Origin of the sequence: Roseateles flavus, assembly GCF_039872765.1 — a bacterium.
GTDB lineage: Bacteria > Pseudomonadota > Gammaproteobacteria > Burkholderiales > Burkholderiaceae_C > Roseateles_B > Roseateles_B flavus.
In genome coordinates, this window is the sequence record NZ_JBDPZC010000007.1 from 112099 (window position 1) to 165464 (window position 53366).

At 71.9% G+C, this 53366-nt stretch carries 55 protein-coding genes and 1 pseudogene (2 of these 56 only partly in view); 26 read left to right on the forward strand and 30 right to left on the reverse strand.

All coding sequences use genetic code 11. The annotated features are described in order from the left end of the window. Nucleotides 1–56, reverse strand: the beginning of a protein-coding gene (locus tag ABDJ40_RS15575; RefSeq protein ID WP_347611254.1) for a hypothetical protein. Its footprint begins 106 nt before the window's first position; 56 of the gene's 162 nt are visible here — the first part of the coding sequence; it begins with the start codon at nt 54–56; its stop codon lies beyond the left edge, outside the window. A 201-nt stretch (nt 57–257) separates the two neighbouring features. Here ABDJ40_RS15575 and ABDJ40_RS15580 point away from each other — a divergent pair, with 201 nt between their 5' ends. Continuing rightward, nucleotides 258–1907 (forward strand): sigma-54-dependent transcriptional regulator, encoded by a 1650-nt coding sequence (locus tag ABDJ40_RS15580; protein ID WP_347611255.1) that lies wholly within the window; start codon nt 258–260, stop codon nt 1905–1907. On the opposite strand, the gene ABDJ40_RS15585 is transcribed toward ABDJ40_RS15580, so the two are convergent. Further along, nucleotides 1847–3103 carry a glycosyltransferase gene (locus ABDJ40_RS15585; protein WP_347611256.1) on the reverse strand — a complete coding sequence of 419 codons (1257 nt, stop codon included), beginning with the start codon at nt 3101–3103 and terminating at the stop codon, nt 1847–1849. The two genes, ABDJ40_RS15580 and ABDJ40_RS15585, sit on opposite strands and share 61 nt — an antisense overlap. A gap of 52 nt (nt 3104–3155) precedes the next feature. Between ABDJ40_RS15585 and ABDJ40_RS15590 the strand changes: the two genes are divergently transcribed. Then, nucleotides 3156–3908: a hypothetical protein gene (locus tag ABDJ40_RS15590; protein WP_347611257.1), complete on the forward strand. Its 753-nt coding sequence runs from the start codon at nt 3156–3158 to the stop codon at nt 3906–3908. Next, complete coding sequence (locus ABDJ40_RS15595; protein WP_347611258.1) at nt 3800–4213, forward strand: hypothetical protein; 414 nt, start codon at nt 3800–3802, stop codon at nt 4211–4213. Before ABDJ40_RS15590 ends, ABDJ40_RS15595 begins: the two co-directional genes overlap by 109 nt. On the opposite strand, the gene ABDJ40_RS15600 is transcribed toward ABDJ40_RS15595, so the two are convergent. Both ABDJ40_RS15600 and ABDJ40_RS15605 read right to left on the reverse strand, forming a co-directional pair. Then, nucleotides 4125–4772, reverse strand: a complete 648-nt coding sequence (locus ABDJ40_RS15600) for a D-glycero-alpha-D-manno-heptose-1,7-bisphosphate 7-phosphatase (protein ID WP_347611259.1) — start codon at nt 4770–4772, stop codon at nt 4125–4127. The two genes, ABDJ40_RS15595 and ABDJ40_RS15600, sit on opposite strands and share 89 nt — an antisense overlap. Next, nucleotides 4763–5611, reverse strand: a complete 849-nt coding sequence (locus ABDJ40_RS15605; protein ID WP_347611260.1) for an SDR family oxidoreductase — start codon at nt 5609–5611, stop codon at nt 4763–4765. Before ABDJ40_RS15605 ends, ABDJ40_RS15600 begins: the two co-directional genes overlap by 10 nt. Nucleotides 5612–5876: 265 nt before the next feature. Between ABDJ40_RS15605 and ABDJ40_RS15610 the strand changes: the two genes are divergently transcribed. The 4 genes from ABDJ40_RS15610 to ABDJ40_RS15625 all read left to right on the forward strand — a co-directional run bounded on the left by ABDJ40_RS15610 (nt 5877) and on the right by ABDJ40_RS15625 (nt 7873). Then, nucleotides 5877–6179: an ElaB/YgaM/YqjD family protein gene (locus tag ABDJ40_RS15610; RefSeq protein ID WP_347611261.1), complete on the forward strand. Its 303-nt coding sequence runs from the start codon at nt 5877–5879 to the stop codon at nt 6177–6179. 11 nt (nt 6180–6190) lie between these two features. Further along, nucleotides 6191–6745 (forward strand): hypothetical protein, encoded by a 555-nt coding sequence (locus tag ABDJ40_RS15615; protein WP_347611262.1) that lies wholly within the window; start codon nt 6191–6193, stop codon nt 6743–6745. Further along, nucleotides 6738–7298 (forward strand): hypothetical protein, encoded by a 561-nt coding sequence (locus ABDJ40_RS15620; protein ID WP_347611263.1) that lies wholly within the window; start codon nt 6738–6740, stop codon nt 7296–7298. Before ABDJ40_RS15615 ends, ABDJ40_RS15620 begins: the two co-directional genes overlap by 8 nt. 65 nt (nt 7299–7363) lie before the next feature. Continuing rightward, nucleotides 7364–7873, forward strand: a complete 510-nt coding sequence (locus ABDJ40_RS15625; RefSeq protein WP_347611264.1) for a DUF421 domain-containing protein — start codon at nt 7364–7366, stop codon at nt 7871–7873. 38 nt (nt 7874–7911) lie between these two features. Here ABDJ40_RS15625 and ABDJ40_RS15630 read toward each other — a convergent pair whose 3' ends face one another. The 4 genes from ABDJ40_RS15630 to ABDJ40_RS15645 form a co-directional block, all read right to left on the reverse strand. Continuing rightward, nucleotides 7912–8373 (reverse strand): PA2169 family four-helix-bundle protein, encoded by a 462-nt coding sequence (locus ABDJ40_RS15630; RefSeq protein ID WP_269633369.1) that lies wholly within the window; start codon nt 8371–8373, stop codon nt 7912–7914. A 126-nt stretch (nt 8374–8499) separates the two neighbouring features. Further along, on the reverse strand, nt 8500–10836 hold the full coding sequence (locus ABDJ40_RS15635) for a hybrid sensor histidine kinase/response regulator (RefSeq protein WP_347611265.1): 2337 nt from the start codon (nt 10834–10836) through the stop codon (nt 8500–8502). 35 nt (nt 10837–10871) lie between these two features. Beyond that, entirely contained in the window at nt 10872–11975 is a 1104-nt protein-coding gene (locus tag ABDJ40_RS15640; RefSeq protein ID WP_347611266.1) for an AI-2E family transporter, read from the reverse strand. 69 nt (nt 11976–12044) lie between these two features. Further along, on the reverse strand, nt 12045–12362 hold the full coding sequence (locus tag ABDJ40_RS15645; protein WP_347611267.1) for a BON domain-containing protein: 318 nt from the start codon (nt 12360–12362) through the stop codon (nt 12045–12047). Between the two features lie 400 nt (nt 12363–12762). Between ABDJ40_RS15645 and rpoN the strand changes: the two genes are divergently transcribed. Further along, nucleotides 12763–14211: an RNA polymerase factor sigma-54 gene (gene rpoN / locus ABDJ40_RS15650; protein ID WP_347611268.1), complete on the forward strand. Its 1449-nt coding sequence runs from the start codon at nt 12763–12765 to the stop codon at nt 14209–14211. Between the two features lie 20 nt (nt 14212–14231). Here rpoN and ABDJ40_RS15655 read toward each other — a convergent pair whose 3' ends face one another. Continuing rightward, the gene (locus ABDJ40_RS15655) at nt 14232–14600 is read right to left on the reverse strand and encodes a hypothetical protein (protein ID WP_347611269.1); all 369 of its coding nucleotides are present in this window, start codon (nt 14598–14600) and stop codon (nt 14232–14234) included. 155 nt (nt 14601–14755) lie between these two features. Here ABDJ40_RS15655 and ABDJ40_RS15660 point away from each other — a divergent pair, with 155 nt between their 5' ends. Further along, complete coding sequence (locus ABDJ40_RS15660) at nt 14756–14950, forward strand: hypothetical protein (RefSeq protein WP_347611270.1); 195 nt, start codon at nt 14756–14758, stop codon at nt 14948–14950. 112 nt (nt 14951–15062) lie between these two features. Here the strand turns inward: ABDJ40_RS15660 and ABDJ40_RS15665 are convergent, their stop codons facing one another. The 6 genes from ABDJ40_RS15665 to ABDJ40_RS15690 all read right to left on the reverse strand — a co-directional run bounded on the left by ABDJ40_RS15665 (nt 15063) and on the right by ABDJ40_RS15690 (nt 18862). Beyond that, nucleotides 15063–15920, reverse strand: a complete 858-nt coding sequence (locus ABDJ40_RS15665) for a PRC-barrel domain-containing protein (RefSeq protein ID WP_347611272.1) — start codon at nt 15918–15920, stop codon at nt 15063–15065. A 99-nt stretch (nt 15921–16019) separates the two neighbouring features. Continuing rightward, nucleotides 16020–16532, reverse strand: a complete 513-nt coding sequence (locus ABDJ40_RS15670; RefSeq protein ID WP_347611274.1) for a CBS domain-containing protein — start codon at nt 16530–16532, stop codon at nt 16020–16022. Nucleotides 16533–16553: 21 nt separating this feature from the next. After that, complete coding sequence (locus tag ABDJ40_RS15675) at nt 16554–17387, reverse strand: DUF4142 domain-containing protein (RefSeq protein WP_347611276.1); 834 nt, start codon at nt 17385–17387, stop codon at nt 16554–16556. A 130-nt stretch (nt 17388–17517) separates the two neighbouring features. Continuing rightward, complete coding sequence (locus tag ABDJ40_RS15680; RefSeq protein WP_347611278.1) at nt 17518–18018, reverse strand: DUF2243 domain-containing protein; 501 nt, start codon at nt 18016–18018, stop codon at nt 17518–17520. After that, nucleotides 18015–18557, reverse strand: coding sequence for a hypothetical protein (locus tag ABDJ40_RS15685; protein WP_347611280.1), 543 nt, complete (start codon nt 18555–18557; stop codon nt 18015–18017). The genes ABDJ40_RS15680 and ABDJ40_RS15685 overlap by 4 nt, the downstream gene beginning before the upstream one ends. Before the next feature lie 5 nt (nt 18558–18562). Further along, nucleotides 18563–18862, reverse strand: coding sequence for a hypothetical protein (locus ABDJ40_RS15690; protein WP_347611282.1), 300 nt, complete (start codon nt 18860–18862; stop codon nt 18563–18565). A gap of 182 nt (nt 18863–19044) precedes the next feature. Between ABDJ40_RS15690 and ABDJ40_RS15695 the strand changes: the two genes are divergently transcribed. The 3 genes from ABDJ40_RS15695 (at nt 19045) to ABDJ40_RS15705 (ending at nt 21796) form a co-directional block, all read left to right on the forward strand. Further along, nucleotides 19045–19944: an SDR family oxidoreductase gene (locus ABDJ40_RS15695; protein WP_347611284.1), complete on the forward strand. Its 900-nt coding sequence runs from the start codon at nt 19045–19047 to the stop codon at nt 19942–19944. Between the two features lie 83 nt (nt 19945–20027). Next, nucleotides 20028–21185 carry a glycosyltransferase family 4 protein gene (locus ABDJ40_RS15700; protein WP_347611286.1) on the forward strand — a complete coding sequence of 386 codons (1158 nt, stop codon included), beginning with the start codon at nt 20028–20030 and terminating at the stop codon, nt 21183–21185. A 2-nt stretch (nt 21186–21187) separates the two neighbouring features. After that, nucleotides 21188–21796, forward strand: a complete 609-nt coding sequence (locus ABDJ40_RS15705) for a phosphatase PAP2 family protein (RefSeq protein ID WP_347611288.1) — start codon at nt 21188–21190, stop codon at nt 21794–21796. Nucleotides 21797–21798: 2 nt separating this feature from the next. Here the strand turns inward: ABDJ40_RS15705 and ABDJ40_RS15710 are convergent, their stop codons facing one another. After that, nucleotides 21799–22638, reverse strand: a complete 840-nt coding sequence (locus tag ABDJ40_RS15710) for a DUF2334 domain-containing protein (RefSeq protein ID WP_347611290.1) — start codon at nt 22636–22638, stop codon at nt 21799–21801. Continuing rightward, nucleotides 22631–25174, reverse strand: a complete 2544-nt coding sequence (locus ABDJ40_RS15715) for a catalase (RefSeq protein ID WP_347611292.1) — start codon at nt 25172–25174, stop codon at nt 22631–22633. Before ABDJ40_RS15715 ends, ABDJ40_RS15710 begins: the two co-directional genes overlap by 8 nt. Before the next feature lie 139 nt (nt 25175–25313). On the opposite strand from ABDJ40_RS15715, the gene ABDJ40_RS15720 reads away from it, so the two are divergent. Further along, the gene (locus ABDJ40_RS15720; RefSeq protein ID WP_347611294.1) at nt 25314–25499 is read left to right on the forward strand and encodes a DUF6496 domain-containing protein; all 186 of its coding nucleotides are present in this window, start codon (nt 25314–25316) and stop codon (nt 25497–25499) included. 7 nt (nt 25500–25506) lie between these two features. Here the strand turns inward: ABDJ40_RS15720 and ABDJ40_RS15725 are convergent, their stop codons facing one another. The 3 genes from ABDJ40_RS15725 to ABDJ40_RS15735 form a co-directional block, all read right to left on the reverse strand. After that, nucleotides 25507–26172 carry a YiaD family glycine zipper/OmpA-like lipoprotein gene (locus ABDJ40_RS15725; protein ID WP_347611297.1) on the reverse strand — a complete coding sequence of 222 codons (666 nt, stop codon included), beginning with the start codon at nt 26170–26172 and terminating at the stop codon, nt 25507–25509. Nucleotides 26173–26591: 419 nt separating this feature from the next. Then, nucleotides 26592–28439, reverse strand: coding sequence for a carbamoyltransferase family protein (locus tag ABDJ40_RS15730; RefSeq protein WP_347611299.1), 1848 nt, complete (start codon nt 28437–28439; stop codon nt 26592–26594). Between the two features lie 59 nt (nt 28440–28498). After that, nucleotides 28499–28963 carry a cysteine hydrolase family protein gene (locus ABDJ40_RS15735; RefSeq protein WP_347611301.1) on the reverse strand — a complete coding sequence of 155 codons (465 nt, stop codon included), beginning with the start codon at nt 28961–28963 and terminating at the stop codon, nt 28499–28501. A gap of 121 nt (nt 28964–29084) precedes the next feature. Here ABDJ40_RS15735 and ABDJ40_RS15740 point away from each other — a divergent pair, with 121 nt between their 5' ends. Both ABDJ40_RS15740 and ABDJ40_RS15745 read left to right on the forward strand, forming a co-directional pair. Then, nucleotides 29085–30602 (forward strand): UDP-glucose dehydrogenase family protein, encoded by a 1518-nt coding sequence (locus ABDJ40_RS15740; RefSeq protein WP_347611303.1) that lies wholly within the window; start codon nt 29085–29087, stop codon nt 30600–30602. A 57-nt stretch (nt 30603–30659) separates the two neighbouring features. Next, nucleotides 30660–31859, forward strand: a pseudogene (locus ABDJ40_RS15745) (cation:proton antiporter domain-containing protein); the annotation flags it as partial. A 69-nt stretch (nt 31860–31928) separates the two neighbouring features. Here the strand turns inward: ABDJ40_RS15745 and ABDJ40_RS15750 are convergent. Continuing rightward, entirely contained in the window at nt 31929–32201 is a 273-nt protein-coding gene (locus tag ABDJ40_RS15750) for a GlsB/YeaQ/YmgE family stress response membrane protein (protein ID WP_347611506.1), read from the reverse strand. A 92-nt stretch (nt 32202–32293) separates the two neighbouring features. Between ABDJ40_RS15750 and ABDJ40_RS15755 the strand changes: the two genes are divergently transcribed. Then, on the forward strand, nt 32294–33196 hold the full coding sequence (locus tag ABDJ40_RS15755; RefSeq protein ID WP_347611305.1) for a YihY/virulence factor BrkB family protein: 903 nt from the start codon (nt 32294–32296) through the stop codon (nt 33194–33196). A gap of 135 nt (nt 33197–33331) precedes the next feature. Here ABDJ40_RS15755 and glf read toward each other — a convergent pair whose 3' ends face one another. Further along, nucleotides 33332–34492: a UDP-galactopyranose mutase gene (gene glf / locus ABDJ40_RS15760; protein ID WP_347611307.1), complete on the reverse strand. Its 1161-nt coding sequence runs from the start codon at nt 34490–34492 to the stop codon at nt 33332–33334. Nucleotides 34493–34686: 194 nt separating this feature from the next. Between glf and ABDJ40_RS15765 the strand changes: the two genes are divergently transcribed. Further along, nucleotides 34687–35136: a hypothetical protein gene (locus ABDJ40_RS15765; RefSeq protein WP_347611309.1), complete on the forward strand. Its 450-nt coding sequence runs from the start codon at nt 34687–34689 to the stop codon at nt 35134–35136. Between the two features lie 131 nt (nt 35137–35267). Here ABDJ40_RS15765 and ABDJ40_RS15770 read toward each other — a convergent pair whose 3' ends face one another. Beyond that, nucleotides 35268–35885, reverse strand: a complete 618-nt coding sequence (locus tag ABDJ40_RS15770) for a hemerythrin domain-containing protein (RefSeq protein WP_347611311.1) — start codon at nt 35883–35885, stop codon at nt 35268–35270. Between the two features lie 201 nt (nt 35886–36086). On the opposite strand from ABDJ40_RS15770, the gene ABDJ40_RS15775 reads away from it, so the two are divergent. Further along, entirely contained in the window at nt 36087–36614 is a 528-nt protein-coding gene (locus ABDJ40_RS15775; protein WP_347611313.1) for a hypothetical protein, read from the forward strand. Nucleotides 36615–36653: 39 nt separating this feature from the next. Here ABDJ40_RS15775 and ABDJ40_RS15780 read toward each other — a convergent pair whose 3' ends face one another. Next, complete coding sequence (locus ABDJ40_RS15780; RefSeq protein WP_347611315.1) at nt 36654–37148, reverse strand: CBS domain-containing protein; 495 nt, start codon at nt 37146–37148, stop codon at nt 36654–36656. 122 nt (nt 37149–37270) lie between these two features. Between ABDJ40_RS15780 and ABDJ40_RS15785 the strand changes: the two genes are divergently transcribed. Both ABDJ40_RS15785 and ABDJ40_RS15790 read left to right on the forward strand, forming a co-directional pair. Continuing rightward, a complete protein-coding gene (locus tag ABDJ40_RS15785) occupies nt 37271–39949 on the forward strand; it encodes an ATP-binding cassette domain-containing protein (RefSeq protein ID WP_347611317.1) in 2679 nt (892 codons plus the stop codon). A gap of 135 nt (nt 39950–40084) precedes the next feature. Continuing rightward, complete coding sequence (locus ABDJ40_RS15790; protein WP_347611319.1) at nt 40085–40342, forward strand: DUF2789 family protein; 258 nt, start codon at nt 40085–40087, stop codon at nt 40340–40342. Nucleotides 40343–40365: 23 nt separating this feature from the next. Here the strand turns inward: ABDJ40_RS15790 and ABDJ40_RS15795 are convergent, their stop codons facing one another. Next, the gene (locus tag ABDJ40_RS15795; RefSeq protein ID WP_347611321.1) at nt 40366–40920 is read right to left on the reverse strand and encodes a LuxR C-terminal-related transcriptional regulator; all 555 of its coding nucleotides are present in this window, start codon (nt 40918–40920) and stop codon (nt 40366–40368) included. 10 nt (nt 40921–40930) lie between these two features. Further along, on the reverse strand, nt 40931–41332 hold the full coding sequence (locus tag ABDJ40_RS15800) for a PaaI family thioesterase (protein ID WP_347611323.1): 402 nt from the start codon (nt 41330–41332) through the stop codon (nt 40931–40933). Nucleotides 41333–41448: 116 nt separating this feature from the next. On the opposite strand from ABDJ40_RS15800, the gene ABDJ40_RS15805 reads away from it, so the two are divergent. The 5 genes from ABDJ40_RS15805 (at nt 41449) to ABDJ40_RS15825 (ending at nt 48149) form a co-directional block, all read left to right on the forward strand. After that, on the forward strand, nt 41449–42147 hold the full coding sequence (locus ABDJ40_RS15805; RefSeq protein ID WP_347611325.1) for a CoA transferase subunit A: 699 nt from the start codon (nt 41449–41451) through the stop codon (nt 42145–42147). 10 nt (nt 42148–42157) lie between these two features. Continuing rightward, nucleotides 42158–42796 (forward strand): CoA transferase subunit B, encoded by a 639-nt coding sequence (locus tag ABDJ40_RS15810; protein ID WP_347611327.1) that lies wholly within the window; start codon nt 42158–42160, stop codon nt 42794–42796. A 259-nt stretch (nt 42797–43055) separates the two neighbouring features. Then, the gene (locus ABDJ40_RS15815) at nt 43056–44828 is read left to right on the forward strand and encodes a DUF1800 domain-containing protein (protein WP_347611329.1); all 1773 of its coding nucleotides are present in this window, start codon (nt 43056–43058) and stop codon (nt 44826–44828) included. Between the two features lie 11 nt (nt 44829–44839). Further along, nucleotides 44840–46228 carry a DUF1501 domain-containing protein gene (locus ABDJ40_RS15820; protein WP_347611331.1) on the forward strand — a complete coding sequence of 463 codons (1389 nt, stop codon included), beginning with the start codon at nt 44840–44842 and terminating at the stop codon, nt 46226–46228. A gap of 61 nt (nt 46229–46289) precedes the next feature. Then, the gene (locus tag ABDJ40_RS15825; protein ID WP_347611333.1) at nt 46290–48149 is read left to right on the forward strand and encodes a gamma-glutamyltransferase family protein; all 1860 of its coding nucleotides are present in this window, start codon (nt 46290–46292) and stop codon (nt 48147–48149) included. Between the two features lie 57 nt (nt 48150–48206). Here the strand turns inward: ABDJ40_RS15825 and ubiM are convergent, their stop codons facing one another. The 3 genes from ubiM to ABDJ40_RS15840 form a co-directional block, all read right to left on the reverse strand. Continuing rightward, nucleotides 48207–49475 (reverse strand): 5-demethoxyubiquinol-8 5-hydroxylase UbiM, encoded by a 1269-nt coding sequence (ubiM, locus tag ABDJ40_RS15830; RefSeq protein ID WP_347611335.1) that lies wholly within the window; start codon nt 49473–49475, stop codon nt 48207–48209. 144 nt (nt 49476–49619) lie between these two features. Next, on the reverse strand, nt 49620–50135 hold the full coding sequence (locus ABDJ40_RS15835; protein WP_347611338.1) for a disulfide bond formation protein B: 516 nt from the start codon (nt 50133–50135) through the stop codon (nt 49620–49622). Then, nucleotides 50135–50602: a RidA family protein gene (locus ABDJ40_RS15840; RefSeq protein WP_347611340.1), complete on the reverse strand. Its 468-nt coding sequence runs from the start codon at nt 50600–50602 to the stop codon at nt 50135–50137. The genes ABDJ40_RS15835 and ABDJ40_RS15840 overlap by 1 nt, the downstream gene beginning before the upstream one ends. 73 nt (nt 50603–50675) lie before the next feature. On the opposite strand from ABDJ40_RS15840, the gene ABDJ40_RS15845 reads away from it, so the two are divergent. Further along, complete coding sequence (locus ABDJ40_RS15845; RefSeq protein WP_347611342.1) at nt 50676–53069, forward strand: DNA internalization-related competence protein ComEC/Rec2; 2394 nt, start codon at nt 50676–50678, stop codon at nt 53067–53069. 42 nt (nt 53070–53111) lie between these two features. On the opposite strand, the gene ABDJ40_RS15850 is transcribed toward ABDJ40_RS15845, so the two are convergent. Continuing rightward, a protein-coding gene (locus ABDJ40_RS15850; protein WP_347611344.1) for a GGDEF domain-containing protein crosses the window boundary here: on the reverse strand, nt 53112–53366 show its final stretch. 1230 nt of this gene lie beyond the right edge of the window; the window shows 255 of its 1485 coding nt (coding positions 1231–1485); its start codon lies beyond the right edge, outside the window; its stop codon occupies nt 53112–53114.

Here is a 53366-nt window from a genome sequence, read left to right on the forward strand (position 1 = left end):
CTGCATGACCCCGTTGACTGAAGGGACTCATGGCCCTTGAAACGCGATGAATACATGGAACTCTCCGATTGGCATGCCGTGCGGGCCTAGGGCAATGGACGTTCCTGCGGCAACAAAGGGGCAGTGTCACAAGCTGATGCAAAAAGAGCGCTCGCGTCTTGAACATTTCACGCGTCAAAGTTGCAAGATGCACGCAGCCGTTCTGTCTGCATCCTTGCGGGCAGCAAGGCACCCATGGGACCTGGAAGGGAGATGGCGTGGCACATGCGCTGATCGTTGATGACGATGGCGATTCGGTCGAATCGCTGCAAGCACTGATCACGGCCGAACACTTCACGGTGTCCGTCGCCCATAACCTGAGGGACGCCCGGCGGCATATCGCCCTGCAGCAGCCGGACCTGATCCTGCTGGACCTCGAGCTGCCCGATGGCAACGGCATGGACCTCTTCACCGACCCCCAGCTGGTGGCCAACTCGGAGGTCGTGCTGATCACCGGCCATGCCTCGCTGGAGACCTCCATCCAGGCCTTGCGCCTGGGCGCCGCGGACTACCTCGTCAAGCCCATCAACCTGCGCCATCTGCAGGGCGTGCTTTCGCGCGTCACGCGGCCCGCGGTGCTGAAGGCCGAGGTCGCCGACCTCCATGCCCATCTGGCCGAGGACGGCAACTTCGGCCATCTGTGGGGGCGCGCGCCGGCCATGCTGCCGGTGTATGAGCAGATCTCGCGCGTGGCGGGCACGGGCGTGTCGGTCTTCATTCTGGGCGAGAGCGGCACCGGCAAGGAGCTGGTGGCCCAGACGGTCCACGACCTCAGCCGGCGGCGCAAGAAGCCCTTCCTGGCGGTCAACTGCGGCGCGATCTCGCCCAACCTGATCGAGAGCGAGATCTTCGGCCATGAGAAGGGCGCCTTCACCGGCGCCGACCACCAGCACCAGGGCTTCTTCGAACGCGCCAGCGGCGGCACGCTCTTCCTCGACGAACTGACCGAGATGCCCCTGGAGCTGCAGGTCAAGCTGCTGCGCGTGCTGGAGACCGGCCGCTACATGCGCGTGGGGTCCACACAGACCATGGAGGCCGATGTGCGCGTGATCGCCGCCTCCAACAGGCCGCTGATCCAGGCGGTCGAGGCCGGCAAGCTGCGCGAGGACCTGCTGTACCGGCTCAACGTCTTTCCCATCGAGCTCCCGCCCCTGCGCGACCGACTGAGCGACGTCCCCCTGCTGGCGCGCCACTTCCTGAGCGCGATCGGCGCCAAGGAAGGGCAGCACAAGCAGTTCACCGGGGCGGCCATGGAACGCCTGTGCCGCTATCGCTGGCCGGGCAATGTGCGCGAGCTGCGCAATGCCGTGCAGCGGGCCTATGTGATGGCCTCGGGCGAGCTGATCACCGACCAGTGGCTGCCCGCGCCCGACCTGCCTGCCGCGCCCGGCGGCGTGGCGCCCCAGCCTGGCGTGCTGCTGGTTCAGGAGCCGCCGCCCCAGGGCATCCTGGGCGCCCTGGGCGCCGTGCCGCTGGAGGGCGAGGGGACCGCAGGAGCGGGCGCGCCGCTCAGCACCGGGCTTGCTTCACCGGGCTATGCCGCTGCGGCGGCCCCCGGCCCGCTGGTGGCAGCGTCGGGCATGGTGGCAGGGGATGGCATGACAGCGGGCATGGCCCCGGGCGTGACCCCAGGTATGGCGGCGGCCGGGGCCGGCGCCGGCAACGGCCGGGAACAGGGCGCGCTGCTGGTGCCCATTGGCTGTTCCATGGCCGAGATCGAGCGCCGCTTCATCCTCGCCACGCTGGCGCACTACAAGCAGCACAAGGAGCGCACCGCCGCCGTGCTGGGCATCAGCTTGAAGACGCTCTACAACCGCCTGAAGGAATACGCGGCTACCGAGTCCGACTGGCCTGAGGGCAGGCCCTGAGGCACCCAGCGCTGCAAGGCCTCGGCGGGATTCATCAGCGCGGCATAGCGGCGCATCATCAGCCCGCTCACGCGGGACCAGTCCAGGGTGCGGGCCCGGCACAGCGCGAGGTCCAGGCGCAGCGCCTCCGGATCGTCCAGGGCCTGGCGCATGGCAGCGGCCCAGTCGGCGGGGCTGGCGCTGTCGACGGCCAGCGCCACGTCCGCGCCCAGCTCGCCCAGGCCGGCCCGGCTGCTCAGCACCACCGGCGTGCGGCAGGCCATGGCCTCCAGTGCGGCCAGGCCGAAAGTCTCCTGATCGCCGGCATGGACGAAGGCATCGCAGCTGGCCATGATGCGGGCCAGGCCGGACGGGTCCGCCACCGGCGGCAGCAAGCGGACTTGCGGTCCCGAGGGGGCACAGGGGCCGGCGCCCACGCACAGCAGCACATGGCCGGTCCCGAGGGCTCGCACCGCACGGGCCAGCAGAGGCAGGCGCTTTTCCGGCGCGAATCGCCCGCAGTACAGCAGCAGGCGCGTGCCGGGCGGCAGGCCCAGCTCGCGCTTGAGCCAGCGCGCCCAGCCGCCCTTGCGCGCGGCTGGTCGGAAGGTGCTGCAGTCCACGCCCAGGGGCTGGTACTGCACCTGGTCCAGGCCGCAGAGCCGCAGCTGGTGCTCCAGCGAGCGGCTGGGCGCCAGCACCAGGTCGAAGCCGCCGTACAGGCGGACGAGGTAGCGCTGGGCCCGTTCACGTGCCCACGCGCCGGCCCTGCGGCCGCCCAGCTGCCCCGCCCATCGTTCCAGCAGGGCAGGAAGATGGCTGTGGCAGAAGGCCACGGCCGGCACGCCCAGCTGCTGCGAGGCCTCCAGGCTGGCCCAGCCCAGCACATAGGGGTCGGCCGCCTCGATGAGGTCCGGCTGGGCCTGCTTCATCAGGGCGACGGCACGGCGGCGGTCCACGACGAAGCGGTAGCCGCCCGAGCGCGGCAGGCTCAGTCCGCCACAGGCCAGCAGGCCGGCGCCCTGGCCCTCGGGCACCAGCAGGCTGTGGCGCCAGCCTGCGTCCAGCAGCTGCTGACGCTTGGCGCTGATCACGCGCCGCACACCGCCGGTGGGGTTGCTGCTCCAGAACATCGTGGTGTCCAGCACGTGAGGTCCGGGCGCTGCGCCCGGAGCCCGGGCGGTCTGCGGGGGAAGGGGGAGGGTCGGGTCTTGCATGGCAGCGGCTCAGCAAGCCCTGTGCCCGGCACGCCGGCTGCCGCAGCACAGCATGGCGCGCTCCTCCCCCGCACCGGCCCCCATGGACCCTACCACGCCCCTGCGCTGGACCCCTAGCGACCGCCCCGGCCTGCGACGCGAGGGCCCGCCAGGCCGGTTCCGCTACCGTCTGCCGGATGGCCGCCTGCTGCGCGCGGGGCCTGAGCTGGCCCGGATCCGCGCCCTGGCCATTGCGCCGGCCTGGCAGTCCGTCTGGATCTCAGCCGATCCCCGGTCCCATCTGCAGGCCACGGGCCGGGACCAGCGCGGCCGCAAACAGTACCTCGACCACCCGGCCTGGCGGCAGCAGCGCAGCGAGCACAAGTTTGCCCGGCTGCAGGACTTCGGCCGCGGCCTGCCGCGACTGCGCACGCGCCTGCGCCGCAGGCTGGAGAGCGGCAGCACGCCGACGCGCGCCCGCGTGCTCGCCGCCCTTGTGCAGCTGCTGGACTGCAGCTGGATGCGCATCGGCAACGACAGCGATGCCCGTGAGAACGGAAGCTTCGGCCTCAGCACCTTGCGCTGCCGGCACCTGCGGCTGCAGGGGGAGGCGCTGCACCTGCGTTTCATCGGCAAGAAGGGGGTGGCTCATCATGTGAGCCTCAGCGATGCCCGGCTGGCGGCGCTGGGGCGGCGCTGGTGCGGCGCTGCCGCGAGTTGCCGGGCGACGAACGCTTCCAGTACCTGGACGAAGCCGGGCAGGTCCACCGCGTCAGCTCGGCGGACGTCAACGCCTGGCTGCTCGAGCAGCTGGGCCCTGGCATGACGGCCAAGGTCTTCCGGACCTGGCATGGCAGCGTGCTGGCCCTGGACCTCGTGCTGGCCGCGGCGCTGCAGGACCAGGCCCCGGACCTGCCGGCCCTCGTGCGCCAGGTCGCCCAGCGCTTGGGCCACACGCCGGCCGTGTGCCGGGCCTCCTCCCTGCATCCCGCCGTCCTGTTGCTGGGCGCCGAGCTGGTCGATCCTGCGCGGCGCCGGGGCCTCAGTCAGACCGAGGCCCAGCTGCTGGCGATGCTTGCGGCGGCCCGCCCTGGGCCAGCAGCAGAGCCTCGAGCTCGGACCACTGCCTGACGCGGTGATCCGGCTCGCGCAGGGGGCTCATGCGCCACACGGTCTCCCCGCCGCAATCGAAGAGCAGGCTGCGGCAGCCGGCGCGATGGCCGGCCTCCACGTCGTCCAGGGTGTCGCCCACCATCCAGGAGCGGGTCAGGTCCAGCTTGAGCTGGGTGGCGGCCTGCAGCAGCAAGCCGGCCGCCGGCTTGCGGCAGTGGCAGGCCGGCGCGCCGGCGTCGTTGGGCAGATGGGGGCACAGCAGCACACCGTCGAGTTCCACGCCGTCGGACTCGCGCAGGCGCTGGCGCAGGGCCTGCTCCAGCCGGTCGAAGGCGTCTCGCGTGAACAGGCCGCGCCCGATGCCGCTCTGGTTGGTGATCATCACCAGCGCGAAGCCGGCCGAGGACAGGCGCGCCAGGGTGCGGCCCGCGCCCGGCATGAAGCGCAGCCGGGCAGGGTCGACGTTGTAGGGCACGTCCTCGACCAGGGTGCCGTCCTTGTCCAGGAACAGCGCGGGTGCCCAGGGTCTGCGGCTCTGCCTGGCCCTCAGGGCCGGCAGGCGCGCGCTCAGGGCCACGAGCTTTCCCGCTCGGGGAGCACCGTGAGCTCGGCGATGCTGGTGCCGCGCGGCTGTTCCAGCACATGGCGGATGGCACGCGCCACATGGGCCGGGTCCTGCAGGCGCTCGGGGTCGAGGTCGGGGAAGCGGTCCAGCAGGAAAGGGGTCCGCATGCCACCCGCCACAATGGCGCAGACGCGGATGCCCTGCTCGCGCAGCTCCGCATGCAAGGCGTGCGAGAGCCCCAGCAGCCCCCACTTGCTGGCATGGTAGGCGCTGGCATTGGGCCAGGCACGTTTGGAAGCCGTCGAGGCGATGTTGATGATGTGGCCGCCGCCACCGGCCTGGCGCGCCATGCAGTCCGCGGCGTACTTGCTCAGCACAAAGGGACCGGACAGATTGGTGTGCAGGATGCGCAGCCAGTCCTCCACCTCCAGCTCGGCCAGGGGCGCGGTGACGTCGGTCGCCGCATTGTTGACCAGCGCGTCCAGGCGGCCGAACTGCTGCTCGACACGGCCGATGGCCAGGCGGCACTGGGCCGGGTCGGCCACGTCCAGCGCAAGCGCCAGGACCTCGATGTCCAGCGGGGCCAGCGTCTTGGCCTGCGCTTGGGCGCGCTGCAGGTCCATGTCGGCGAGCACCAGTCGGGCGCCCTGCCGGCCCAGCTCAAGGCTCAGCGCGGCGCCCAGACCCTGGCCGCCCCCGGTGATCAGCACCACGCGCCCCTTGAGGGAGAGCGGCCTGAGGGCTTCGCTGACCTCGCTGTCGGGGCTGAGGAAGAGGTCCTGGGTCTTCGGCGTGGCAGCAGAAGCGGAGCGGGTGGAGGAAGCGGAGGTGGCGGAGGACGCTGGATTCATGCTGTGTTCCGGGCAGGAGGCCTCGCGGGCCGGGGTGGAAGGGAGGGGCTGCTGCGCGCCGCCCCGAGCCCCTGAGCACGCAGCGTGCCGGCCGTGCTGCCCGCCTGCCCGGGTAAGCCTTGCAGCAGGATTTCCTGCGGCCCGGCCGGGCAATGGCGCCATGCAATGGCATGCCGCTTGCCCCAGGACGCCGGCAGGTCTCTGCAGGGGTGAGCCGGACCGCCGGCCTCCCTCTCCTGATCATTGAAAGGAATGCACGATGGGCATGAATGAAACGCACGCTGGCGTGAGCAGCGCCAGAACTGAGGCCGCGGACCTGGTGGACCGCACCGCACAGGGCGCGCACCAGACCGTCGACCGCCTGGCCCAGCAGGCCGCGCCTGCGGTCCAGAAACTGCAGGACCAGATGGAGGACGCCGGCGAAATGCTCCAGGAGCGCGCCGAGCAGATGCGCGACATGGGTCGCCAGTGGCGCGAGGGCCTGCGCAGCAGCGTGCGTGAGCATCCCCTGACCACCGTGGTCGCGGCCCTGGCCGTCGGTGCCCTGATCGCACGGCTCTCTCGGTGACGGCGCCGCCCATGCCGCCGGGCATGGAGCCCGGCACGACTCGCGAGGGCCGCGACAGCCCGCCCGACGAAGGCCCGCCTTCCGGCTGGCTGGGCGGGGTGCAGACCCTGGTGCTGAGCTTCGTGGGTCTGCTGGGCGATGGCCTGGAGCTGCTGTCTCTGGAGTTGCAGCGCGGCCTGCGCCTGCTGGAGCGCCTGCTGTGGCTGATGCTGCTGGGGGCCGCCGCCCTGTTCACGGCCTGGCTGTTCTTCTGGATCGGCCTGGCCGTGGTGCTGACGGACGCCGGCATGATGTGGCCCCTCGCCTGCGCCATCGTGGTGCTGGGCAATGCCGGTGTGCTGGCCATGTGCCTGTCCCAGGCGCGGCTGCTGCGCCCCATGTTCGCGATGCCTGCGCTGCGGCGGCAGATGGGCCTGGGCAGCGAGGAGTCCCAGGCCGAGGCCGCCCGGGCCCAGGCGGCTCGCGACTACGCGGCCCGGCACGGCGCCTCAGGCGCTGCGCCGGACGCCTCTGACACATCGTCGGGCCCCTCCCGTGCGGGTCCGGATGAAGGCCGCCATGAATGAACGTCCCGAATCCTCGTCCCCCCGCAAGCCTTCGGCCGAGGTCGGCCTGGAACAGCAGATCCTGGCGGTCGAGTTGCGCATGCTGCAAAGGCGCCGCCGGTTGCTGGGCTCATGGAACGAGGTCGAGCATGCGATGGGGCAAGTGCTGGCGCCGCGTGCCTGGCTGTGGCCCCTGGCCCTGGGCGGCGTCGCTGGCTGCCTGCTGGGCCTGCTGTGGCGGCGGGGAGACCGGAGCGCCGCGCCTGCGTCACGATCAGCGCACCGTGGCCGGGCCCACGGCGCCAGCGCGGCCGGAGCCGGTGCCCTGGCCGGGGCCCTGGCTCTGCTGGGGCCCTGGCTTCGCAGCCTGCTGACGCCCCTGGTACACCAATGGCTGCGGCCCGCCGTGCTCGAGGCGGCCGAGGGCCTGATGCTGGCCCTGCTGGGCGGCGTGCTGAAGACGCCGGCCCAGCGCCACCGCGCCCGGCCGGTGGGCCCGGCCGCTGCCACGCCCACGCCGGCGGCTGCCTCGCCGGCCGGCTCCCCGCCGGCTGCCGCTCCGTCGCATGACTGATCCCCGGGGCGGGCGCCGCCCCGGCCCTCGGCTGCAAAGGGTCAGGTCTTGCCTTTGAACGCATGATGAACGCCTTGCCCCCCTGGCCGCCTTTGCCCGACTGGTCGTCCGTTTTCGCCTTCTCCCTGCATCCGCTGGAGCTGGCGCTGCGCGGGACGGTCATGTACTGGCTGCTCTTCCTGATGTTCCGCTTCGTGTTGCGGCGCGACGCCGGCAGCATCGGCCTGGCCGATGTGCTGCTGCTGGTGCTGATCGCCGACGCCTCGCAGAACGCCATGGCCGGCGAGTACCGCTCCATCGGCGACGGCGTGGCGCTGGTGGGCACCATCGCGGGCTGGAACTGGGTGATCGACTGGGCGGGCTACCGCAGCCGCTTGCTGCGGCGGTTCCTGCAGGCGCCTGCCACGCTGCTCGTGCGGGAGGGCCAGGTGCTGCAGGCGAATCTGCGGCGCGAAATGATCACGCGGGACGAGCTGATGGGGGCCCTGCACCGCGAAGGCCTGACCCGGCTGGACGAGGTGGCGCGCGCCTGGATGGAGAGCGACGGCTCCATCACCGTCGTGCCGCGCGACTGAGGCTTCCCGGCCTCCGCCGCGCGGCCCACGGGCTCCGGTCAGGCCCGGTGCTCGGTGGCGCGGGCTTCGTCGCGCAGGCGCCGGACCTGATCATGGTTGCGCTGCACGCCGTTCATCTGACGCTGCACCACCAGCAGCACGTCCGCCGGCAGGTCCTGCTGCAGGGCCTTGCGGTAGCGGGCCACGGCGGCGTCCTCGCCGCGTTCGCATTCCTCCAGCATGGCCACGTCGCTGTAGCCGGCCAGGGTGCCCTTGACGCTCACCCAGCCGCGGTGCATGGCGCCGCTGACGCTGCCTTCGTCTTCCGCCTTGCCGCCGTACTGGCGCACCAGCTGCTGCAGCTCCAGGGCGGCTTCTCGGCATTCCAGGGCCCGTGCCGCGAAGATCTGGCGGATGCTGGCGCTGCGCACATGCTCGGCGCTGGCGGTGAAGCCGTATTCACCGTCCTTGCAGGTCTCGATCAGGTTGTTGAGCGTGTCGACGACATCGTCCTTTTCCATGGCTGTGCCTCCGAAAGTGGTTACTCGGCGTCGGCGGGTGCCGGCGCTCGCAGCGAGGCAGCAAGCCTTGTTCCCGGTCCCCCGCGTGCACCCCGCGTGCACCCCGCGTGCACCCCGCAGATGCCCTCAGTCCCGCGTGGCCTGGGGGCCGCTGATGGCGCGACGCAGCGCGTCCAGCAGCTGGGCGGGGGAGCAGGGCTTGCGCAGCACGATCAGCGTGGGGTCGTCGGTGACGGGCGTCGCGCTGTAGCCGCTGATCAGCACGGCCGGCAGCTCCGGCCGCATGGCGCGCAGTGCCTTGACCAGGGTGAGGCCGTCCATGCGGCCGGGCATCATCACGTCGGACAGCACGACGTCGATGCCCGCGCCGGTGCCGAAGCGCCGCAGGGCCTCGTCGGCGTCGTAGACGCACAGCACCTGGCAGGAGAAGGAGCGCAGCAGCGTGGCCGTGACCCGGCTCAGCTCCTCGTTGTCCTCCACCAGCATCACCCGTGCGCCCGCCAGGCTGCTGGTGGCACCGGCCTCGGCGCCGGCCTCTGCCGGCGCACGCGTCTGGCTGGCCGGCAGCAGCAGGCTGACGACGGTGCCACCTTCCGGCGGGCAGTGGATGCGCGCCGTGCCGCCGGCCTGTACGCAGAAGCCCAGCACCTGGCTCAGGCCCAGCCCCGTCGCGCGGCCGACGGGCTTGCTGGTGAAGAAGGGCTCGAAGACGCGGGGCAGGATGTCCGCCGGGATGCCCGGGCCGTCGTCCGCCACCTTGATCAGCACATAGGCGCCCGGCGCGAGTCCGGCCAGCTCGTCCTCGCGGGCATTGCGCAGGCTGAAGCTCACCTTGCCCGCGCCGTTGAGGGCGTCCCGCGCGTTCAGGGCGATGTTAATCAGGGCCAGCTCCAGCTCTGCCGGGTCCGCCGTCACCAGGCGCACGCCGGGCTGGAGGTCCATGGTCAGGCTGACGCGCTTGCCCAGCACGGTGCTCAGCAGCGCCTCGAGGTCCTTCAACGTGCTGGCCAGGTCCAGGGACTGCGGATGGACGGCCTGCTGCCCAGCAAAGCGCAGCAGGTGCTGTGTCAGGCGGCTGCCGACCTCCACCGAGCGCCGGATGGCGCTCAGCGGCACCTGCAGCGCCTCGTTGTGCACATGGCGCTGGATGAGGTGGGCGCTGTTGCTGATCACGCCCAGCAGGTTGTTGAAGTCATGGGCGACGCCGCCGGTCAGCCGCCCCAGGGCGGCGATGCGCTGGCTGCGCGAGCTGATCTGCTCGGTCTCCCGCGTGCGTTCCACGGCCTCGTTGACCCGCTGCTCCAGCTCGCTGCGGGAGCGCCGCATGGCCTCGCTGGCGTTGACCAGGGCGCGCGAGACGTAGTCCCATTCCTCGATCCCCGTGGGATGCTGGCGCAGCGGCCCGCCCGTCTGCAGGGACTGCGCCATGGAGGTCAGGTCGTCCAGGGGCCGGGCGATGCGCCGGCTGAGCCACAGCGCGCCGGCCAGGCCCATGGCAAGCAGGACCATGGCGCCCAGCAGCACGGGCAGCAGGGACTGCAGCTGACCGCCGGCCAGGCGGTCGCGTGGGGCGGTGATGATGAAGCTCCAGCCCTGCGAGGAGGTGCTGAAGTAGGTCAGCACCGCCTGGCCGTTGGGGTTGCGGCCCTGCAGCAGCGCCTCGTCATGGGCCTGCATCAGGGCGCTCAGGGCAGGCCAGGCCGCCGGCTCGGTGAGGGCGGGGCCGCCCGAGGAACTGGCCACGATGTGGCCGCGCCCGTCCAGCACGGCGGCGGTCCAGTCCGGCGGGAGGTCCTGATGGTTGATCAGGCGCTGCAGTTCCAGGGGCACGATCGTGACCTCCAGGTTCGCCAGCACATGCCCGCGCCGCTCCACCGGCTGCACCAGCGAGGCGTGAGACGGGATGCCATGGCGGCCCGGTTCCAGCGAGCCGACCATGGGCCGGTTCGCCAGCGGCGGCGCGCCGGGCTCGCGCGGGCGGCGCGAGGAGAGGGGCTCCTCGCCGGTCGAGGGCGGAAGGCGAGTGCTGAAGAGGACCTCGTCCGGCGTGCTCAGCACCACCCAGCCGTCCAGGCCCTGCACGGCGCGTCGGGCCTGGGTTTCCAGCAGCTGAAGCTGGGCGGGCTCGATGTCGGGCAGCGTGTCCAGGGTCCGCGCCAGGGCCAGGACGCGGGCGATGGCCGCGCGCTGGGCCAGCTCGCGGTCCACCACCATGGACAGGGCGCGGGCATCGTCCCGCAGATGGCGCACCAGCCGCTCCTCGCCGGCCCGCCAGGCCGCCCACAGGGCCGCCAGGGTGCCGGGCAGCACCACCGCCAGCACCAGCAGGACCAGGCGCGTGCGCACCGACAGGGTCAGCCGTGGCGCGTGCTCGCGCAGCTGGGCGCCCCAATGCCGCAAGCGCTGCCAGCCCGAGGAGGCGTGGGCGGCAGGTGGGGGCTCCACTTCATCGCGTTCCAGCATGGGTCGACATCCAACACGGCAGACACCGCCCCCCGTCAGCCCGGAACTTTGGGCAAGGAGCGACCAGGTCCCAGCAGGCTGCGCAGGCTCGCGCATGGCCGGCTGCTGGCAGAGAGGTAGAGGGCAATGACACGCAGTTTACGGTTGCGCCGGCAAACGCAGCGAAGGCAGATCAGCAGGGGCACGGCAATCAGGGCGCCTGCCAGGCCCCACAGCCAGGCCCACAGCAGCACCGACAGGAAGACCGAGAGCGGATTGATGGCCAAGCGGCTGCCGATCAGCCAGGGGCTGACCAGATTGCTCTCGAGGGCATGGATGGACAGGAAAGCGGCCGCCGGCAGCAGCAGCTGCAGGCCCTGCGCATCGGTCATGGCGCCGGCCAGGGCGAGGGCCGCCGCGGCGACCCACGGCCCGATGTAGGGGATGAAGTTCAGCAGGGCCGCGGCCACGCCCCACAGGCCTGGGTTGGGCAGGTCCAGCAGGCTCAGAGCCAGGGCGGTGGCGAGGCCCACGCCGAGATTGATCAGGCTGAGGGTCAGCACATAGCGCGAGAGGTCGCGCTGCACGGCGCGCAGCCCGCCCAGCACCACGGCCCGCAGGCGGGGACGTGCCGGCAGGACCTCGAGGCAGCGCGACAGCAGCCAGTGCTCGGAGGCCAGGAGGAAGTAGAGCAGGATCACGGTGGATGCCGCCGAGAGCGTGAAGCGCACCCCTTCCGTGAGGAGCGAGCCGGTGAGGGCGACGCCCTCGCTGGCCAGCCGGGCCTTGACGGAGTCCGTCGCCTCGACGGCGCCCTGGGCCCGGCCGCTACCGCTGCGCAGGCCGGGAAACTCGCCCCGCCAGCGGTCGATGCGTGAGAGCACGCTGCCCAGGGCGCGCGGCGCGCGCTCCCACCACTGGGCCGCGGGCTCCGCCAGCAGCGCCGCCACCGTGCCGCCGGTGCCCAGCAGGGCCCCCACCAGCAGCGCGGCGCCCAGGGTCTCGGGAATGCCGTGCCGCCGCAACCGCCGCACCGCCGGCGTCAGCACAAAAGCCAGCATCAGCGCGATCACCACCGGCACCAGCAGCGACCGCGCTTCCCGCAGCAGGAAGAGCAGGGCGATGACGAACAGCCCCCCGATCGCCCATGCATTGCGCATGACGATCCAGGACGCGAGGCGTTCCGCGGGCACCCAGGTTTCCTGCTGCAGACCGTTCGCCGCCGGCGCCTACTTCTGCGGCGTGCTGACGACGATGTTGTTGCGCACGCCCTTCACGTCGGGCACGCCCGCGGCGATGGTGCCGGCATGGTCCTTCTCGGTCTGGCTGGTGGCGAAGCCCGAAAGCTGGACCGTGCCCTTGAGCGTCTCGACATTGATGCGCATCGCGGCGACCGTCGGGTCTTCCGCCATGCGCGCCTTGACGCGGGTGGTGATGGTGGCGTCGTCCACATACTGGCCGACGGAGCTTTGACCGCTGGTGACGGCACAACCCTGCAGACCTGCAAAGGAAAGGGCCACGGCTGCGGCAAAGAGGACATGCTTCATGTGCTTGCTCCGAAGTGACGGGGTTTGCGGACAGGGCCCGCTGCCCCCCAGGGCAATCGCCGCGCCTGCCCTGCACCAGGGCTGCAGCTGGGGCCGCAGCGGACGCGAAGGAATTGCGGCAAGTCTTGCCGCGAAGGCCCCCCGGGATCGGGGGTGTGGGCGCTGATCGCCCGGGCCAATGACCCTGATGGCCGCTTGTACGGCTGCTTACATGCGGGCGGCGCCTCGTGGGCAAGCGCCGCCATCTCCGTGAAATCCCAATGAATTCGCGGTGCTGCGCGAGAAAGTGCTGCGGGCAAGCGCGCCTCCCAGGCTGCGCATGGACAGCGGGCAGCGGCGGTCCGGCATGCAAGTTGCGAGTCACCGCACATCCGTTCAATCACGTCATGGGAGTGCGCAATTGATCTTCACCGAACTTCGAACCTCGCAGCGTCAGACGCAGACCCTGTCACCGCGCCTGCAGCACGCGGTCCGGCTGCTGCAGATGTCCTCGCTGGACTTCAGCGCCATGGTGCACGACATGCTGGGACGCAACCCCTTCCTGGAAACCGCCGAGGGTGCGGACGGCACCGAGGAGACCGAGCTTCCCCTGGCCCCGCCGCCCGCCGCGGAGCCCACGCCCACGGAGCTGGCCGAAGCGCCGCCGCCGGTGGAGGCCGCCGAAGCCGACCTGGCGGACGACAGGGAAATCTGGAACGCCGAGGGCGGCTCCGGCGGCAGCCGCCCGGAGGACGGCGAGTTCGGTGCCCTGGACCTCACGCCCGTCCCTCAAAGCCTCCACGACCACTTGCGCAGCCAGATCAACGTGCTGAACCTGCCCGAGCGAGACCATGTGCTGGCCTGCATCGTGGCGGAGTCGGTGGACGAAGACGGCTACCTGCGCACCCCGCTGGAGGAGCTGGCGCCCCTGAGCGGCCTGGAGCCGGCGGCGGACATGGACGAGATGCAGATCGCCCTGAAGCGCGTGCAGTCCCTGGATCCGGCCGGCGTGGGCGCCCGCACGGTGGCCGAGAGCCTCTGGCTGCAGCTGCCGGGCATCGACTGCGAGCACACCCGCGGCCTGGCGGAATGCATCGTGCGGGACCACATCGAGCTGCTGGCCACGCGCGACATGCCGGCCCTGGCCGAGCGCCTGGGCGTGACGCCGGCCGAGGCCGAGTCCGTCTGCCTGCGCCTGCGCCGGCTGGATCCCCGGCCGGGCTGGCGCTTCAGCAGCTCGCAGGCCGCCTACATCGTGCCGGATGTGCTGACGACGAAAGTAGGTGGCCAGTGGCGCGTGCAACTGAACCCGGCTGTCATCCCGCGGGTGCGCATGAACCAGGTCTATGCTGAGCTGTTCCAGCGTCACCGCCGTCAGGGCGACGGCGAGATGGCCAGCCATCTGCAGGAGGCGCGCTGGACCCTGCGCAACATCGACCAGCGCTTTGCGACCATCATGGACGTGGCCGCGGCCATCGTGCGCCGCCAGCGCCATTTCCTGGAGTTCGGCGCCATGGCCATGAAGCCCCTGGGCCTCAAGGAGATCGCCGATGAGGTGGGCATCCACGAGTCCACCGTCTCGCGGGTGACGAACAACAAGTACCTCGCCACGCCCAGCGGCGTCTATGAGCTGAAGTACTTCTTCTCCCGCGCCATCGTCAGCAGCAACGGCAGCGCCTGCTCGGGCACGGCCATCCGCGGCCTGATCAAGGACATCATCGACGCCGAGAATCCCAGCACCCCCTTGTCCGACGCCGACATCACCCGGCTGCTGGCCCGCCAGGGCCTGGTGGTGGCGCGGCGTACGGTGACCAAGTACCGGCAGATGCTGAAGATCGACGCGGTGGAGCGGCGCCGCCAGCACGCCTGAGCCGCGTCCCTGGGGCGTCCTCAGCGGCGCCGCGAGGCAGGCTCCGGGGGGCCGGACTTCGGGCTTGCGGGCTCCATCAGTTCTTTGCGCCGCTGGGCATCGAGGCCGGGCGTGGCGTGCAGGTCGGTGTCCACCTGGCCCTGGGCGAGGTCAGCCGCGGCCTGGCCCATCACCTCGCGCTGGCGCTCGCCCGCCGGGCCGCTGCCGTGCTGCGCCGTCGAGGCACTGCCGCTGGACTCGTCCCGCTCATGGGGCAGGGCCAGGTCGTGATCGTCGGGAGGCAGCGGCGAGCCGGGCGCCACGGGGCCGTGGTCCAGTACATCGCTGGGCTTGCCGGGCCGATGCGGACGGTCCCCCGGGCGGCCCTCGTGTGAGCGCTTCGAGTCCATCTCGTCTCCTTCGTTCAGTGCCACGGCACGGCGCCGTCCGTGCTGCGGGCAAGGCGTGCGCCCAGGGCACGCGGTTTGCTCATCAGGGCTCGACGGCACCGCGCCAGGACCGGCCGCGGCGCCTGATGATGAGGCCCACAACCCAGGAGTTAGCGATGATGATGACCTCCCCGAATCACCGATCCAAGGCCGTGCTGCTGTGCGCGGCGGCCCTGCTGTGCCTGTCCGCCTGCGAGCGGCGCAACGATGTTCCGGCACCGGAGACGGGCCGCACGAGCCCCCAGCCCGACCTGCAGGCCTCCGCCCCGTTGCCGCAGACGCCGGCCTCCTCGGCCAGCTCGGTGCCCTGAGCGAGGCGCCGACCGGACGCCATCAGGCGAAGCAAAGGGGCGACCTCGGTCGCCCCTTCCTCTGCCCAGCCAGGCCGTGAGGCCGGACCGGTGCTTGCCTGAGCCGGGTGCGTCAGCGCGTGGCCGCTCCCAGCCGGTCCAGCGTGGCATCCAGCTGGCGGCGGTAGTTGGGATCGTTGACATCGGGCCACTGCTTCTTGTCGAAGCCCTGCTTGGCGTCCAGCTGCTCGCGCGGCACCAGCAGGACCAGGTCGACCTTGGCGTCCGCCGGGAAGCGCAGGGACTTCATCGGCAGCGTCAGCAGGCGGTCGTTCATGTTCCAGGAGCGGTCGAAGTCCAGCACGGCGTAGCGCACGCGGCCGCTGGACATGGAGACGACCAGGTCCTGGATCTCGCCGGCATTCTTGCCATTGGTGTCGTCCACGTTCTTGCCCATCAGCTTGCTGGCGCGCAGCAGGTGCGCATTGGGCTTGGGCATGAGGCGAGCGCCGGGGCCGAAGTGGCGCTCGAGCGAGCTGTTGTAGTCCGGCGAGGTCCAGTCCGGCCAGTGGTTGCGCTCGAAGCCGGGGGCGCGGCGCAGGCGTTCCTTGTCCACGTCCAGCACCAGCTCGTCGCGGTCCATGGAATGGCGGAACACGGTCAGGGGGTAGGCGAAGAGCTTGTCGCCCAGTCCCAGGAAGCCGCCGAAGGACAGGATGGCGTAATGGATGACTTCGTTGTTGACGTCAATGATGAGGTCATTGATTTCCCCGAGCTTTTCTCCCTGCGGATTGCGCACGTCCTTGCCGATCAGCTGGCTGACGCGCGCATCGCGCGATGTCGCCTGGGCGGCCTGCCGGGTGGCTGCGGGGCCGCTGGGAGGGGGGGTGGTCTGGGCTTGGGTCGTCAGGGCGGCCAGGCCGAGCAGGGTCGCGATCCACAGGGGGCGCAAGCTCGGTCGGCCGTGGGCTCGTTGAAATTTGTCATGCATGGAGGGCTCCGAAGTTGAGGGGCTTGATCGGCAGACGGGCTGCCGCTCACCTGGTTCAGGCAAGCCTCGTGCCTGACACTGGAGCCCCCCACCCGACGCTCAGGAACTGAGCTGCTGCGAGGGGTCCTCGGCCGCGCCGCCGCCCGTGGTGCCGGTGGCCCGCGGCGCACCCGCATGGGCCGGGCCGGTGGGCTGGGAGATGTCCGACAGCGCCTGGCCGGTCCTGCCGTGCTCGGCCGCGCTGGTCCTGGCGGCCACGTCGCCCAGGGTGACCATGCCCACCAGGCGATGCTCGGCGTCCAGCACCGGCAGGCGCCGGACGGCGGCATCGCCCATCTTGTGCAGCACCTCGTCCAGCGGGTCGTCCTCGTGGCAGCACTGCACCTCGCGGGTGATCATGCCGTCCAGCCGCGTGGTGTCGGCCGGATAGCCCTGGGCCATGCCGCGCAGCACCAGGTCGCGGTCCGTCACCAGGCCCACCAGGCGCTCGCCATCGCAGACGGGGATGACGCCCACGTCCAGCGTCTCCATGGCCTGCGCGGCCTGCAGCATGCTGTCCTCGGGCGTCAGGGTGCGGACCCCGCGCGTCATCACGTCGGATACCTTGCTCATCGTGTGACTCCTGCGGGCTAGCTAGCGGTGCTCCGAGGCGGACAGGCGCTCGCTCAGGCTGCGGGCCAGCTGCAGGTGTTCCTGCAGGCCGGGCAGCGTCTTCTGGGCGAAGGCCTTGACCTCGGGATCGCTGGCCGAGGTGGCGGCGCGCTGGAAGTCCGCGACCGCGGCCTTGTGGTCCGTCACCATCTGCTTCATGAACTCACGGTCGAACGCTGCACCGTTGAGGCCCTGCAGGCGGTCCAGGCTGTGCTGGGCGGACGCCGACAGCTTCGGGTGCGGGCCGTCCGCGCTGCCCATGCCCATGGGCATGCCGGTGCCGGGCGTTGCCGTCGAGGAGCTTGCGGTGTTGCTGCCGGGACTGCTGCTGGGGCGAGCGCCGATGCCCGCGGCGGGGGGCGCCTCCATGAGCCTGTCCGACCTGGAGGATGCCGTGCTTGTCGTGCCGGTGTCGTCCGGGCCGAGCAGGCCCCGGCTGCTGCCCAGGGCCTGCAGCTCGCCGTAGACCCGCGTGTGGTCCTGCACCATGCGTTCGGCGAAGCTCTTCACCTCGCTGCTCTGGGCGCGCATCTGCCCAAGGCGGCCCATCTCGACCTCGGCCCTGCCGGCCGCGGCGGCCTTGCTGAGGAACTGCTGGTCGCTCTTCGTGGCCTTGCCGGTGTTGCCGGCGCGCTGGCGCGTCTGCAGGACGGCGTCGGCGCCATCGGAATGCGGGCCCGAGGCCGCGTGCGGCCGGGTGCCGGGTTCCTTGGGCGTGTCGGCCGTGCCGGCCAGGGCCCAGGCCGCAGTGCCGACAGCGGCCATCCAGCTGACCATCAGGTGGGTCAGCGCAGGGGGTCGAAAGGATCGCTTCATCGGTTCACTCCTTCCATCAGCTTTCAATGCGAAGCTGGCTGAAGGGTTCCGGCAATCGGCGTGCGAGCGGGACGGGAAGTGCGGGACAGGGAACAGCGGCGAGCCCCCGCTGGATCACGCGCTGAGCGACTCAGCGAAGCCGGGCCGCCGGGCCCTGCCCCAGGGCCCGGCGCAGCAGCAGCGCGCCGCACAGCATCAGCAGCAGGGCGCAGGCCAGCAGGGCGGCCTCCAGCACGCCGGGTTCGGCCGCTTCGCCGGGCGCGCCCATCAGCCGGTTCAGGCCCAGCCAGTAGTGGCACACCAGGCCGTCGATCACCTCGAACAGGCCCCATCCCAGCAGGCCGGCGCCCAGCAGGCCGCTGGCCGACCACCAGCGCTGCGTCCCCCGCCCCGCTCCGTAGAGCAGGACCAGGCCCAGCAGCAGGAAGGCCCACATCAGGCCCAGGAAGAGGCCGTCGATGAACTGGTTGAGGCGCAGGTCCTGCAGCGTCTCGGGCGGCAGCCAGGCCGACAGGGTGTGGTGGCTCTGCAGGATCTCGTGGAAGAGGATGCCATGCGCCATCCCGCCCAGGCCCAGGCCCAGCAGCACGCCGGCCACGATCAGGGGGCCGCGCCGGCCGTCGGGCTTCATGCGGCCCTCCGCGCGGGGGGCGCAGCGGCGAGCGCCGCGTGCTGCGCCGGGCTCGGCACGAGCCGTGCCGGGCCCGGCGCTCGCGGGGCGGCCTTGCACAGCTCGCCCAGTGCGAGGCCGGCGGCAAAGCCCAGGTAGACCAGGCACAGGCTGTCGGCCCGCAGGCGGCGCTCAAAGCCGGGGCGCAGGGCGGGCGGCACCCCTTTCAGGTCTACCCAGGCCGCCAAGGCGCTCAGGGCCAGGGCATCCCGCAGGACCTCCCGTGGCCGCGGCTCCGGCGCCTGCGCGCCGCGCAGCAGCCGGCGGCCCTCGAAGACCAGGCTCCAGAAGCAGGAAGCGCCGACATGGATCAGCGCGCCCGTGACCGTGTGGCGAGCGCTGAAGCCCCGTGCGCGGAAGGCGCTGCGGGGCCACAGCCAGTGGCTGATGGCGTTGAGGGGGACGGCGCCGTCGCCGTCGTCACGCCGGCCGCGCAGGACCAGCAGCAGGCCGGAGAGCAGGGCGCCTCCGGCGGCGCGTTGCAGTATTCGCTGCGGCATGAATGTCAGGCCCTGACGGGCGCTTGCCGCAGCTCTGTCGGCAAATCGTGCCGCAGCAGCAGGCAAGGGCGGCGCCAGGCGGGGCTCCGGCGCCGCGCATGGGCCGGCAGCCCCATGGGCGGGGGCATGGTGGGCGGTTCACCCAGGGGCGGGGGCATCTCGATGGGCTCGGGCTCCTGGATGTCGGGCGGCAGCGGGTCCGGCGAGCGCTGCGGCCCGTGAGGCGGCGGCGGCACAGGCGGCAGCTCCGGGGGGATGGGCGGCGTGGTGTGGGCCTGCAGGGTGGGGGGGAGCTGTATGGGCATGGACGTCTCCTGGGGCCGCGCAAGAGGGCCCGGGCTCCCACCTGCAATCGGCGCGCCTGCCAGCCTCGCATGGGCGGCAGTCCCGGATCGCCACTTGCCTGCACAAGGTACCGCGGGGGCACCGCCTGCCCGCCTGCCGGCGCCCCCTTCAGCCCCAAGACCGCACAGCCAGGAGTCCCACCATGAGCCATTCGGAAGGGCAGGCGTTCGCCGCCCAGGAGCCCCCCGCCACGCAGTCCGACAAGCCGCCGCCGCAGCACCTGGCCGGGTCCGGCAGCGAGGCCCAGCTGGATCCGCCGCCGCGCTTCATGGCCGAGCACTACCAGGGCAGCGGCAAGCTGCAGGGCCTGGTCGCGCTGATCACGGGCGCAGACTCCGGCATCGGCCGCGCCGTGGCCGTGCTCTTCGCGCGTGAGGGCGCCGATGTGTGCATCGTGCACCTCAGCTCCCATGAGGACGCCCGGCACACGGCGGACTTGGTCGAGGCCGAGGGGCGGCGTGCCCTGGTCGTGGCCGGTGACGTGCGGGAGCCTGACTTCTGCGAGTCCGCCGTGCGTGCCTGCGTGGACGAGCTGGGCCGCCTCGACGTGCTCGTCAACAACGCCGCCTTCCAGCGGCACGCGGACTCCCTGCTGGACATTGACCAGGAACAACTGGAGCGCACCTTCCGCACCAACGTCTTCGGCTACCTGCAGATGGCGCGGGCCGCGCTGCCCCACCTGAAGCGGGGCGCCTGCATCATCAACACGGGCTCCTCCACCGGTCTGCGCGGCAACGCGAAGCTGATCGACTACTCGGCCAGCAAGGGCGCGGTCCATGCCTTCACCAAGGCCCTGGCCCAGGCGCTGCTGCCTGAGGGCATCCGCGTCAATGCGGTCGCGCCGGGCCCGGTCTGGACGCCATTGAACCCGGCCGACCTGCCGGCCGAACAGGTCCCCCAGTTCGGCAGGAACAGCGACATGAAGCGCCCCGCCCAGCCCGAGGAGCTGTCCCCGGCCTATGTGTTCCTGGCTTCGTCGGTGTGCTCGTCCTACATCAGCGGCGTGGTCCTGCCGGTGACGGGCAGCGTGGGGGCCATCTGAAGCGTCCCGGGCAGCGGCGAAGGCGCGCCGATTGCCCCTGCGGTGCTTCATCCATCCCGTCTGCCCTGTTCCGAGGAGGCCTCGTGCGTATCGCCTATGTCACCGAAACCTATCCGCCCGAACTCAACGGCGTCGCCCTTGGCGTGGAACGGGTGGTCAGCTACTTGCGCGGCCGCGGGCATGAGGTCGACCTGCTGAGGCCGGCCCAGCGCGGCGAGCGCCCGGCGCCGGCGGGCGAGCAGGAATGGCTCTGCACCGGCTGCCCCATCCCCGTCTATCCCGAGCTGCGCTTCGGCCTGGCCTCGGCGGCGGCCGTGGCGCGGCGGCTGCAGGAACGCCAGGCGGAGCTGGTGCACATCGCCACCCCGGGCCCCCTGGCCTGGGCCGCGGTGCGGGCCGCGCGCAGGCTGGGCCTGGCGCTGAGCTCGGACTTCCGCACCAACTTCCACCAGTACAGCCGCTACTACGGCCTGGGCCTGCTGTCCCCGCTGGTCGAGGCCGGCCTGCGCCAGCTGCACAACCGTACCCAGCGCACCTTCGTGCCCTCCCGCTCGGCCTACCGGCAGCTGGCGGCGCGGGGCTTCCGTCATCTGCAGCTGCTGGGACGGGGCGTCGATGCCGACCGCTTCTCGCCCGTCTGGCGCTGCGAGGCCCTGCGCGCGGAATGGCAGGCGGGCAGGGGGCCGGTCCTGCTGCATGTGGGCCGGCTGGCCGCCGAGAAGAACGTGGAGCTGGCCCTGCGCGCCCATGCCTTGCTGAGCCGGGCGCGGCCGGATTGCCGCATGATCGTCGTGGGGGACGGGCCTCTGCGTGCGCGCCTGGAGCGGCGCTACCCGGCCGCGCGCTTCCTGGGCGTGCTGCGCGGCGAGGCGCTGTCGCGCGCCTATGCCAGCGCCGACGCCTTCCTCTTCCCCAGCCTCTCCGACACCTTCGGCAACGTGACCCTGGAGGCCATGGCCTCGGGCCTGCCGGTGCTGGCCTTCAACACGGCCGCGGCGGCGGACCTCATCGTGCCGCGCCTCAACGGCTTCCTGGCCACGGTGGGCGACGACACCGCCTTCCTCGACGGCGCGCTGCGCTTTGCCGCGCCGCCGGCAGTCTTCAACACGATGCGGCTGCAGGCCCGACGGACGGCGCTGCAGCAGCATCTGCCGGAACTGCTGGCCCGCTTCGAGACGACCCTGCAGCAACTCTGCGAGGAGCGGCCGCTGGCCGCGGCCCTGCAGATGCCGGCCGTCTGAGCATGGACTCGGAGGTCCTGCCAGCGCGCAAGCGCTCCGCGCCGTCGCTGCGCGACGCCCTGGCCGCCTGGGCCGCCCGCAGCCCGGCGCTGGCCCTGTCCCGGCGCTGCGAGCTCGTTTGCCTGCGCGGACTGCATGGCCGCGCGCGCCACCCCGTCCTGCTGCGCCTCATGGTGCTGGCCAGCCGTGCCGGCAACGGACCGCTGTGGGGCCTGCTCATCGCGCTGCAGGCCTGGCCCGGCGGCCGGCCCTGGCTGGCGCTGGCCCTGGGGGCCATGGGCGCGCTGCACGTGCTGCTGGTGAAGGGGCTCAAGGCGGCCTTCGCCCGTGCCCGGCCCTGCGAACGCTGCGAGGGCGTGCAGGCCCTGGAGGCGCGGCTGGACCGCCACAGCTTTCCCAGCGGCCATACGCTGCATGCGCTCGCCTTCAGCCTCGTGCTCTCGGCGCAGGACCCGCGCTGGGGCTGGCTGCTGTGGCCGCTGAGTCTGGCCATCGCCCTGTCCCGCATGGTCCTGGGCCTGCACTACCCCAGCGACGTGCTCGCCGCCTGCCTGCTGGGCCTGATGGGCGGCAGCCTGTGCCTGCTCCTGCTGCGGCAGTTCGGGGTCTGACTTCAGGCGGTGCTCTCCAGCAGCTGCGCCACCTGCAGCAGGCTGACCGGCTGGCGGCGCTGGCTCATGGCTGCCGTGGCCACCCGCTGCCAGGAGCGGCGGGCCGAGGCATGGCGGGCATCCAGGGGATGGAGTTCCAGGCGCAGCAGCGGGCGCTCGGTCTGCAGGCGCAGCAGGGCGGCATTCCACCAGACCGAGGCCAGGCGCCGCGAGGCACTGCGCGTGCTCCATACCTGGGCCATGGCGCTGAGCGTCGGACCGTGGGGAAGGAGCACCACCTGGCGCAGGGTGCAGGTGTAGAGCAGGGGCTGCTCGCGCAGGGCCTCCCAGCTGCCGGCGCTCATCAGCCAGGCCGGCGGCACGAAGCCGGCCGGCCTCACCCCCAGGGACTCCATCCAGCGCCGTCCCGCCGTCAGCCGGCGCCGCGCTTCGGCATAGGGCAGAGCGGAGAACTCGCCCTCGCCGTGCGTGTACCACAGGCGCTTCACGCGCTGCCAGCCACCCCGGGGCAGCAGCGGGTCGCGGTGGTCGTAGCCGTGCAGCACCAGTTCGTCGCCCGCCTCGGCGCGCTGCAGCAGCCAGCGCTCGAAGGCCGGGTCGCGGGGGCTGCCATGGAAGCGTGGCACGGCCAGCAGGCTCAGCGGCCGGATGCCCATCTCGTCCAACTGATCGATCAGGCTGCGGCAGTCGGACCAGGTCGAGGGCGCAACGTCGTGGATCACCGCCGCCAGCAGGCGCGGGGCCAGACCCTCCAGTTCCTCCGGCAGCGGACGGACCGCAGCCAGGAAGGCAGGGTCAGGTGTTGCCAATCGGGTGTCGGCGCGCAGCGAAGGCTCAGTCACCCAGGGCCTCTCTTTCGAAGTGGCGATGGCGGGCCAGCGCGGCGATGAAGCTGGACACCGAGTCGGCGTCGATCTGCAGGGCCGGGTCGCGCGGCGCCTCGCAGCGGAACAGGCCCAGCTGCGGGTCGCCGTCCAGCAGGGCCTCGGGCACGCCGGCGGCTCGCAGCAGCTCGGCCGCGTCGCCCAGCATCAGCAGGGGCTTGCAGTGGCGGTACTGATCGCGGACGAAGTCCACGAGCTCCGGCTGGCGTTGCAGCGGCAGGCCGCGGCCGTCCGCCACGGCGCCGTCAGGCAGCACGAGGGCGTCCCACAGCACCGAGGGGGCGGCCTCCAGCGTGACCTCCACCTGCAGCGCCTCGCCGTCCAGCGACGGCTCCAGGGTGCCCAGACGGCGGCCGATGAAGCGCGGCACGGCGCCAGCCGCGAGCAGTGCCGCCTGGACGCTGCGCATGCCGGCGACGTCCATGCCCGCATGACTCAGCAGCGCCACGCGGCGCCCCGCGAGCGACCCCTCGCCCGGGCGTGCCATCAGGGACAGTCCGGCCGAGGCGGGTGGGTCGGTCTCGGCTTCGGCCGGGGCGGGCACCAGCAGAGGCGCAGGCTCGGGCACCGGCAGCCCCAGGCCCGCGGCCACCGCGCTGGCCAGGCGGGTGTCCACGTGGGCCAGCTGCGAGAGCACGCGCGCGCGCACCGCCGCCACCTGCACCCGCGAGAGCTCGAAGCGGAAGGCCGCCACCACGTGCGCCTGCTCGACCAGGGTCTGACTGCGCCAGAACAGCCGCGCCTGGGCATGGTGCTCGGCAAAGCGCTCCGGCTTGGCGCGCAGCTTCTCGCCCTGCACGGGCTCGGGGAAGCTGATGAAGCCGGCGCGCCCTGCCTGGAAGGGGCAGCCGCCGCCCAGCGAATTGGGCTCATAGGCCACGCGGCCGCGGGCGATGACCTGGCGGTGCATGCCGTCGCGCTGGTGGTTGTGCACCTGCGCGGTGGGCGTGTTGATGGGGATCTCGTGGAAGTTCGGGCCGCCCAGCCGGGTGAGCTGGGTGTCGACATAGGAATGGATGCGGCCCTGCAGCAGCGGGTCGCTGGTGAAGTCGATGCCGGGAATGATGTGGGCCGTGCAGAAGGCCACCTGCTCGGTCTCGGCGAAGAAGTTGTCCGGGTTGCGCGTCAGCACCAGGCGGCCGACGGGTCGCACCGGCACCAGCTCCTCGGGGACCAGCTTGGTGGGGTCCAGCACGTCGAAGTCGAAGGCCTCCGCCTCTTCCTCGCTGAAGACCTGCAAGCCCAGCTCCCACTCGGGATGCAGGCCGCCCTCGATGGCTTCCCATAGGTCGCGGCGGTGGAAGTCCGGATCGGCGCCGGCGATCTTCACCGCCTCGTCCCACAGCAGGGAATGCGTGCCGGCCACCGGCGTCCAGTGAAACTTGCACAGCCGCGACTCTCCCTGGGCATTGACCAGGCGGAAGGTGTGCACGCCGAAGCCCTGCATCATGCGGTAGCTGCGCGGGATGGCGCGATCCGACATCACCCACATCAGCATGTGCGTGGACTCGGGGCTCAGGGAGACGAAGTCCCAGAAGGTGTCGTGCGCGCTGGAGGCCTGGGGCATGGCATGGTGAGGCTCGGGCTTCAGGGCGTGCACGAGGTCGGGGAATTTCATCGCGTCCTGGATGAAGAAGACCGGGATGTTGTTGCCCACCAGGTCCCAGTTGCCGTCCTCGGTGTAGAACTTCACCGCGAAGCCGCGCACGTCGCGCACGGTGTCGGCCGAGCCGCGCTCGCCGGCCACGGTGGAGAAGCGCACGAACACCGGCGTGCGCTTGCCCGCCGCCGCGAAGGGCGCGGCCTGGGTCAGGTCCGGCAGGGGGTCGTAGCACTCGAAGTAGCCGTGGGCGCCGGAGCCGCGCGCATGGACCACGCGCTCGGGGATGCGCTCGTGGTCGAAGTGGGTCAGCTTCTCGCGCAGGATGAAGTCCTCGAGTAGCGAGGGGCCGCGCAGGCCGGCCTTCAGCGAGTTCTGGTTGTCGGCGATGCGCACGCCCTGGTTGGTGGACAGTGCCTGGCCGGTGGCGTCGGCGCGCACGCGGTCCAGGGACTCGTTGCTGGCGTTGTAGCCCGTCTCCTGCAGGCCGTCTCCCACCTTGTGCGAGGACCAGCCTTCGGTGACGGTGCTGGCGGTGACCAGCTCGTCCGGCGTGGCGATCTGCTCGCCCGCAACAGGCTCCAGGGCCTGGCCCCGGCCGTGTTCCGCGGCCTTGTGCCGGTTGGCGGGCATGGACGCGGCCAGGGCCTGGGTCCCTAGCGCGCGGCGCAGCAGCCGCACCTGCGCTTCGGTCTGCAGGCTCTGGCCGGCCTGCGGGTCGGCGTCCAGGTGGGCGGGGCCGGAGACGGTGCTCAGCGCCGAGCCCACGGGGGGCAACGGCCGGGCGGCGCGCGCCGGGCTGCCGGTCCGACTGCTGCTGCGGGTCGCGGTCTTGCGGCCCGGGCCTGCGGGCGTGCCTTCATCGGATGGGGGAGGGAGCTTTCGGCTGGCCATGGGCAGTCCTTCAGATGGTTTCGGTTGACCGGCCCTCAGCCGGTGTGCGGAGGCGTGCGGCGCGGAATGCGCCTGCGCAGGGCACGGCGCTTGCCGCCCCTGGCAGAAGCGGTGCCAGGTGGCGCCACAGGAGCAGACCATGGCGAAGTACGGCAAGAAGGCCCAGCAGGAAGTGGCCAAGGCCCTGCACGAAGAAAAGAACGGCCAGCTCAGGAGCGGCCGCAGCGGCAAGAAGGTGACGGACCCGAAGCAGGCCATTGCCATCGGCCTGTCGCGGGCCCGCAAGGCCGGCGGCAAGGTGCCTGATCCGCCGCCGCGTCACTGAGACGGCCTCAGCTGGGGCGCTCGCTGAGCAGGATCTCGACGCGCCGGTTGCGCGCCCGGCCCTGCTCGGAGTCATTGCCGGCCAGCGGCTCGCGCGAGCCGCGACCGGCCACCGTCATTTGCGAGCTGGGCACGCCGCGCGCGGCGAGATAGTCCCGCACGGTCTCGGCGCGCTGCAGGGACAGCGGCTGGTTGAGCGCGTCGTTCCCGCTGTTGTCCGTGTGGCCGATGATGTTGACCTGCATGCCGGTCCCGAACTCGCGGGCGAACTGGTCCAGCACGGGGCGCATGGAGGGCCGCAGGTCGGCACGGCCGGTGTCGAAGGACAGGTCGCCCGGCACGTGCACGCGCAGCTGGTTGTCCTGGGTGCGGCTGACCTCCACGCCGGTGCCGGCGCTGGCCTGTTCGAGGGCACGCTGCTTTTCTTCCATGCGCCGCGACCAGGCATGGCCGGCCACAGCGCCGATGGCCCCGCCGATGACGGCGCCGGTGCCGGCCTTGCCGCCCGTGACGGAGCTCAGCACCGCGCCCGCGGTCGCGCCCACCGCGGCGCCGGTCGCCGTGCGCCGGCTGCTTTCATCCATGGAGGCGCAGCCCGTGGCGACACAGACCGCGGCAATGAGGCAGACGCGGCTGCTGCCGCGCAGGAACTGGTGTTGCTGGAGTTGAGGCATGGCTAGTCTCCCTGGCCCCGTGCCGGGGCCGCATGACATGAAGTGGCACCACAGGCCGCTGTGGAACCCGAGGAGAGAAAGGGCCCAGGCCGAGGCGGCCCGGGCCAAATGGGCGCCGGGGAGGCGCCCATGGGGAGGTCGTTCAAGCAGAGCGCCGGGGGTCAGGTCTTGCCCCGGTCCGGCGACCCCGCGGGGGCCCTTCCGCCGCCGGGCGCGGCCGGCCTGCTGCGGGGATCGTCCGGGGCCAGGGGCTGCCGGGACGTCCGGTCGCCAGCGGGCTTGTCCCGCCGGTGCGCTGCTTGCTGTGGCCCGCCGATGCCGGCGAGTTCCGTGTGCTTGGATGGATTCATCGGCTTTCCGTCTCCGGGCGCCGCCAGCGGCTCCCATGGCCCTCCAGGGGCAAACCCCGTGCCGGGCCCTCATGGCTGGCGGCTGCCGGCCTGCGCAAGCTGCTGCAGCTCGGGCTTGATCAGCAGGAAGCGGCCGATCACCAGGGCATCCAGCGGCGTGCTGAAGAAAGCCTCCAGCGCATGGCGCGGCGTGCAGACGATGGGCTGGCCCCTCACATTGAAGGAGGTGTTGATGAGCACCGGCACGCCGCTGTGGCGTTCGAAGGCCTTCAGCAGGCGGTGCAAGAGCGGATGCCCCTCGCTGCTGACGGTCTGCACCCGCGCGGTCTGGTCCGTGTGGCAGGCCGAGGGAATGCGTTCGCGCCGACCCGGCTGCAGGCGGTGGATGAAGAGCATGAAGGGCGAGCCCTTGTCTTCCAGCGGGGCGGGCTCGAACCACTCGGCGAAGTCCTCCAGGGGCACGGCGGGGGCCACGGGGCGGAAGTCCTCGCGGTCCTTCAGCTCGTTGAGGCGGGCCTGCATGGCCGGGTCGATGGGCGAGGCCAGGATGGAGCGCGCCCCCAGGGCCCGCGGACCGAACTCCATGCGGCCCTGAAACCAGCCCACCACGCGGTTGGCCGCCAGCAGTTCCGCCGTGCGTTCGGCGATGTCGTCCAGGGGTTCGTAGTCCAGGCGGGCCCACTGCAGCAGGGCCTCGATCTCCTGGTCCTCGAAGCCGGGACCGTAGTAGACATGCTCCATCTGCCAGCGCCGCGGCGCCAGCGGGTAGACCGGCGCGGAGGCCGAGGCCAGCGTGCTGGCAAGGCGGTCCAGGGACGAATCCGCGCCGTCCTCCAGCTGGCGCTCGCGGGCATCCACCCACAGCGCCGCACCCAGGGCGGTGCCGGCGTCGCCGGCCGCGGGCTGGACCCAGACGGCGTCGAAGAGCCCGCTGTCGCGCAGCCGCGCGTTCATCACGCAGTTGAGCGCCACGCCACCGGCCATGGCGAGGTAGCGCTCGCCGCTGGCCTCGCGCAGCCAGCGCGCCAGCTGCAGCACGGTCTCCTCCAGCAGGTCCTGCAGCGAGGCGGCGAGGTCCAGCTGGCGCTCGTCCAGCCGGCCGCCGGGACCGCGGGCAGGGCCGAAGGCGCGCTCCATGTCCAGCGGCGTCAGCTCGTACTGGCCCTGCTCGCCGGTGCGCAGGTGCTCGCGCAGCAGGCCGGCATAGCGCGGCGTGCCCAGCGCGGCCAGGGCCATGACCTTGTATTCGTCGCTGGAGTGCAGAAAGCCCAGGTGGGCGGTGACGGCCTCGTAAAGCAGGCCCAGTGAATGCGGCATCAGCACCTCGCCCAGCGTGCTGTAGCGCTCGTCGTGGTAGCGGCCGTAGGTGGTGGTGGAGCGCTCGCCGCGGCCGTCCAGCGTCATCACGGCGCAGCGCTCGAAGGGCGAGGCCAGGAAGGCGCTGGCCTGGTGGCACAGATGGTGGGCGACGAAGTGCCACTCGTAGGGCGCCTGCTCATGCCGCACGCCCGCGAAGCGCGCCCGCAGATGGTGCGGCACGCCGTCCACCAGCAGGCGCGGCGCGCAGCTCACATAGCTGGCGAAGAGCGGGTCCCAGGGGCTCTCCCAGTCACCCTTGTCCTCTGCCGAGGGCTCCAGCGGCAGGCGCAGGCCGCCGTCACGCGCGCGGTCGTCGATGAAGAGCTGCGGATTGAAGCTGTAGGCCACGTGGTCGACCTCGGCCAGCGTGATGCCGGCCTCGGCCAGGCAGTAGTCGACGGCATGCCAGGGCAGCTCCCAGGCGGTGAAGGGCAGGGGGCGCTTGCCGTGCTTGATCCGGGTGAAGCGCTCCTCCTCGGCCGCGGCGATGAGCTGGCCATCGCGCATCAGGGCGGCGGCGGGATCGTGGAAGCAGGCGTTCAGTCCCAGGGTGATCATGCGCAGTTCCGTCAGTGAAGGCGGCGAAGCTTGGCAATCGCGATGCCAAGGGCCCGTGCTCACGCACCGCTGCGGCGTGTGTCCGCCTTCAGCACGCGGCGCATGTAGGCCAGCGAAGCGCGTTTGTGGCGCGGGTCCAGCGTGGCGGTGCAGTCGCCGGGAATGTGCAGCGCGCAGCCCCGCAAACAGGCGTCCATCGCGGTGAACTGGATGCAGAAATCGGTGGACAGCCCCACCAGCACCAGGCGCTGCGCAATTTCTGCTGCAAGCTTGTCCTGGGTGCGGTGCTGGACCTGCAGGGCATCGAAGCGGGCGTGCCAGCGGCCTTCGTTGTCATTGGCATGGATGGCCGGCACGCCGCGGGCCTGCAGAGACTGCTTGAGACGCTGGATGGCCCGCGCCACCGGCAGGGCCTGGCGCGCGAGGGCAGCACCACCGGGGAAGCGGAAGCTGCTGATGACGTCCACCAGCAGCAGGACCTCGTCGCTACGGGGCAGGGCGGGGTGCTGGCCGGCGATCTTCATGGCTTCATGGGAGGTGGGGCGCGGAAGACCCTGGTCGCCGTCGAGGCCAACGGGGGGCCGGGCATGCGGGCTGCCGCCGCGGGGCATCGTCCCGCAGCCAGGAGTGCCGATGGAGGAGTTGATGAATGGCCCGATGCAGGGCCCGACGCAGGACCTGGAGCCGGGCCCGCAGGCCAGGCCGCCGGATCGGACCGCGCCGCGGCGTCTGGCCGTTTTCGGGGCCGGCTATGTGGGCCTGGTCACCGCCGCCTGCCTGGCCTGGCTGGGCCACGAGCTGGTCTGCGTGGACAGCCAGCCCGAGCGCGTGCGCCAGCTGCGCCGTGGCGGCCTGCCCTTTCACGAACCGATGCTGGGCGAACTCGTACAGGAGCAGATGCGCGCCGGGCGCCTGCGCTTCAGCAGCTCGGCCGAGGAGGCGGTGGCGCACGGCGAGCTGCTGTTCATCGCGGTCGGCACCCCCACCGCAGCGGACGGCGCGGCCGAGCTGGCACAGGTGATGCAGGTGGCCGACGCCATCGGCCGCCACATGCCGGGGCCGCGCCAGGTGGTGATGAAGAGCACGGTGCCCGTGGGCACGGGCGAGCGGGTGCGCCAGCGCATCCGCGAGCAGTTGGCGTTGCGCGGGGTGTCCTGGCCGCTGGGCATCGCCTCCAATCCCGAGTTCCTGCGCGAAGGCCTGGCCGTGCAGGACTTCCTGCGGCCCGAGCGGGTGGTGGCCGGCAGCGACGATGCCGGCCTGCTCGAGGCCCTGCGCGCGCTGCATGCGCCCCTGCTGTCCGACCGCCGCCCCTTCCTGGCCATGGACCTGCGCAGCGCCGAGCTGTGCAAGTACGCGGCCAATGTCATGCTGGCCGCGCGCCTGAGCCTGATGAACGAGCTGGCCCTGCTGGCCGAAGGCCTGGGGGCGGACATCGAGCAGGTGCGCGAGGGCCTGGGGCGCGATCCGCGCATCGGCGCTCAGTTCCTGCGCGCCGGCTGCGGCTTCGGCGGCTCCTGTCTGCCCAAGGATCTGCGCGCGCTGCGCCACAGCGCCGCGGCCCTGGGTCAGGCCACGCCCATGCTGGATGCCATCGCGGCGAGCAACGAGCGCATGGTCGGCCTGCTGGAGACGCGGGTCTGCGAGGCGCTGGGCGAGCTGCTGGACGGCCGCCGCATCGCCGTCTGGGGCCTGGCCTTCAAGCCGCACACCGACGACGTGCGGGAATCGCCCGCCCTGGCCTTGGTGCGCGCCCTGCTCGCACGCGGCGCGCAGGTGCAGGCCTACGATCCCATGGCCGGCCCGGCCGCGCGCGAGGCCCTGGGCGAGCTGCCCGGCCTGCATCTGGCGGGCTCCGCCCTTGAGGCGTTGCAGCAGGCCGATGTGCTGGTGCTGGTTACCGACTGGCCGCAGTTCGCCGAGCTGCCGGCCGAGGCCCTGCGCGACCGGCTGCGCGGCACCCTGGTGCTGGACGGGCGCAATGCGCTGGACGGTGCGCGCCTGGCTGCGGTCGGCCTGCAGCACCGCGGCATCGGCCGCGCCACCGCGCAGGCCCTGCCGCCGGTGCAGGCCTGGCCCCTGACGCAGGACCGGTCCACGCCCCTGGGGACCGCCTGGCCGCATCGACCGGGCCACGCCGGGGCCGCGTGGCTGGCCAGCTGAGGCGGGGCCCCGGGCGATGGCGGCGGTCTGGTGGCATTTCCGGGGCGGAGCGCCGCGATGTTGACCCAGCTGCTGCTGCTCTTTGGCGGGGTGCTGCTGGCACTGGCGCTCTCCCATCGCCTGCTGCGGCGCCTGCCGCTGACGGCGGCGGTGGTCTACCTGCTGGCCGGCTGGCTGGCCGGCCTGAGCCTCGGGGCGCCGCCCATGGACCTGTGGACCCGGCATGCCTCCCTCCTGGCCCTGGGCACCGAGCTGGCCCTGCTGATGTCGCTGTTCGCCGTGGGCCTGCGCCTGCGCGTGCTGCCCCAGCTGCATCCCTGGAAGCTGGCCCTGCTGATGGCGGGCCCCGGCGTGGTGCTGGCCATGCTGCTGGGCGGTGTCGCGGGCGTGTACCTGCTGGGCCTGCCCTGGCCGGCCGCGCTGCTGCTGGCCTGCATCCTGGCGCCCACGGACCCGGTGCTGGCCTCGGAGGTGCAGGTCCGCTCCGAGACCGACCGGGACGCGCTGCGCCTGGCCCTGACGGCCGAGGGCGCGCTCAACGACAGCACCGTGTCTCCCGCCGTGATGCTGGCCCTGGGCCTGATGGGCCTGCATGCCCTGGGCGTGGGCGGTCCGCTGGGCAGCGCGCGCTGGTGGCTGGAGGATCTGCTGTGGCCCATGGCGGGCGGCGCCCTGCTGGGCCTGGGCCTGGGCACGCTGCTGGGGCGGCTGCTGCGCCGGCGCTGGCTGCAGGGCGAGCTGCTGCTGCGTGACGAGCTGCTCTACGCGGGCACCGTGGCCCTGGCCTGCGGCCTCGCCCGGCTGACCTTCACCTCGACCTTTCTCGTGGTCTTCTGCACCGGCCTGGTCTTGCTGCAAGCCTTGCGGGGTGAGACCTCGGGCGATGTCGGCTTCTCGCTGCCCGAGCGCTTTCACGCCTTCGGCTCGCGCATGGAGCGCCTGGTGGAGGCGGTGTCGGTGCTGGCCCTGGGCCTGGCGCTGCACAGCGTGCGACTCACGGCCTGGACGATGGCCTTCGCGCTGGTGCTGGTGCTGGTGGTGCGGCCGTTGTCGGTGCTGCCGCTGCTGCGGGAGAAGGAGCTGCTGCCGGGGCAGCGCCGCCTGCTCGCCTGGTTCGGCATCCGCGGCCTGGGCTCGCTGTTCTACCTGAGCCTGGCCCTGGAGAAAGGCCTGGCCGGGCCGGTGGCCGAGACCCTGATCGCGGCCACGCTGCTGAGCGTGGCCCTCTCCATCCTGCTGCATGGCGTCTCGGTGACGCCCATGATGACGGCCTATCGGCAGCGCCGCGGCCCGGGGCCGCGGCAGCCTGTACCCGCCGAGGAAGCCTCAGCGGGCACGCCCGCGACGCAGCAGGTTGACGATGGCCAGCAGAATGACGGCACCCAGCAGCGAGACCGCCAGCGCCCCGATGTTGAAGACGCCCTGGTTGATCGTTGGAATGCCCAGGATGGGCGAGATGAAGATGCCGGCGATGGCGGCGCCCACGATGCCCACGACGACGTTGAGCAGGATGCCCTGCTGCCCGTCCGTATGCATCAGCAGGCTGGCGACCCAGCCGATCAGACCGCCCATCACGAGCAGCACGATGAGATTGACCATGAAATGCCCTCCTATACGGCCCGACGGGGCCAGGCGGCTGTTTCTGGCAATCCTCGTGCCATCGGGCGGGACCGCCGCGAGGGGCGCCGGCCATGATCGTTCGCCTGGCTCGCGCGGGGTGGCGGGACCTGGCCGGCGCCGCCAATGCCTGGCTGGACGACTACGCCCCCAGCATGGGCGCGGCCCTGTCCTTCTACACGCTGTTCTCGATCACGCCCCTGCTGCTGATCGTGATCTCCCTGGCAGGCCTGGTCTTCGGCGCGCAGGCCGCGCGTGCGGCCATCCTCAGCCAGTTCGGCGCCCTGGCCGGGGCCGACATCGCGCGGCTGCTGGACGCCACGCTCAGCAGCCTGGACCGGCCCGAGGCGGGGCTGCTGGGCCTGGCCCTGGGGGTGCTGAGCCTGCTGGTAGGCGCGACCACGGTGTTCGGTGAGTTGCAGAACGCGATGGATCGCATCTGGCACCTTTCGCACGAAGGCCGCGGCGGGCTGTGGACGATCCTGCGCTCGCGGCTGCGGGCCCTGGGCCTGGTGCTGAGCCTGGGCTTTTTGCTGATCGTCTCGCTGCTGGCTAGCGCGGCGCTGGAGGCCCTGCGCGCGCGCTGGAACCCCTGGCTCAGCCAGTGGCTGCCCCTGGCCCAGGGCCTGGATTTCGGGCTCAGCTGGCTCCTGGTGGGCGCCATGTTCGGCATGATCTACAAATGGGTGCCGCAGGTGCGGCTGCGCTGGCGCGATGTGCTGGGCGGCGCGGCGCTGGCGGCCCTGCTGTTCACGCTGGGCAAGTCCCTGATCGCGCTGTACATCGCGCACAGCGGCCTGGCCTCGCCCTTCGGCGCCGCGGGCTCCCTGGTGGTGCTGCTGCTGTGGGTGTACTACGCCGCGCTCATCTTCCTGTACGGCGCCGAGTTCAGCCGCGCGGGGGTGCTTCGTCGGGCGGCGGGGGCACCCCCTGCGCCGCCATCTGCCCCGCCCCCGGCACCGGGGCCCCGGGGCTGACCAGGGTGTCCACCGCGGCGCCCGGGTCTTCCTCGCCGGCCACAGAGAGGGACTCGACGGGCGCCTGCGCCGCGGGGCGGGGTGCGCCCGCCAGCGCGGGCCGCCGGGCCACCTGTTGTGGGCGCTGGCGGCGCTTCATGGCGTTCCAGGCCGCTGCAGCTGCTTGAACTGGCTCAGCGCCTGAGCCACCACCTGGTCCATGTTGTAGTACTTGTAGGTGGCCAGCCGGCCGATGAAGGTGACGTCCTTCAGCTGCGCGGCCTCGGCCTCGTAGCGCCGGTACAGGGCGGTGTTCTCGGGCCGGGGCACCGGGTAGTAGGGATCGCCCTGGGCCTGCGGGTATTCGTAGACCACGGCCGTGGCGGGATGCAGCTGGCCGGTGAGGTGCTTGAACTCGGTGACGCGGGTGTAGGCGTAGTCGTTCGGATAGTTCAGGGTGGCACAGGGCTGCAGGTGCTCGCGCCCGGGGGGCAGGGGCAGGGTCTGGTGCTCGAAGCGCAGGCTGCGGTAGGGCAGGGCGCCGAAGCACTGATCGAAGAAGGTGTCGATGGGCCCGGTGTAGATCATGTGGCGCCAGGGCACGCAGTGGACGATGTCGCGGTAGTCGGTGTTGAGCATCAGCCGGATGTTGGGGTGCGCCAGCAGGCGGTCGAAGAGCGCGGCGTAGCCATGCAGGGGCATGGCCTGGTAGGTGTCGGTGAAGTAGCGGCCGTCGCGGTTGCAGCGTACGGGCACGCGGGCGGTGACGCTGGCATCCAGCTCCGAGGGGTCCAGGTCCCACTGCTTGCGGGTGTAGCCACGGAAGAACTTGTTGTAGAGCTCGCGGCCGATGCGCGAGACCACCACGTCCTCGGAGGTCCGCACCGCCGGCACCGCCTCGGCCCGCTGCTGGAAGAAGGCCTCGACCTCCTCGCTGCTGAGCTGCAGGCCGTAGAGCCGGTTGATGGTGTCCAGGTTGATGGGCATGGGCAGCAGCTGGCCGTCCACGCTGGCCAGGACGCGATGCTGGTAGGGGCGCCACCGGGTGAACTGCGAGAGGTAGGCGAAGACCTCGGCCGAGTTGGTGTGGAAGATGTGCGGTCCGTAGGGGTGGACCAGCAGGCCGTCGGCGTTGTAGTGGTCCCAGGCATTGCCGCCCGCATGCGGCCGGCGGTCCACCACCAGCACGCGCTGGCCGGCCTGGCTGGCCAGCCGCTCCGCCATCACGCTGCCCGCGAAGCCGGCCCCGACGATGAGGTAATCGAAGCCCGCTGCGCCGGCGGGTGGCAGTGGGAAGCGCTGTCGGTAGCTTTGCATGGGGCACTGCAGGCAAGCGCGATGCCTGAGTGCCAGGGCGGGCGGGGCCCTTCAGACGCCCTGCGCCAGGCGCTGGTGGCGCGCGCCAAGCCCGGGTGCCGAGCCGGCACGCCATTTGCCCCCGGGCCTCACCCCGTCGGCCGCGGGCCCTGCGCCCGTGGCTCCCTGCACTGCAATTTCACAGGAGGTGACCCATGGCATCGTCCACGTCGAGTGTCCCGTCTTCAGCGTCTTCGTCTTCCCCGTCCCCGTCCACTTCATCGCCGCCCCCGGGAACGGCCGGCGCGCCGCACGGCAGCGTGTCGGTGGGCGAGGACCTGCTCAGCCCCGGCGTTGGGCAGGGCCCGTCCCGGCATGAGGCGGGCGATCGGGGCGAGCGCCAGGGCCCCGAGGCGCTGGAGCGCTGGGTCGAACGCCTGCATGCCGGCATCGACCGGCTGGCCGAGGTCGCCGCGCCGCGCCTGCAGCGCCTGCAGGACGGCGTGAGCGCCACCCGCGGCACCCTGCGGCGCCAGGCCCACCTCGTGCGCGAGGACGGCGAGGAATGGGCCGAGAGCCTGCGCTGCACCGTGCGCGAGCATCCGGTGACCGCGGTGGCCCTGGCCGCCGCCTTCGGCATGCTGCTGGGGCGGCTGAACCGCTGAGCCCGCGTGGCCTTGAAGCTGCATTGAAGCGGCCAGGCCGCCCCGCGCGGGCTGCCTGGCCGGGTGGCTCAGCGGGAGGCCGGGCCGTCGCGGTGCCTTGGGCGCCTTGCGAGCCGGCCTGCGGCCTCCTTCTACGCCTCGCCGGACGAGGCCATGGCCTCCTCGTCATCACCGGTGTCGTCCCCGGCCTGGCGACCCCGCGCGCCCCGCGGGTCTCCCTGGTCCGGCGACTCGCCCTTGAGTTCGGCACGCCGCGCCTTGAAGTCGCGTGCCAGTCCCAGCCAGTCCAGCTTGGCCTTCATGAGCTGAGGGAACATATCGCGCTCTTCCTCCTTCACATGGTGCAGGGTGTACTCGCACAGCACGGTGAAGCGCGCCTGCTGCTGGGCCTCTTGGGCTTCGTCCTCGGGGTCGAGCTCGCGCAGCTGGCCGATCAGGAGGTGCAGCATCTCGTGCTCCACCTCGGCCTCGTCGATCTGGCTGCAGTCGGCCAGTTCCTCCTTCGCGGCGGGATAGAGCAGCTCTTCCTCGAGCCGGGCATGCACGCTCAGCTCGTCAAGAATCAGCTGCACCAGTTCCTGGCGAGTCTCGGCATCTTCCTGTGCATCCAGCCGGCGGTACTTGCTGTAGGCCTTCTTGACGCGCTGGTGGTCGTCCTTCAGCTCGGCGAGCAGCTCGTTGCGCGCCTTCGAAGCCGGGCGGCCGGACTTGCGGGCGGTGCGGCTGGATACGGATTGCGGTGTGGGCATAGGGCCTCCGGGAACAGGGTGGCGCCATGCAGGCAATCGCCATGCCGGGATGCCTGGGGCGGCCCGGTAAGGGTGGCGGCAAGCACCGGGGCCTCCTGCTGGGCCCGGCGCTTGCCAGGAGGGGAACGGGCCCGCCCGTTGATCGCGCGGGCCGCACACCCCCGCCGGGCCTTCGGGCTCGCATCCAAGGAGATACGCACCATGGCAGACCCCACCCTTCCTCATGTCACCGCGCTGTTCCCCGACCGCGAGAGCGCCGAGCGCGCCTACCAGCAGGTCATGGACCGCGGCTACCGGCGTGAAGACGTCAGCGTGCTGATGTCAGACGAGACCCGCCACCGCCACTTCACCACCGCGGGCGGGCAGACCACCGAGCTCGGCACCAAGGCGGCGGAAGGCACGGGCGTGGGCGCCAGCATCGGCGGGGCCCTCGGCGCCATCGCCGCCGCCATTGCAGCGGCCGGCACCACCCTGGCCATCCCCGGACTCGGTGTGGTGATCGCCGGGCCGCTGGCCGCCGCGCTGGCCGGCGCGGGCCTGGGCGGCACGGCGGGCGGCCTGGTGGGCGCGCTGATCGGCTGGAGCATTCCGGAGGAGCGCGTCAAGGCCTATGAGTCCGGCCTGCGCGAGGGGGGCATTCTGCTGAGCCTCAAGCCCCGCAGCGCGGAGGACGCGCGCTACGTCGAGGCGCAGTGGCAGGCCCTGCAGGGCCGGCACGCGGCGATCTGAGCCCGCCTGCGAGCCTCACTTGCAGCCGCCCTTGCCGGGTCAGGGGAGGCTCACGGCGGGGTCAGGTCTTGCCTGCGGTCCGCGCTCCGGCCGCTCCGGCCGCTCCGACCGCTCAGGCCGGCCTGGCATCGAGATGCAACGCAGCGTGGCCTCCACGCCGGCCGGGTCCCGCAGCGCGAAGTCGCCCAGCGAGATGACGCCCACCAGGCGCTGGGCCTGGTCCAGCACCATCAGACGGCGGATCTGCACCCGGGCCATCTCGGTGAGCACCTCGCCCACGTCGGAATCGCCGGTGCAGGCGTGCACCTTGTCGCTCATCACCTCGTCCACACGGGTCTCGGTGGGGTCCTGGCCCACGGCCACGGCGCGCACGGCGATGTCGCGGTCGGTGATGACGCCCAGCAACTGCCCGTTCTCGCAGACCGGCAGGGCGCCGACGTTGAACTCGTCCATCAGCTGCGCGGCGCGCTGCAGGGTCTCACGTGGGGCGATGGTGATGGGATCCGTCGTCATGATCTCGGCGGCTTGGGTCATGGGTCCTCCTTGGCTAGGATGAGCCCAGGTAGCAAGCACCGTGCCCGGGCCGCGCGCACGGCGCATTTTTTCTGCAGTTCTTGCCGCGCGGGCGCGGGCATGTCGATTGCGTCCGCGCGCCGATGGATGCGCACCCCGCCCACCCCCTGGCCCGCCGGATGCTGCCCGAGCTCTGGCGCGTGCTGCGGCCCTGGCGCGGCCGCGTGCTGCTGGCGCTGGCCCTGCTGCTGCTGTCCCGGCTCGCCGCCGTGGGGGTGCCGGGTCTGCTGAAGGCGGTGGTGGATGCGCTGACGCCGGGCTTCACGCCTGCGGGCGCGCTGGCCCTGCCGGCCTGGCTGCTGCTGGCCTACGCGCTGCTGCGCTATGCCTCCACCCTGTTCACCGAGCTGCGCGACCTGGTCTTCGCCCGCGTGGGCAAGCAGGTGCTGGGGGACTACGCCGAACGCGTCTTCGCCCACCTGCTGGCCCTGAGCCCGCGCTTCCATGCGCGGCGCCAGACGGGCAGCCTGCTGCGGGAGGTGGAGCGGGGCACCGACGGCCTGGGCTATCTGCTGGGCGCGGGCCTCTTCACCGTGCTGCCGACGGCGGTCGAGTTCCTGGCGGTGCTGGGCGTGCTCGGCCTCAACTACGGCAGCCGCTACCTGCTGGTCATCGTCGCCACGCTGATGGGCTATGTGAGCTGGACGAGCTGGAAGACCCGGGCCCGCGTCGAAAGCCAGCGCGAGATGAACCGCCATGACAGCCGCGCCCACGACCTGCTGGTGGACACCTTGCTGAACCATGAGGCCGTCCGCGCGCACGGGCGCGAGGCCGGCGAGCGCGCGCGCTACCGGCAGGTGCTCACGCAGTGGGTGGACGGCGCGGTGCGCAGCCAGCGGCGCCTCACCGCCCTGCACCTGGGGCAGGGCGCGGTGATCGCCCTGGGTGTGGGCGCGGCCATGCTGCTGGCGGGGCGCGACACCCTGGCCGGGCGCATGAGCATCGGGGACCTGGTCCTCGTCAACGCCTACCTGATCCAGGTCTTCCTGCCGCTCAACACCCTGGGCTTCGTCTTCCGCGAGACGCGGGACGCCCTGCTCAATGCCGAGCAGCTCTTCGCCCTGCTGCGCCAGGAGGTCGAGATCCGCGACAGCCCGCAGGCCCGCCCGCTGCGCCTGCAGGACACCACGCTGCGCTTCGAGCGCGTCGACTTCAGCTACGAGCCGCAGCGCCAGGTGGTGCATGAGCTCTCGCTGGAGATCCCGCACGGCCAGCGCTTCGCCGTGGTCGGCAGCAGCGGTTCCGGCAAGTCCACGCTGGCACGGCTGCTGATGCGCCTGTACGAGCCGGACGCGGGCCGCATCAGCATCGGCGGGCAGGGCCTGCCGGAGGTGACGCTGCAGAGCCTGCGCGACGCCATCGGCCTGGTGCCGCAGGAGCCGCTGCTCTTCAATGACAGCATCGCCTACAACATCGCCTACGGCCGGCCAGAGGCCAGCCGCGCGGAGGTGGAGGCCGCCGCCCGTGCGGCGCAGGCGGACGCCTTCATCCAGCTCCTGCCCGAGGGTTACGAGACGGTGGTGGGCGAGCGCGGGGCGCGGCTCTCGGGCGGGGAGCGTCAGCGCATCGCCATCGCCCGTGCGCTGCTGAAGAACCCGCCCATCATGGTGCTGGACGAGGCCACCTCGGCCCTGGACACCCGCTCCGAGCGCGCCATCCAGGCCGCCCTGGACCAGGCGGCCCGGCAGCGCACGGCGCTGATCATCGCCCACCGTCTGTCCACCGTCGTGGACGCCGACCAGATCGTGGTGATGGACCGTGGCCGCATCGTCGAGCAGGGCGGCCATGCCACCCTGCTGGAGCGCGGCGGGCTCTACGCCCAGCTGTGGACCCTGCAGCGCCAGGAGGAGCAGGCGCAGACCCTGGCTCGCCGCCTGAGCCAGCATCCGGTGAACCTGGCGGGTCTGCTGATCCTGGCGCTGGACAGCCTGCACGGTCAGCTCGACGCCCAGCGTACCGAGCTCTTCACCAGCATCGACATGAGCGTGGCCCGCGTGATGGGCGACGCCAGCCAGATGGCGCGCATCGTGCAGCTGGTCTGCGAGCTGGCTCTGCAGGCCGCGGCGGGCGGGCGCATGGAGGCCCGTCTCTCGCGCGAGGCCCTCAGCAGCCGGCTGGCGCTGACCAGCCATGGCCTGCCCGAGTCCCACGAGGCGCCGGACACCCTGGAGCTGCGCACGCTGGTGGACGAGGCCGGCGGGCGCCTGCTGCTGCAGCGCGACTCGCCGTCCGACCTCAGCGTGCAGGTGGCCTTCGCGCTGCCGGTGCTCGCGGCAGACGCGGCGCGCCCCTGGTCGGCGACCGCGGAGCTGCCGACGCCCGAGGCCTCCCCGCTCCTGGGCGCCGGGCCGGGCCTGCACGGCATGCGCCTGATGTGTATCGACGACGATGAGGACGCCCTGGCCTCGCTGGCGGCGTTGCTGGAAGGCGAGGGCGCCCAGGTGGAGGCGGTGGGCAGCGGACCGGAGGCCCTGCAGCGCCTGAGCGCCCGCGACAGCGCGCACTGGCCCGATGCGCTGATCTGCGACATCGTGCTGGGCCAGGAGGACGGCCATGCCGTGGCCCGCAGCATCCGCAGCCTGGAGGCGCAGCGGGACACGCCGCTGGCCCGGCGCCTGCCCGCGGTGGCCCTCACCGGCATGGCCCAGCCCGAGGACCGTCTGCGCGCGCTGGCCGCCGGCTTCCAGCGCCACCTGGCCAAGCCGGTGATGCCCCAGGAGCTGCTGCGGGTGCTGCGCCAGCTGGTGCGCCCGCAGGCCTGAGCGGCGGCCGACCGGGCCGGGCCTGGAGCCTGGCACGCCGTGTGCCGCACCCCCCCGGGCAGGCGCCGTCGCCGCGGAAGGCCCGGCATTTCAGGCGGCAGGCCTGCCACTGCAGCGCATACGGAGGCCCCGCCCATGAACCTGATGAACCACCGCTTCTCGGACCTGTTCGCCCAGCTGGGCCTGCCGGATCATCCGGAGGAGATCCGGCATTTCATCTGGCAGCACTCGCCCCTGGACCCCGCCCTGCGCATCGACGAGGCGCCGTTCTGGACGCCCGCCCAGGCCCGGCTTCTGCGCGAGGAGCTGTCGGCCAACGCTGACTGGGCGCAGCTGGTGGATCAGCTCAGCAACGCGCTGCGCGAGGAGTATGTGCCCGGCGATATCGAGTGAAGCCCGAGTGGAGCCGCCCGAGCTCAGCCCTGCAGCAGCTTGTGCACCAGCTCCGGGGTGGTGGCGGCCTGGTACTTCTTCATCAGCCGGGCGCGGTAGACGTCCACCGTGCGCGGGCTGATGTCCAGGCGCTTGCCGATCAGCTTGCTGGTCAGCCCCTCGATGAGCAGGGCGGCGATCTCGCGCTCGCGCGGGGTCAGGTCGCCCGTGATGCGGCGGCGGGCGGAGAGGTCCTCGAAGCTCCAGATGCCCTGGGCATGCGGCTCCTCGGGCCGCAGGGCCCGGCCGGCCACGTGGCACCAGAAGAGCTCGCCCTGGGTGGGGCCGCCCACGCGCTTCATCACCCGGTCGTCGGCGTAGTAGCCGCGGGCGTCCAGGCTGGCGGCGATGCGCTCGCCCATGCGTTCGAACTCGTCCGGGCTGGGGTAGAGCAGGGCGAAGCTCTGGCCGATCAGCTGCTCGCGCGTGGCGCCGAAGATGGCCAGGGCCTGCTCGTTGCAGTCGCGGATGAGCCGCCGCTCCGACAGCATCAGACCCACGGGCGCCTGGTGGAAGGCGATGCGGTAGTCCAGCGTCATGGCCGGCGCGTCAGAGCAGGGCGTAGGTGGTGGTGGCCTGCACGGCCAGTCGGCCCTGCTCGTCCAGGATGTCGATGCTGCCGAAGGCCAGGCTCTTGCCGCTGCGCAGCACCCGGGCCTGCACCGTGGCATGGCTGCCGCTCAGGGGGCGCAGGAAGCTGGTCTGCAGCTGCACCGTGGTCATGGGCTTGAAGGCGCCCAACTGGCTCATCATGGCCAGCACCATGGCGGTGTCGGCCGCGGCCATGGCGGTCTGACCGCACATGACGCCCCCCACGTGCACGAAGTCCGGCTTGATGGGCAGGCGCAAGCTCACGAGACCGGGCTCGCTGGACTGCACCTCCAGGCCCATCTGCGCGATCCAGGGCGCGAAGATCTCTGGGATGGCGGCTTGCAGCGCATCAGCGTTCATGGGGTTTCCTTGGGGGGCGATAGTCAATTCTACGTAACGACTACGTAAAGGCATACGTAGTACGCTTCGGCGCTGTGGCCGCGGACTGCGGCACGCCTTTCCACCAGGAGATCCCGATGAACAAGCTTTACCCCAGCGCCGCCGCGGCCCTGGACGGCATCGTCAAGGACGGCCAGTTGCTGGCCGTGGGCGGTTTCGGTCTGTGCGGCATTCCCGAAGCCCTGATCGCCGCCCTGCGTGACAGCGGCGTCAAGAACCTCACCGTCACCTCCAACAACGCCGGCGTGGACGGCTTCGGCCTGGGCCAGCTGCTGGAAACGCGCCAGATCAGGAAGATGATCTCCAGCTACGTGGGCGAGAACAAGGAGTTCGAGCGCCAGTACCTGGCCGGCGAGCTGGAGCTGGAATTCACGCCGCAAGGCACCCTGGCCGAGAAGCTGCGCGCCGGTGGCGCCGGCATCCCCGCCTTCTTCACCCGCACCGGCGTGGGCACCATCGTGGCCGAGGGCAAGGAGCTGCGCGAGTTCGACGGCCAGACCTATGTCATGGAGCGCGCCCTGGTGCCCGAGGTGTCCCTGGTCAAGGCCCACATCGCCGACAAGAGCGGCAACCTCGTGTTCCGCCGCACCGCCCGCAACTTCAATCCGGCCGCCGCCATGGCCGGCAAGATCACCGTGGTGGAGGTGGAGCAGGTCGTGGAGATCGGCGAGCTCGATCCGGACGCCATCCACCTTCCGGGCATCTATGTGCACCGCATCGTGCACAACCCGAATCCCGAGAAGCGCATCGAGAAGCGCACGACCCGTACTGCCTGAGGAGACGACCATGGCCTGGACCCAAGACCAAATGGCAGCCCGCGCTGCCCAGGAACTGCAAGACGGCTTCTACGTGAACCTCGGCATCGGCATCCCGACCCTGGTGGCCAACCACGTGCCCGCGCACATGGACGTCTGGCTGCAGAGCGAGAACGGCATGCTGGGCATCGGCCCCTTCCCGACGGAAGAGGAGGTCGACGCCGACCTGATCAATGCCGGCAAGCAGACCGTCACCACCATCCCCGGCTCGTCCATCTTCGGCAGCCATGACTCCTTCGCGATGATCCGCGGCGGCAAGATCAACCTGTCCATCCTGGGCGCCATGCAGGTGACCGCCCAGGGCGACCTGGCCAACTGGATGATCCCCGGCAAGATGGTCAAGGGCATGGGCGGCGCCATGGACCTGGTGGCCGGCGTCAAGCGCGTGATCGTGCTGATGGAGCACGTGGCCCGCAAGAAAGACGGCACCGAGGACATGAAGATCCTGCCCCAGTGCACCCTGCCGCTGACCGGCAAGGGCGTGGTCAACCGCATCATCACCGACCTGGCCGTGATGGACGTGACGCCCGAGGGCCTGAAGCTCGTCGAGCTGGCCGAGGGCGTGACGCGCGAGTTCGTGCAGAGCAAGACCGGCGTGCCGCTGATCTGAGCCTGGGAAGCGTCCCGCCTTGAAGAGCCGACCTCGCGTCGGCTTTTTTCATGGGGAGTCGCGGCCAGGTAAAGATGCGTCAAGACGCCGACGGCGGTCTGTCGCGCAAGTCCTTGTCAGCGTTGACAACAACGGGCGCCGTGCCCCTCGGCGTCGTTAACGAATGCTTGCGACATTGCTGTGGCAATTCGCATGGCGGACAGTTTGATGCCCTAGGCTGCGCGGATTCCGTTTTTCCTCACGCTGCCTGGAGCCTGCCATGAGCGCCATCGACCTCGCCGACGCCGAGCCCGCCCTCCGCCCCACTGCTGATGCTGCCGCCATCGAGGCACCGCCCGCCGGCGAGCCCAGGACCGCTGCCTGGCCCGGCGTGGCGGCCCTGGCTGCCGCCCTGCCGCTGGCAGCCTGTGGTGGCGGTGGTGGGGACAGCGCCTCACCCTCGCCCAGCCCGACCCCGACGCCCACCCCCACGCCGGTCCCGACCCCCGTCCCCGCGCCCCCGCCCGCCCAGCCCACTGACGCCAGCGCCGCCCGCTTCCTGACCCAGGCGGGCTTCAATGCCACGCCCGAGGCCATTGCCACCGTCAAGACCCAGGGCTACGCCGCCTGGCTGGACGCCGAGTTCGCCAAGCCCCTCAGCCAGAGCCACTTCGACTGGATGATCGCCAAGGGCTACGGCGGCGTGGACTTCCGCAACGACTTCCGCGGCGTGGACAACACCATCTGGCGCAAGCTGATCAGCTCGCCCGACGCCCTGCGCCAGCGCGTGGTGCTGGCCCTCAGTGAGATCTTTGTGGTCTCCATGGCCGGCATCCCGGTGGCCTGGCGCGGCATGGCCGTCGCCAGCTACCTGGACATGCTGGAGGCCAAGGCCTTCACCAGCTACCGGGAGCTGCTGGAGGGGGTGACGCTCTCCAACGCCATGGGCGTCTACCTGAACATGCGCGGCAACCAGAAGGAGAACACCAAGACCGGCCGCGTGCCCGACGAGAACTACGCCCGCGAGGTGATGCAGCTCTTCAGCATCGGCCTGTACCAGCTCAACCTCGACGGCAGCCTCAAGCTCAACGGCGGCAAGCCCATGGAGACTTACGGGCAGGCCGAGATCACCGAGCTGGCCAAGGTGCTGACCGGCTGGGAATTCGACGGCGCCAATGCCGACGACCCCAGCTTCATGCGCAAGCCCATGGTCAACATCGCGACCCGCTTCTCGACTGGCCCGAAGCGGGTGCTCAACGTCAGCATTCCCGAGACCGCCGACGGCCCGGCGGCGCTGAAGATCGTGCTGGACACCCTGGCCAACCATGCCAACACCGCGCCCTTCATCTCGCGCCAGCTGATCCAGCGCCTGGTCTGCTCCAACCCGAGCCCGGCCTATGTGCAGCGCGTGGCCACCGTCTTCAACAACAACGGCCAGGGCCAGCGCGGCGACATGAAGGCCGTGCTCAAGGCCATCCTGCTGGACAGCGAGGCCCGCTCGCCCGGCGGCGGCCCGGACGTCGGCAAGCTGCGTGAGCCCGTGCAGCGCTTCGTGCAGTGGGCCCGCCTGGCCGGGCTGACCTCACCGACGGAGCTGTGGAACATCGGCGACCTCAGCAACCCGGCCAACCGCCTGGGCCAGAGCCCGCTGCACAGCCCCTCGGTCTTCAACTTCTTCCGCCCCGGCTACGTGCCGCCCAACTCCGTGCTGGGGGACAACAAGGTCACCGCGCCCGAGTTCCAGCTGCTCAACGAGAGCACGGTGGCGGGCTACCTCAACTTCATGCAGGGCGTGATCGCCAATGGCATCGGCGAGCTCAAGCCCGTCTACACCGCCTTCGACGCCCTGGCGCTTGACCCGCCCAAGCTCGTGGCCCAGCTGGCGCTGCTGCTGGGCGGTGACACCATCAGCGGCAACACACAAGCCCTCATCGCCAACGCCATCGGCGCCATCGCGGCCAGCAACGTGGCCAACGATGCCGGGCGCCTCAACCGCGTGCGAGCCACGGTGCTGATGCTGATGGCCTGCCCCGAGTACCTGATCCAGAAGTGAGGAGCGACGCCATGCACATCAACAAGCTGCCCCAGCTGCAACGCCGCGAATTCCTGCGCCGCGCCTCGGCCCTGGGCCTGGCCGGCACCGCCGCCCCCTTCGCGCTCAACCTGGCCGCCATGGGCGAGGCCGCGGCGCAGTCCGCCGGCAACGACTACAAGGCCCTGGTCTGCGTCTTCCTCTATGGCGGCAATGACTACGGCAACACCCTGGTGCCCTATGACAGCGCCAGCTACAGCGCCTACGCCACCATCCGCGGCAGCATCGCCACCCCGCGCGACCAGCTGGCTGCCACCGCGCTGACCCCGCGCGTGGCTCTGCCCGACGGCCGCCAGATGGCCCTGGCGCCGCAGCTGGGCCGGCTCAAGACCCTGTTCGATGCCGGCCGCCTGGGCGTGCAGCTCAATGTGGGCACCCTGATCCAGCCCACCACCCTGGCCCAGTACAAGGCTCAGAGTGTGCCGTTGCCGCCCAAGCTCTTCTCCCACAATGACCAGCAGAGCGTCTGGCAGGCCTCCAGCCCCGAGGGTGCCGTGACCGGCTGGGGCGGCCGCATGGGCGACCGCTTCCTCGGCAGCAACGGCAACACCACGTTCACCTGCATCAACGCCTCGGGCAATGCCGTCTTCATGGCCGGCCAGCAGGCGGTGCAGTACCAGGTGGCCACCAATGGCGCCGTGGCCGTGAATGCCGTGACCAAGCCGCTGTACGGCTCCCAGCAATGCGCCGACGCCCTGCGCAGCCTCATCACCGCCCAGCGCTCGCACTGGATGGAGCAGGAGCTCAACCGGGTGGTGTCGCGCTCCATCTCGGCCCAGACCATCGTCTCCAGCGCGCTGACCAATCTGCCGCCGCTGACCACGGTCTTCGATCCGGCCAACAACCTGGCCCAGCAGCTGCAGATCGTGGCCCGGCTGATCGGCTCGCGTGCCAGCCTGGGGGTGAAGCGCCAGGTCTTCTTCGTCTCCATGGGCGGCTTCGACCTGCACGACTTCCTGCCCAATCAGCACCCGGGCCTGCTGACCGCGGTCAACGATGCCCTGGGTGCCTTCCATGACGCCACGGTGGAGCTGGGCGTTGCCGATGCCGTCACCACCTTCACCGCCTCCGACTTCGGCCGCACGCTCAGCAGCAATGGCGACGGCTCCGACCACGGCTGGGGCAGCCACCACTTCGTGATGGGCGGCGCGGTCAAGGGCGGCCGCTTCTGGGGGCAGTTGCCCTCGGTCTCGGTCAACGGGCCGGACGACGTCGGCCAGGGCCGCCTGCTGCCCACCACCTCGGTCGACCAGCTGGGCGCCACCCTGGCCACCTGGATGGGCGTGAGCGCCGCAGACCTCCCCACCGTGCTGCCGCAGATCGGCAACTACACGGTCAAGGACGTGGGTTATTTCGCCTGAGTGCAGGGCGGCGGCGGTGGCGGTCCTACACTGGCCGCCATCGTCGACATCCGAGCCTGCCATGACCCTGTCCCGATTCCCTCTCGCCGCGCCACGACTGCACTGGGCCCTGCTGCTGGCGCTGGGGTCAGGTCTTGCCGGCTGTGCCCAGGCGCCGTCGCAGCCCTCGGGAGCATCCGCGGCTTCGGTGCAAGCCGCCCAGCAGGCCCAGCCCGAAAGCGAAAGCGGCTGGGAAGACAAGCCCGGCTGGCAGCTGCAGCGCGAGGGCGTGGCCGCGGCCAACCCGCTGGCCGTGGACGCCGGTGTGGCCATGCTGCGCGCCGGTGGCAACGCGCTGGATGCCGCCATCGCGGTGCAGATGGTGCTGACCCTGGTCGAGCCGCAGAGCAGCGGCATCGGCGGCGGTGCCTTCCTGATGCACTGGGACGGCCGGCGGCTGCGCGCCTTCGACGGCCGCGAGACCGCTCCCGCTGCGGCGGACGAATCCCTCTTCCTGCAGCCCGACGGCAAGCCCATGAGCTTCATGCAGGCCGTGGTGGGCGGCCGCAGCGTGGGCACGCCGGGCCTGCTGCGCATGCTGGCCCAGGCCCATGCGGCCGAGGGGCGGCTGCCCTGGGCGCAGCTGTTCGAGCCCGCCATCCGCCTGAGCGAGCAGGGCTTCCCGGTCAGCGCCCGCTTCCAGAAGCTGCTGGCCGAGGACGACTTCCTGCCCCGTGACCCGGTGGCCGGCCGCTACTTCTACGACGCCGCCGGCAAGCCCTGGCCCCGGGGTCATGTCTTGCGCAACCCGGCGCTGGCCGAGGTGTTCCGCCGCATCGCCCGCGAGGGGGCCGAGGCCTTCTACCGCGGTGCCATCGCCGAGGACATGGTGCGGCGCGTCAGCACCCACCCGTCCAACCCCGGCCGCCTGAGCCTCGCCGACCTGCAGGCCTACCGGCCCCGTGAACGGGATCCCCTGTGCTCGGACTGGAGCGGCCAGGGCCGCCAGCCGTGGCGCATCTGCGGCTTCCCGCCGCCGTCCTCCGGCCACCTGACCATCATGCAGATGCTGGGCATGCTGCTGCCGGTGCCCGCGGCCCAGGCCCTGCAATCGGGCAAGCCCGGCGCCGACTGGCTGCACCGCTACACCGAGGTCGCGCGCCTGGCCTTTGCCGACCGCAACCAGTACATCGCCGACCCCGACTTCGTGCAGGCCCCCGGCGGCCGCTGGGAGACCCTGCTGGCCCCGGACTACCTCCGCCAGCGCGCCAGCCTCGTGGGCGAACGCAGCATGGGCCAGGCCCAGCCGGGCCAGCCCGTGCCGCAGCGCAGCGCCTACGCCCCCATGGCCGCCCAGCCCGAGTACGGCACCAGCCACATCAGCGTGGTGGACCGCGAGGGCCGCGCCGTGGCCATGACGACCACCATCGAGGCCGTCTTCGGCTCGCGCCTGATGAGCGATGGTGGCACCGGCCTGCCCGGCGGCTTCCTGCTCAACAACGAGCTGACCGACTTCTCCCTGGCCCCGCGGGACGCGCAGGGCCGGCCGGTCGCCAACCGCGTCGAGCCCGGCAAGCGCCCGCGCTCCAGCATGAGTCCCAGCCTGGTCTTCAACCCGCAGGACGGGCGCCTGATGATGAGCCTGGGCAGCCCCGGCGGGCAGGGCATCATCCATTACGTGGCCAAGAGCCTCATCGGCATGCAGGACTGGCAGCTGAACCTGCAGCAGGCCTTCGCCCTGCCCAATTTCGCCAGCTTCAACGGTCCTACGGTGCTGGAGGCCGGCCAGTTCCCCGCCGCGACGGTGGAGGCGCTGAAGGCGCGCGGCCACACCGTGCAGCAGCGTGACATGACCAGCGGCCTGCACGGCCTGCAGCGCCAGGGCACGGGCTGGTTGGGCGCGGCCGATCCGCGGCGCGAGGGCGTGGCCCGGGGCGAATGAACCGGTGATCGAGGCCGGCGGCGCGGGATCCTGCGCCGGGGAGCCCGAGGCCGCCGCTCAGCCCGCCAGCGCCCGGATCTGCCGCAGCAGCGAGGGGCCCTTGCCCGTCAACTGCTGGCTGATCAGGGCCTTCAGCGGGGGCAGGTGGGCAGCGCCCTGCAGCACGCCCTGGCGCAGGGCGCGGGCCAGGGGGCGCTCGTCGGTGAAGAGCTTCACCACGGCATTGGTGCCCAGGTAGATGGGGCGGGTGGCGCGGCGGTGCTCGCGCTCGAAGCGCTCCAGCGCCACGGCCTCGCCCAGGTCGCAGCCGGCGCGGTGGCGCCGCGCCATCTGCAGCTCACGGGCCAGGGTCTGCACGCCGTAGAGGCCGAAGTTGTAGCCATGGGCCGTGACCGGGTGCATGCCCACGGCGGCATCGCCGATGAGGGCGAAGCGTCGCGCCACGAAGCGCCGCGCATAGGTGGCCACCAGGGGATAGAAGTGCCGCGGCCCGGCCAGGCGCAGCGTGCCCAGGCGGTCCTGGCTGTGGGTCTGGACCCAGGCCAGGAAGGCGTCGTCGTCCAGGTCCAGCAGGGCCTGGGCCTCGTCGGCGTTGACGGTCAGGACCAGCGAGGCCATGTGCTCCTGCAGCGGCAGCCAGGCCATGGTGTGGCCGTGGTGGAAGCATTCCAGCGCGGTGTGCTGGTGCGGCAGCTCATGGTGCATGCGACACAGGATGACGCTGCGGCCGAAGTCCAGCATGTCCGCGCCAATCCCCGCCAGGCGGCGGCTGGCGGAGAAGCGGCTGTCCGCGGCGATCACCAGCGGGGCGGCCAGGCGTTCGCCGTCCTCCAGCACCACTTCCGCGGCGCGGCCGCCCTGGGCCAGCAGGCTCAGCTTCTGCACGCGGGTGCCGCAGCGCAGGGTGACGCGGTCCTGGCGCTTCTCCACGCCCTGCCAGGCGACCTGGCGCAGCCAGTGGTTGGGCACGAGGTGGCCCAGGCGGTCCGTGCCCTGGCCTTCCGGCGTGAAGCCCAGGAAGCGGGCGTCCTGGCCGTTGAAGACCTGGGCGGCCTTCAGCGGCGAGATGGCCTCGGGGGGCAGGTCTTGCCAGGCGCCCAGCTGCTGCAGCACGCCCACGCCGCGGTGGGTGAGGGCGATCTCGCGGCCGTCCTCCTTCGGCTCGGCAATGGCCGCCAGCGGCGCCTGCTCCAGCACCGTGGAGGCGATGCCGATGTCGGCCAGGGCCGCGGCCATGGACAGGCCGGCCGGGCCGGCGCCGATGATCAGGACGGAATCGGAGGAGGGCGAGGTCTGCACGATGCGGGAGGGCGCGAGGGCCGGCATTGAAGGCGCGAGCAGCGTAGCCCGCGGGCCGCGGGGCCGGCTTGATCCTGATCAGCCAAGGGGCGCGAACCCAGGGGGCCGGCGCCCAAGAAACAAAGCCCCGGCCGGCGATGCGGGCGGGGCTTGGGGCGGGGCTTGTGGCGCTCAGCGCTGGCGCAACAGAGTGCGCAGGCTCCAGGCGGCGGCCAGGGCCTGCGTCAGATAGAGCAGGCCGCTCCAGACCTCGTAGGGCAGGCCCAGCAGCTTGTAGGCGGCGGCCTCGTTGCAGCCGGCCGTGGCCATGAAGACCGAGGGCAGAAGTTCGTCCAGGTGCAGGACCATCACCAGCTGATCGGCGAAGGTCATGTTGCAGCTGGCCGATTGCGCCGCCACCTGATGCTGCCAGACCGCGGCCGCCAGCCCGGCCAGGGCCAGGCCCGCGACCAGGAGCAGGCTCAAGAGCTGCACGGCCCGGGCGCGGTTCAGCAGCTGGCCCAGCAGCCATCCCAGCCCGGCCACGAGGCCCAGCAGCAGGAACACGCCGCGCTGCATCACGCACCAGGGGCAGGGCCGCACGTCGAAGAAGTGCTGGGCCGCCAGGGCCAGGGCCAGCGAGCCGAGGCTGCTGAGGCAGACCAGGGCCAGCACGCGGCCCGGCCAGGGGGAGGGGCGGAGGAACATCAGGCCAGCACTTCGGCGACGAGGTCGATCTCCACGCAGGCGCCCAGCGGGTTCTGGGCCACGCCGAAGGCGCTGCGGGCATGCTTGCCGTTGTCGCCGAAGACCTCGGCCAGCAGCTCGGAGCAGCCGTTGGTGACCAGGTGCTGCTCGGTGAAATCGGGCGTGCTGTTGACCAGGCTCATCAGCTTGATGATGCGCACCTTGTTCAGGTCGCCCACGGCGGCGTGCAGGGTGCCCATGAGGTCGATGGCGATGTTGTGGGCGGCCTGCTTGCCGGCGGCGGTGTCCACGTTCTTGCCCAGCTGGCCGGCCCACACGGCGCCGTCCTTCTTGGCCAGGTGACCCGAGAGGAACAGCAGATTGCCGGTGCGCACAAAGGGCACGTAGGCGGCCACGGGCACGGCCAGCGGCGGCAGGGTGATGCCCAGGGCGTTCAGGCGGTCATACACAGAGTTGGGGGTGCTCATGTCGGCTCTCGCAGGGGATTGGTGAAAAACTGGCCGGCATCCTACACCCGTGACAGGAACGATGCCGGTGCTCATGCCCGCCGCCTTCATGCTGGGCTGGCTGCTGGGCCTGGCGGGCCTGCACCAGCTGGCGCAGCTGCCCCCGGCCCACTGGCCCTGGCTGATGCTTTGCAGCAGCGCCCTGCTGGCATCGGCCCTGCTGCTGCGCTGCCTGCCAGGCGCCTTCCGCGTGGTTCTGCTGCTGACCCTGGGTCTGCTGGCGGGCCTGGGCAGCGGCTGCCTGCGGGCCGAGCAGCGCCTGCAGGCCCGCCTGGGGCCGGCGCTGGAGGGGCAGGAGATCGAGGTGCAGGCCGAGGTCCTCGCCCTGCCGCAGGCGGTGCAGGGCTTCGCGGGCGGCCCGGGCTGGCGCCTGGTGCTGGGCCTGGCGCCGCTGCAGGGTCAGGTCTTGCCACCGGGGGCGCCGCGGCAGGTGCTGGCCTTGGGCTATCCGGCCGCCGGGCAGGCCCCCTGGCGGGCCTGCGAACGCTGGCAGCTGCGCCTGCGTCTGCAGCGATCGCCGGGCCTGGCCAATCCCCATGGCTTCGACCAGGCCCTGTGGATGCTGGAGCAGGACCTCCAGGCCCGCGCCCAGATCCGCCCCGGCCTGCAGCAGCGCCTGGCCGGCGCGCCCTGGCACTGCCTGGCTCACTGGCGCGAGGCCTGGCGCGAGCGCCTGCAGGCCCGCTTGGGCAGCGGTGGGGCGGCTGGCCTGCTGGTGGCGCTGAGCGTGGGGGATCAGGCGGCCATTCCCGCGCCCGACTGGCAGGTGTACCGCGACACCGGCGTCGCCCACCTCATGGCCATCAGCGGCCTGCACATCACCATGTTCGCCTGGGGTCTGTCGGCCCTGGTGGCGGCCCTGTGGCGGCGCAGCGAGGCCCTGAGCCTGATCGTCCCGGCGCCCAGGGCGGGGGCCTGGCTGGGCGTGGCGGCGGCCGCGGCCTATGCGGCCTTCACGGGCTGGGGCGTGCCGGCCCAGCGCACCGTCTGGATGCTGCTGGGCCTGGCCTGCCTGCAGCAGGGGGCCTGGCGCTGGCCCTGGCCGCTGCGCCTGCTCGGTGCGGCCTGGCTGGTGTGCCTGCTGGATCCCTGGGCGGTGTGCCAGGCGGGCTTCTGGCTCAGCTTCGGGGCGGTGGCGCTGCTGATGAGCCAGGGGCGCACGCCCGAGGCGCCGGGCTGGCGGGCCCGGCTGGGCGCGCTGCTGCGCGAGCAGGGCGTGGTGACCCTGGGCCTGGCGCCCCTCACCCTGATCCTGTTCCAGCAGCTGTCCCTGGTGGGCGTGCTGGCCAACCTGCTGGCGATCCCGCTGGTGAGCTTCGTGATCACCCCGCTGGCGCTGGCGGGCATCGCCTGGCCTGCCTGCTGGACCCTCGGCGCCTGGCTGGCCGCGCAGGGCCTGGCCCTGTTGGCGCTGATGGCGGCCTGGCCCGTGGCCGTGCTGAGCCTGCCGGTGGCCCCAGCCTGGGCGCAGGCCGCCGCACTGGCGGGGGCGGCCCTGATGGTGCTGCCGCTGCCGCGGGCCTGGCGGCTCGCCGGCCTGTGCCTGCTGCCGGGCCTGCTGTGGCCGGTGGTGCCGCGACCGCCGCCGGGCCGCTTCGAGCTGCTGGCGGCCGACGTCGGGCAGGGCACGGCGGTGCTGGTGCGCACCGGGCAGCACCTGCTGCTCTATGACACTGGCCCGCGCTGGGGCGGCGGCGCCGACGCCGGCCAGCGCGTGCTGCTGCCGCTGCTGCGTGCCCTGGGCTGGGGGCCCCTGGACGCGCTGATGCTGAGCCACCAGGACCTGGATCACGTCGGTGGCGCGGCGGCCGTGCTGCGCCAGCTGCGGCCCCCGCTCCTGCGCAGCAGCCTGCCGCCGGGGCACCCCCTGCTGCAGGGCCAGGCGCATGAGCCCTGCGAGCGCGGCCAGCACTGGGACTGGGACGGCGTGCGCTTCGAGCTCCTGCACCCCGGTCCGCCCGAGCCGCCGCGCACCCAGGCCGCGGCCCGCCCCAACCACCGCTCCTGCGTGCTGCGCATCACCGATGCCCACGGCCACAGCGCCCTGCTCACGGGCGACGTGGAGGCGCCGGACGAAGCCTTGATGTTGTCAGAGGGTCAGGTCTTGCCCAGTGAGGTGCTGCTGCTGCCCCACCACGGCAGCCGGACCTCCTCGACGCCCGCCCTCCTGGCCGCCGCGGCCCCGCGCCTGGCCCTGGCACAGGCGGGCTACCGCAACCGCTTCGGCCACCCGCACCCGGAGGTGCTGGCCCGCTACCGCGCCGCAGGCATCCCCGTCTGGCAGAGCCCCGGCTGCGGCGCCTGGCGCTGGCTCAGCGGCGAGGCCTGGCCCACCTGCGAGCGCCAGCGCGATCCGCGCTACTGGCAGCTGCCTGATCTGGTGGCGCAGCCCGCGCCTGGCGAGGAACCGGAGGGGCCGGATCCATGAGCGCTGGCCGCACGTGGGCGGCTGGTCAGGCGAAGCGCCTGATCAGGCCTGCTCCAGCACCACGCGATTGCGCCCGGTCTCCTTGGCCTGGTACAGCGCCCGGTCGGCGCGCTGCAGCAGGGCATCCAGCTTGTCGTCCTGCCCATGCAGGGTGGCTGCCCCGAGGCTGATGGTGAAGCGGACCTCCTGGCCGCCGTCGGAACGGACGTCTGTCACGCCTTGCACCGCCACCCGCAGGCGCTCGGCCATGGCCGCGGCGCCGGCCAGGTCCGATTGCGGCAGCAGGATCGCGAACTC

Bases quoted from the DNA above. Each gene is read 5' to 3' on its own strand.
- ABDJ40_RS15585 (WP_347611256.1), bottom strand. From the start codon at position 3,103: ATGCAAGACCCGACCCTCCCCCTTCCCCCGCAGACCGCCCGGGCTCCG.
- ABDJ40_RS15590 (WP_347611257.1), top strand. From the start codon at position 3,156: ATGGCGCGCTCCTCCCCCGCACCGGCCCCCATGGACCCTACCACGCCC.
- ABDJ40_RS15605 (WP_347611260.1), bottom strand. From the start codon at position 5,611: ATGAATCCAGCGTCCTCCGCCACCTCCGCTTCCTCCACCCGCTCCGCT.
- ABDJ40_RS15610 (WP_347611261.1), top strand. From the start codon at position 5,877: ATGAATGAAACGCACGCTGGCGTGAGCAGCGCCAGAACTGAGGCCGCG.
- ABDJ40_RS15615 (WP_347611262.1), top strand. From the start codon at position 6,191: ATGCCGCCGGGCATGGAGCCCGGCACGACTCGCGAGGGCCGCGACAGC.
- ABDJ40_RS15620 (WP_347611263.1), top strand. From the start codon at position 6,738: ATGAATGAACGTCCCGAATCCTCGTCCCCCCGCAAGCCTTCGGCCGAG.
- ABDJ40_RS15625 (WP_347611264.1), top strand. From the start codon at position 7,364: ATGAACGCCTTGCCCCCCTGGCCGCCTTTGCCCGACTGGTCGTCCGTT.
- ABDJ40_RS15630 (WP_269633369.1), bottom strand. From the start codon at position 8,373: ATGGAAAAGGACGATGTCGTCGACACGCTCAACAACCTGATCGAGACC.
- ABDJ40_RS15635 (WP_347611265.1), bottom strand. From the start codon at position 10,836: ATGCTGGAACGCGATGAAGTGGAGCCCCCACCTGCCGCCCACGCCTCC.
- ABDJ40_RS15640 (WP_347611266.1), bottom strand. From the start codon at position 11,975: ATGCGCAATGCATGGGCGATCGGGGGGCTGTTCGTCATCGCCCTGCTC.
- ABDJ40_RS15645 (WP_347611267.1), bottom strand. From the start codon at position 12,362: ATGAAGCATGTCCTCTTTGCCGCAGCCGTGGCCCTTTCCTTTGCAGGT.
- ABDJ40_RS15655 (WP_347611269.1), bottom strand. From the start codon at position 14,600: ATGGACTCGAAGCGCTCACACGAGGGCCGCCCGGGGGACCGTCCGCAT.
- ABDJ40_RS15660 (WP_347611270.1), top strand. From the start codon at position 14,756: ATGATGATGACCTCCCCGAATCACCGATCCAAGGCCGTGCTGCTGTGC.
- ABDJ40_RS15665 (WP_347611272.1), bottom strand. From the start codon at position 15,920: ATGCATGACAAATTTCAACGAGCCCACGGCCGACCGAGCTTGCGCCCC.
- ABDJ40_RS15670 (WP_347611274.1), bottom strand. From the start codon at position 16,532: ATGAGCAAGGTATCCGACGTGATGACGCGCGGGGTCCGCACCCTGACG.
- ABDJ40_RS15675 (WP_347611276.1), bottom strand. From the start codon at position 17,387: ATGAAGCGATCCTTTCGACCCCCTGCGCTGACCCACCTGATGGTCAGC.
- ABDJ40_RS15680 (WP_347611278.1), bottom strand. From the start codon at position 18,018: ATGAAGCCCGACGGCCGGCGCGGCCCCCTGATCGTGGCCGGCGTGCTG.
- ABDJ40_RS15685 (WP_347611280.1), bottom strand. From the start codon at position 18,557: ATGCCGCAGCGAATACTGCAACGCGCCGCCGGAGGCGCCCTGCTCTCC.
- ABDJ40_RS15690 (WP_347611282.1), bottom strand. From the start codon at position 18,862: ATGCCCATACAGCTCCCCCCCACCCTGCAGGCCCACACCACGCCGCCC.
- ABDJ40_RS15695 (WP_347611284.1), top strand. From the start codon at position 19,045: ATGAGCCATTCGGAAGGGCAGGCGTTCGCCGCCCAGGAGCCCCCCGCC.
- ABDJ40_RS15705 (WP_347611288.1), top strand. From the start codon at position 21,188: ATGGACTCGGAGGTCCTGCCAGCGCGCAAGCGCTCCGCGCCGTCGCTG.
- ABDJ40_RS15715 (WP_347611292.1), bottom strand. From the start codon at position 25,174: ATGGCCAGCCGAAAGCTCCCTCCCCCATCCGATGAAGGCACGCCCGCA.
- ABDJ40_RS15720 (WP_347611294.1), top strand. From the start codon at position 25,314: ATGGCGAAGTACGGCAAGAAGGCCCAGCAGGAAGTGGCCAAGGCCCTG.
- ABDJ40_RS15725 (WP_347611297.1), bottom strand. From the start codon at position 26,172: ATGCCTCAACTCCAGCAACACCAGTTCCTGCGCGGCAGCAGCCGCGTC.
- ABDJ40_RS15730 (WP_347611299.1), bottom strand. From the start codon at position 28,439: ATGATCACCCTGGGACTGAACGCCTGCTTCCACGATCCCGCCGCCGCC.
- ABDJ40_RS15735 (WP_347611301.1), bottom strand. From the start codon at position 28,963: ATGAAGATCGCCGGCCAGCACCCCGCCCTGCCCCGTAGCGACGAGGTC.
- ABDJ40_RS15740 (WP_347611303.1), top strand. From the start codon at position 29,085: ATGAATGGCCCGATGCAGGGCCCGACGCAGGACCTGGAGCCGGGCCCG.
- ABDJ40_RS15750 (WP_347611506.1), bottom strand. From the start codon at position 32,201: ATGGTCAATCTCATCGTGCTGCTCGTGATGGGCGGTCTGATCGGCTGG.
- ABDJ40_RS15755 (WP_347611305.1), top strand. From the start codon at position 32,294: ATGATCGTTCGCCTGGCTCGCGCGGGGTGGCGGGACCTGGCCGGCGCC.
- glf (WP_347611307.1), bottom strand. From the start codon at position 34,492: ATGCAAAGCTACCGACAGCGCTTCCCACTGCCACCCGCCGGCGCAGCG.
- ABDJ40_RS15765 (WP_347611309.1), top strand. From the start codon at position 34,687: ATGGCATCGTCCACGTCGAGTGTCCCGTCTTCAGCGTCTTCGTCTTCC.
- ABDJ40_RS15770 (WP_347611311.1), bottom strand. From the start codon at position 35,885: ATGCCCACACCGCAATCCGTATCCAGCCGCACCGCCCGCAAGTCCGGC.
- ABDJ40_RS15775 (WP_347611313.1), top strand. From the start codon at position 36,087: ATGGCAGACCCCACCCTTCCTCATGTCACCGCGCTGTTCCCCGACCGC.
- ABDJ40_RS15780 (WP_347611315.1), bottom strand. From the start codon at position 37,148: ATGACCCAAGCCGCCGAGATCATGACGACGGATCCCATCACCATCGCC.
- ABDJ40_RS15785 (WP_347611317.1), top strand. From the start codon at position 37,271: ATGGATGCGCACCCCGCCCACCCCCTGGCCCGCCGGATGCTGCCCGAG.
- ABDJ40_RS15790 (WP_347611319.1), top strand. From the start codon at position 40,085: ATGAACCTGATGAACCACCGCTTCTCGGACCTGTTCGCCCAGCTGGGC.
- ABDJ40_RS15795 (WP_347611321.1), bottom strand. From the start codon at position 40,920: ATGACGCTGGACTACCGCATCGCCTTCCACCAGGCGCCCGTGGGTCTG.
- ABDJ40_RS15800 (WP_347611323.1), bottom strand. From the start codon at position 41,332: ATGAACGCTGATGCGCTGCAAGCCGCCATCCCAGAGATCTTCGCGCCC.
- ABDJ40_RS15805 (WP_347611325.1), top strand. From the start codon at position 41,449: ATGAACAAGCTTTACCCCAGCGCCGCCGCGGCCCTGGACGGCATCGTC.
- ABDJ40_RS15810 (WP_347611327.1), top strand. From the start codon at position 42,158: ATGGCCTGGACCCAAGACCAAATGGCAGCCCGCGCTGCCCAGGAACTG.
- ABDJ40_RS15815 (WP_347611329.1), top strand. From the start codon at position 43,056: ATGAGCGCCATCGACCTCGCCGACGCCGAGCCCGCCCTCCGCCCCACT.
- ABDJ40_RS15820 (WP_347611331.1), top strand. From the start codon at position 44,840: ATGCACATCAACAAGCTGCCCCAGCTGCAACGCCGCGAATTCCTGCGC.
- ABDJ40_RS15825 (WP_347611333.1), top strand. From the start codon at position 46,290: ATGACCCTGTCCCGATTCCCTCTCGCCGCGCCACGACTGCACTGGGCC.
- ubiM (WP_347611335.1), bottom strand. From the start codon at position 49,475: ATGCCGGCCCTCGCGCCCTCCCGCATCGTGCAGACCTCGCCCTCCTCC.
- ABDJ40_RS15835 (WP_347611338.1), bottom strand. From the start codon at position 50,135: ATGTTCCTCCGCCCCTCCCCCTGGCCGGGCCGCGTGCTGGCCCTGGTC.
- ABDJ40_RS15840 (WP_347611340.1), bottom strand. From the start codon at position 50,602: ATGAGCACCCCCAACTCTGTGTATGACCGCCTGAACGCCCTGGGCATC.
- ABDJ40_RS15845 (WP_347611342.1), top strand. From the start codon at position 50,676: ATGCCCGCCGCCTTCATGCTGGGCTGGCTGCTGGGCCTGGCGGGCCTG.